The organism is Streptomyces sp. NPDC101152, from assembly GCF_044768275.1.
GTDB lineage: Bacteria > Actinomycetota > Actinomycetes > Streptomycetales > Streptomycetaceae > Streptomyces.
Window position 1 is genome coordinate 1 of sequence record NZ_JBIWPO010000019.1, and the last position, 51,494, is coordinate 51,494.

At 71.7% G+C, this 51,494-nt stretch carries 51 protein-coding genes and 2 pseudogenes; 19 read left to right on the forward strand and 34 right to left on the reverse strand.

What is annotated here, in order from left to right; genetic code table 11:
* Nucleotides 1–149 precede the first annotated feature (149 nt).
* Nucleotides 150–761, reverse strand: coding sequence for a hypothetical protein (locus tag ACIRVK_RS23900; RefSeq protein WP_404250205.1), 612 nt, complete (start codon nt 759–761; stop codon nt 150–152).
* A gap of 78 nt (nt 762–839) precedes the next feature.
* Nucleotides 840–1,784 carry a DMT family transporter gene (locus tag ACIRVK_RS23905; RefSeq protein WP_404250207.1) on the reverse strand — a complete coding sequence of 315 codons (945 nt, stop codon included), beginning with the start codon at nt 1,782–1,784 and terminating at the stop codon, nt 840–842.
* Nucleotides 1,785–2,011: 227 nt separating this feature from the next.
* On the opposite strand from ACIRVK_RS23905, the gene ACIRVK_RS23910 reads away from it, so the two are divergent.
* Complete coding sequence (locus ACIRVK_RS23910) at nt 2,012–2,707, forward strand: glycoside hydrolase family 75 protein (protein ID WP_404250209.1); 696 nt, start codon at nt 2,012–2,014, stop codon at nt 2,705–2,707.
* A 285-nt stretch (nt 2,708–2,992) separates the two neighbouring features.
* Nucleotides 2,993–3,429, forward strand: a pseudogene (locus ACIRVK_RS23915) (hypothetical protein); the annotation flags it as partial.
* 208 nt (nt 3,430–3,637) lie between these two features.
* Here ACIRVK_RS23915 and ACIRVK_RS23920 read toward each other — a convergent pair.
* Both ACIRVK_RS23920 and ACIRVK_RS23925 read right to left on the reverse strand, forming a co-directional pair.
* Nucleotides 3,638–4,348 (reverse strand): SDR family oxidoreductase, encoded by a 711-nt coding sequence (locus ACIRVK_RS23920; RefSeq protein WP_404250211.1) that lies wholly within the window; start codon nt 4,346–4,348, stop codon nt 3,638–3,640.
* An 80-nt stretch (nt 4,349–4,428) separates the two neighbouring features.
* Nucleotides 4,429–5,304 carry a class I SAM-dependent methyltransferase gene (locus tag ACIRVK_RS23925; RefSeq protein ID WP_404250213.1) on the reverse strand — a complete coding sequence of 292 codons (876 nt, stop codon included), beginning with the start codon at nt 5,302–5,304 and terminating at the stop codon, nt 4,429–4,431.
* Nucleotides 5,305–5,442: 138 nt separating this feature from the next.
* On the opposite strand from ACIRVK_RS23925, the gene ACIRVK_RS23930 reads away from it, so the two are divergent.
* The gene (locus ACIRVK_RS23930) at nt 5,443–6,222 is read left to right on the forward strand and encodes a phytanoyl-CoA dioxygenase family protein (RefSeq protein ID WP_404250215.1); all 780 of its coding nucleotides are present in this window, start codon (nt 5,443–5,445) and stop codon (nt 6,220–6,222) included.
* Between the two features lie 29 nt (nt 6,223–6,251).
* On the opposite strand, the gene ACIRVK_RS23935 is transcribed toward ACIRVK_RS23930, so the two are convergent.
* Both ACIRVK_RS23935 and ACIRVK_RS23940 read right to left on the reverse strand, forming a co-directional pair.
* Complete coding sequence (locus ACIRVK_RS23935) at nt 6,252–7,991, reverse strand: glycoside hydrolase family 6 protein (protein ID WP_404250217.1); 1,740 nt, start codon at nt 7,989–7,991, stop codon at nt 6,252–6,254.
* A gap of 29 nt (nt 7,992–8,020) precedes the next feature.
* Nucleotides 8,021–9,433, reverse strand: coding sequence for a cellulase family glycosylhydrolase (locus tag ACIRVK_RS23940; protein ID WP_404250219.1), 1,413 nt, complete (start codon nt 9,431–9,433; stop codon nt 8,021–8,023).
* Nucleotides 9,434–9,770: 337 nt separating this feature from the next.
* Between ACIRVK_RS23940 and ACIRVK_RS23945 the strand changes: the two genes are divergently transcribed.
* Nucleotides 9,771–12,689 carry a glycoside hydrolase family 48 protein gene (locus ACIRVK_RS23945; protein WP_404250221.1) on the forward strand — a complete coding sequence of 973 codons (2,919 nt, stop codon included), beginning with the start codon at nt 9,771–9,773 and terminating at the stop codon, nt 12,687–12,689.
* Nucleotides 12,690–12,931: 242 nt separating this feature from the next.
* On the opposite strand, the gene ACIRVK_RS23950 is transcribed toward ACIRVK_RS23945, so the two are convergent.
* The 3 genes from ACIRVK_RS23950 to ACIRVK_RS23960 form a co-directional block, all read right to left on the reverse strand.
* On the reverse strand, nt 12,932–13,672 hold the full coding sequence (locus ACIRVK_RS23950; RefSeq protein ID WP_404250223.1) for a class I SAM-dependent methyltransferase: 741 nt from the start codon (nt 13,670–13,672) through the stop codon (nt 12,932–12,934).
* Nucleotides 13,673–13,677: 5 nt separating this feature from the next.
* Complete coding sequence (locus ACIRVK_RS23955; RefSeq protein WP_404250225.1) at nt 13,678–13,983, reverse strand: 4a-hydroxytetrahydrobiopterin dehydratase; 306 nt, start codon at nt 13,981–13,983, stop codon at nt 13,678–13,680.
* 72 nt (nt 13,984–14,055) lie between these two features.
* Entirely contained in the window at nt 14,056–15,183 is a 1,128-nt protein-coding gene (locus ACIRVK_RS23960) for an ADP-ribosylglycohydrolase family protein (RefSeq protein WP_404250227.1), read from the reverse strand.
* 29 nt (nt 15,184–15,212) lie between these two features.
* Between ACIRVK_RS23960 and ACIRVK_RS23965 the strand changes: the two genes are divergently transcribed.
* Together ACIRVK_RS23965 and ACIRVK_RS23970 are read left to right on the forward strand one after the other, a co-directional pair.
* On the forward strand, nt 15,213–16,043 hold the full coding sequence (locus tag ACIRVK_RS23965) for a helix-turn-helix domain-containing protein (protein WP_404250229.1): 831 nt from the start codon (nt 15,213–15,215) through the stop codon (nt 16,041–16,043).
* A gap of 78 nt (nt 16,044–16,121) precedes the next feature.
* Nucleotides 16,122–16,985, forward strand: a complete 864-nt coding sequence (locus ACIRVK_RS23970; protein ID WP_404250231.1) for a helix-turn-helix domain-containing protein — start codon at nt 16,122–16,124, stop codon at nt 16,983–16,985.
* Nucleotides 16,986–17,240: 255 nt separating this feature from the next.
* On the opposite strand, the gene dnaK is transcribed toward ACIRVK_RS23970, so the two are convergent.
* The 4 genes from dnaK to ACIRVK_RS23990 form a co-directional block, all read right to left on the reverse strand.
* Complete coding sequence (dnaK, locus tag ACIRVK_RS23975) at nt 17,241–19,124, reverse strand: molecular chaperone DnaK (RefSeq protein ID WP_404250233.1); 1,884 nt, start codon at nt 19,122–19,124, stop codon at nt 17,241–17,243.
* Between the two features lie 176 nt (nt 19,125–19,300).
* The gene (locus ACIRVK_RS23980; protein WP_404250235.1) at nt 19,301–19,729 is read right to left on the reverse strand and encodes an OsmC family protein; all 429 of its coding nucleotides are present in this window, start codon (nt 19,727–19,729) and stop codon (nt 19,301–19,303) included.
* A 94-nt stretch (nt 19,730–19,823) separates the two neighbouring features.
* Nucleotides 19,824–21,833 carry an alkaline phosphatase family protein gene (locus tag ACIRVK_RS23985; protein ID WP_404250432.1) on the reverse strand — a complete coding sequence of 670 codons (2,010 nt, stop codon included), beginning with the start codon at nt 21,831–21,833 and terminating at the stop codon, nt 19,824–19,826.
* Between the two features lie 142 nt (nt 21,834–21,975).
* A complete protein-coding gene (locus tag ACIRVK_RS23990) occupies nt 21,976–22,383 on the reverse strand; it encodes a hypothetical protein (protein WP_404250237.1) in 408 nt (135 codons plus the stop codon).
* Nucleotides 22,384–22,466: 83 nt separating this feature from the next.
* Between ACIRVK_RS23990 and ACIRVK_RS23995 the strand changes: the two genes are divergently transcribed.
* Together ACIRVK_RS23995 and ACIRVK_RS24000 are read left to right on the forward strand one after the other, a co-directional pair.
* Nucleotides 22,467–23,240, forward strand: a complete 774-nt coding sequence (locus ACIRVK_RS23995; protein ID WP_404250239.1) for an MBL fold metallo-hydrolase — start codon at nt 22,467–22,469, stop codon at nt 23,238–23,240.
* Nucleotides 23,237–23,863, forward strand: coding sequence for a DedA family protein (locus ACIRVK_RS24000; protein ID WP_404250241.1), 627 nt, complete (start codon nt 23,237–23,239; stop codon nt 23,861–23,863). Before ACIRVK_RS23995 ends, ACIRVK_RS24000 begins: the two co-directional genes overlap by 4 nt.
* Here ACIRVK_RS24000 and ACIRVK_RS24005 read toward each other — a convergent pair.
* The 4 genes from ACIRVK_RS24005 to ACIRVK_RS24020 all read right to left on the reverse strand — a co-directional run bounded on the left by ACIRVK_RS24005 (nt 23,860) and on the right by ACIRVK_RS24020 (nt 28,001).
* Nucleotides 23,860–24,948 (reverse strand): MBL fold metallo-hydrolase, encoded by a 1,089-nt coding sequence (locus ACIRVK_RS24005; protein WP_404250243.1) that lies wholly within the window; start codon nt 24,946–24,948, stop codon nt 23,860–23,862. The genes ACIRVK_RS24000 and ACIRVK_RS24005 overlap by 4 nt on opposite strands.
* Nucleotides 24,945–26,192: an aminotransferase class I/II-fold pyridoxal phosphate-dependent enzyme gene (locus ACIRVK_RS24010; RefSeq protein ID WP_404250245.1), complete on the reverse strand. Its 1,248-nt coding sequence runs from the start codon at nt 26,190–26,192 to the stop codon at nt 24,945–24,947. Before ACIRVK_RS24010 ends, ACIRVK_RS24005 begins: the two co-directional genes overlap by 4 nt.
* A 147-nt stretch (nt 26,193–26,339) precedes the next feature.
* Entirely contained in the window at nt 26,340–27,029 is a 690-nt protein-coding gene (locus ACIRVK_RS24015; protein ID WP_404250247.1) for a hypothetical protein, read from the reverse strand.
* 177 nt (nt 27,030–27,206) lie between these two features.
* On the reverse strand, nt 27,207–28,001 hold the full coding sequence (locus tag ACIRVK_RS24020; RefSeq protein ID WP_404250249.1) for an RNA polymerase sigma factor SigF: 795 nt from the start codon (nt 27,999–28,001) through the stop codon (nt 27,207–27,209).
* A 255-nt stretch (nt 28,002–28,256) separates the two neighbouring features.
* Between ACIRVK_RS24020 and ACIRVK_RS24025 the strand changes: the two genes are divergently transcribed.
* A complete protein-coding gene (locus ACIRVK_RS24025; RefSeq protein ID WP_404250251.1) occupies nt 28,257–30,050 on the forward strand; it encodes a thiamine pyrophosphate-requiring protein in 1,794 nt (597 codons plus the stop codon).
* 42 nt (nt 30,051–30,092) lie between these two features.
* Here ACIRVK_RS24025 and ACIRVK_RS24030 read toward each other — a convergent pair whose 3' ends face one another.
* A complete protein-coding gene (locus tag ACIRVK_RS24030) occupies nt 30,093–30,257 on the reverse strand; it encodes a hypothetical protein (RefSeq protein WP_404250253.1) in 165 nt (54 codons plus the stop codon).
* Nucleotides 30,258–30,387: 130 nt separating this feature from the next.
* Here ACIRVK_RS24030 and ACIRVK_RS24035 point away from each other — a divergent pair, with 130 nt between their 5' ends.
* The 5 genes from ACIRVK_RS24035 to ACIRVK_RS24055 all read left to right on the forward strand — a co-directional run bounded on the left by ACIRVK_RS24035 (nt 30,388) and on the right by ACIRVK_RS24055 (nt 34,593).
* A complete protein-coding gene (locus ACIRVK_RS24035; RefSeq protein ID WP_404250255.1) occupies nt 30,388–30,780 on the forward strand; it encodes a DUF2795 domain-containing protein in 393 nt (130 codons plus the stop codon).
* 78 nt (nt 30,781–30,858) lie between these two features.
* Nucleotides 30,859–31,290 (forward strand): CBS domain-containing protein, encoded by a 432-nt coding sequence (locus ACIRVK_RS24040; protein ID WP_404250257.1) that lies wholly within the window; start codon nt 30,859–30,861, stop codon nt 31,288–31,290.
* Complete coding sequence (locus ACIRVK_RS24045; RefSeq protein WP_404250259.1) at nt 31,287–31,940, forward strand: diguanylate cyclase; 654 nt, start codon at nt 31,287–31,289, stop codon at nt 31,938–31,940. Before ACIRVK_RS24040 ends, ACIRVK_RS24045 begins: the two co-directional genes overlap by 4 nt.
* A 5-nt stretch (nt 31,941–31,945) precedes the next feature.
* Complete coding sequence (locus ACIRVK_RS24050) at nt 31,946–32,488, forward strand: type 1 glutamine amidotransferase domain-containing protein (protein ID WP_404250261.1); 543 nt, start codon at nt 31,946–31,948, stop codon at nt 32,486–32,488.
* Complete coding sequence (locus ACIRVK_RS24055) at nt 32,488–34,593, forward strand: catalase (RefSeq protein WP_404250263.1); 2,106 nt, start codon at nt 32,488–32,490, stop codon at nt 34,591–34,593. Before ACIRVK_RS24050 ends, ACIRVK_RS24055 begins: the two co-directional genes overlap by 1 nt.
* 22 nt (nt 34,594–34,615) lie before the next feature.
* Here the strand turns inward: ACIRVK_RS24055 and ACIRVK_RS24060 are convergent, their stop codons facing one another.
* A complete protein-coding gene (locus ACIRVK_RS24060; RefSeq protein WP_404250265.1) occupies nt 34,616–34,894 on the reverse strand; it encodes a DUF6158 family protein in 279 nt (92 codons plus the stop codon).
* Between the two features lie 56 nt (nt 34,895–34,950).
* On the opposite strand from ACIRVK_RS24060, the gene ACIRVK_RS24065 reads away from it, so the two are divergent.
* Nucleotides 34,951–36,060 (forward strand): Vms1/Ankzf1 family peptidyl-tRNA hydrolase, encoded by a 1,110-nt coding sequence (locus tag ACIRVK_RS24065; protein WP_404250267.1) that lies wholly within the window; start codon nt 34,951–34,953, stop codon nt 36,058–36,060.
* Nucleotides 36,061–36,066: 6 nt separating this feature from the next.
* Here ACIRVK_RS24065 and ACIRVK_RS24070 read toward each other — a convergent pair whose 3' ends face one another.
* Complete coding sequence (locus ACIRVK_RS24070; RefSeq protein WP_404250269.1) at nt 36,067–37,686, reverse strand: ABC-F family ATP-binding cassette domain-containing protein; 1,620 nt, start codon at nt 37,684–37,686, stop codon at nt 36,067–36,069.
* Nucleotides 37,687–37,742: 56 nt separating this feature from the next.
* Nucleotides 37,743–38,387 carry a histidine phosphatase family protein gene (locus tag ACIRVK_RS24075; RefSeq protein WP_404250271.1) on the reverse strand — a complete coding sequence of 215 codons (645 nt, stop codon included), beginning with the start codon at nt 38,385–38,387 and terminating at the stop codon, nt 37,743–37,745.
* 164 nt (nt 38,388–38,551) lie between these two features.
* Here ACIRVK_RS24075 and ACIRVK_RS24080 point away from each other — a divergent pair, with 164 nt between their 5' ends.
* The gene (locus ACIRVK_RS24080) at nt 38,552–39,373 is read left to right on the forward strand and encodes a class I SAM-dependent methyltransferase (RefSeq protein WP_404250273.1); all 822 of its coding nucleotides are present in this window, start codon (nt 38,552–38,554) and stop codon (nt 39,371–39,373) included.
* Nucleotides 39,374–39,415: 42 nt separating this feature from the next.
* Complete coding sequence (locus ACIRVK_RS24085; RefSeq protein WP_404250275.1) at nt 39,416–39,586, forward strand: hydrophobic protein; 171 nt, start codon at nt 39,416–39,418, stop codon at nt 39,584–39,586.
* A gap of 28 nt (nt 39,587–39,614) precedes the next feature.
* On the opposite strand, the gene ACIRVK_RS24090 is transcribed toward ACIRVK_RS24085, so the two are convergent.
* The 13 genes from ACIRVK_RS24090 to ACIRVK_RS24150 are packed head-to-tail and all read right to left on the reverse strand — an operon-like array spanning nt 39,615 to nt 49,136.
* Nucleotides 39,615–39,899, reverse strand: a complete 285-nt coding sequence (locus ACIRVK_RS24090) for a gas vesicle protein K (RefSeq protein WP_404250277.1) — start codon at nt 39,897–39,899, stop codon at nt 39,615–39,617.
* The gene (locus ACIRVK_RS24095; protein WP_404250279.1) at nt 39,896–40,084 is read right to left on the reverse strand and encodes a gas vesicle protein; all 189 of its coding nucleotides are present in this window, start codon (nt 40,082–40,084) and stop codon (nt 39,896–39,898) included. Before ACIRVK_RS24095 ends, ACIRVK_RS24090 begins: the two co-directional genes overlap by 4 nt.
* A complete protein-coding gene (locus ACIRVK_RS24100) occupies nt 40,081–40,848 on the reverse strand; it encodes a GvpL/GvpF family gas vesicle protein (RefSeq protein ID WP_404250281.1) in 768 nt (255 codons plus the stop codon). Before ACIRVK_RS24100 ends, ACIRVK_RS24095 begins: the two co-directional genes overlap by 4 nt.
* Nucleotides 40,845–41,192: a gas vesicle protein gene (locus ACIRVK_RS24105; RefSeq protein WP_404250283.1), complete on the reverse strand. Its 348-nt coding sequence runs from the start codon at nt 41,190–41,192 to the stop codon at nt 40,845–40,847. The genes ACIRVK_RS24100 and ACIRVK_RS24105 overlap by 4 nt, the downstream gene beginning before the upstream one ends.
* Complete coding sequence (locus tag ACIRVK_RS24110; protein ID WP_404250285.1) at nt 41,189–42,325, reverse strand: SRPBCC family protein; 1,137 nt, start codon at nt 42,323–42,325, stop codon at nt 41,189–41,191. Before ACIRVK_RS24110 ends, ACIRVK_RS24105 begins: the two co-directional genes overlap by 4 nt.
* A complete protein-coding gene (locus ACIRVK_RS24115) occupies nt 42,325–42,999 on the reverse strand; it encodes a DNA primase (RefSeq protein WP_404250287.1) in 675 nt (224 codons plus the stop codon). The genes ACIRVK_RS24110 and ACIRVK_RS24115 overlap by 1 nt, the downstream gene beginning before the upstream one ends.
* A gap of 17 nt (nt 43,000–43,016) precedes the next feature.
* On the reverse strand, nt 43,017–43,259 hold the full coding sequence (locus ACIRVK_RS24120) for a gas vesicle protein GvpG (protein WP_404250289.1): 243 nt from the start codon (nt 43,257–43,259) through the stop codon (nt 43,017–43,019).
* Nucleotides 43,260–43,263: 4 nt separating this feature from the next.
* A complete protein-coding gene (locus tag ACIRVK_RS24125; RefSeq protein ID WP_404250291.1) occupies nt 43,264–44,034 on the reverse strand; it encodes a GvpL/GvpF family gas vesicle protein in 771 nt (256 codons plus the stop codon).
* Nucleotides 44,031–44,468: a gas vesicle structural protein GvpA gene (locus ACIRVK_RS24130; RefSeq protein ID WP_404250293.1), complete on the reverse strand. Its 438-nt coding sequence runs from the start codon at nt 44,466–44,468 to the stop codon at nt 44,031–44,033. Before ACIRVK_RS24130 ends, ACIRVK_RS24125 begins: the two co-directional genes overlap by 4 nt.
* Nucleotides 44,469–44,520: 52 nt before the next feature.
* A complete protein-coding gene (locus ACIRVK_RS24135) occupies nt 44,521–44,892 on the reverse strand; it encodes a gas vesicle protein (protein WP_404250295.1) in 372 nt (123 codons plus the stop codon).
* 46 nt (nt 44,893–44,938) lie between these two features.
* Complete coding sequence (ligD, locus tag ACIRVK_RS24140; RefSeq protein WP_404250297.1) at nt 44,939–45,868, reverse strand: non-homologous end-joining DNA ligase; 930 nt, start codon at nt 45,866–45,868, stop codon at nt 44,939–44,941.
* Entirely contained in the window at nt 45,865–47,715 is a 1,851-nt protein-coding gene (locus ACIRVK_RS24145) for a transketolase (RefSeq protein ID WP_404250299.1), read from the reverse strand. Before ACIRVK_RS24145 ends, ligD begins: the two co-directional genes overlap by 4 nt.
* Nucleotides 47,712–49,136 carry an NAD(P)/FAD-dependent oxidoreductase gene (locus ACIRVK_RS24150; protein ID WP_404250301.1) on the reverse strand — a complete coding sequence of 475 codons (1,425 nt, stop codon included), beginning with the start codon at nt 49,134–49,136 and terminating at the stop codon, nt 47,712–47,714. The genes ACIRVK_RS24145 and ACIRVK_RS24150 overlap by 4 nt, the downstream gene beginning before the upstream one ends.
* Nucleotides 49,137–49,283: 147 nt before the next feature.
* Here ACIRVK_RS24150 and ACIRVK_RS24155 point away from each other — a divergent pair, with 147 nt between their 5' ends.
* Nucleotides 49,284–50,243, forward strand: coding sequence for an LLM class F420-dependent oxidoreductase (locus ACIRVK_RS24155; protein ID WP_404250303.1), 960 nt, complete (start codon nt 49,284–49,286; stop codon nt 50,241–50,243).
* A 40-nt stretch (nt 50,244–50,283) separates the two neighbouring features.
* Nucleotides 50,284–51,369: pseudogene (locus tag ACIRVK_RS24160) on the forward strand (enolase C-terminal domain-like protein); the annotation flags it as partial.
* Nucleotides 51,370–51,494 lie beyond the last annotated feature (125 nt).

Sequence of the window (51,494 nt, forward strand, 5' to 3'; positions counted from 1 at the left end):
CGGTCACCGCGCCCGGGCGGCGGGCCCCGACGCGGGCGACTTTCACCTGGGCCGGCCGGCCCTCTGGGGCGGGGGGGGGGGCCCCCGCCGGCGACCCCACCCCAACCCCTTCGCGCCGCCCGGCCGTTCAGGCGAGCTGCGACGGGCCCTCAGTCGCCCCGCACATCGGTGAAGACGGTCTCGAACTCTTCCAGGCCGGTCACCGTCACATGCGCCTTGGCGGCGCCCTCGTGCCGGGCCGCCGCCTGGGCCGCGCGGGAGGCGACGAGCGAGGCACGGTCGGTGAACAGGGTGCCGACCAGGCCGCGCCCACGCTCCCGGTCGACGAGCAGTGACGTCCTGGCCAGTCCGGGCAGCGTGTCGAGCCGGGGCACCACCGACGCCCGGAAGGTGTCGGCGAGCAGATCGGCGTCCAGGGGGTCGAACTCCAGCCTGGTGAGCCTGAGTCCACCGCCGGCGGCCGGCTGCCGGGTCTGATGGAAGACCAGGGCCTCGTAGTTGTCCACCGCGGTCGTCGCCGCGAACGGCTCCAGCATCGACCCGCGCCGCTCCCGCATGACCTCGTCGCTGTTGCGCCGGCTCTGCTCGGTCCGCCACCAGCTCGCCGCGAGCAGCTTGCCGAGCTCCCGGTCCACGAAGATGCCCGACCCGCGATACCCCGGACGTTCCTCCAGCAGATCCCGGCCCTGCGCGTTCAGGGCCCTGATGGCCGTGTCGAGCTGCGCGGGATCCCCGGTCACGTACACCGTGCGAACGAACATGCCCCTCGCCTCCCGAAGTCGAGCGATGTCCGGAATGTTCGACACGGCCAGTCTTCTCCTGAGTGGAGGAGGCTGCAATCAGGGCGGTTTTCCGGACCTTCCGCCGGCCGGGCGCGCACGGCGGCCGGCCACCGTGGCGTAGGCGCTCACCAGGATCAGCGCGCACCCGGCCCACTGCGCCGCCGTCGGCCGCTCCCCCAGGGTCCAGGCACCCAGCAGGACGGCTCCGACGGGCGTGAGCAGCAGCAGGACCGCCCCCGTGTGACTGGGCAGCCGGGGCGAGTTGAGGGCGACCAGCAGCCAGCCGACGATCTGGCTGCTCAGCGCGACCAGGGCCAGCCAGCCCAGGGTGTGCCAGGACGGGGTGAGGTCGAGGGCGCCCCAGGCGGCGCCGCCGAGCGCGGAGACGACGGTCGCGGAGAGGATCACGACCGTGTACGTCGTACGGACATGCCCGTCAAAGCCGCCCCGGCGCAGCAGGAACAGGAAGCCTGAGTAGCTCAGCGCGGCGAGGATGGCGTGGACGGTACCCGCTGTTGGATCGCTGCCGCTCGCACCGTGCTCGACGAGTCCGCCGGTCAGCACGACCCCGACGACCATCGCCGGGAGCCAGAGCAGGAAACGGCGCGGGACGCGCTCCCGGTCGACCGCCCACGCGAGCAGCGGCACCAGGACCACCTGCACGTTGACCAGCACGGTCGACAGCCCCGCGCCCACCTCGGTGATCGCTCTGGCCCACAGCAGGGCGTCCACGGCGAACAGCGCGCCGCCCGCCAGGGCGTAGAGCACCTGGCGGCGCGGCGGCGGGCCGTCGCGGCGGTACTCGGGCAGGGCGAGGAGCACCAGGACGGGCAGGGCGAACAGGCAGCGGTACGCCGACGCGGTGCCCGCGTCCGCGCCGGACAGCTCGATGAAGACCGGCGAGAGCGACAGCGACAGCGCACCGGCCGCCTGGCCCCAGCCCGGGCCCATGGGGACCCGGACGGTGCGCCGGCGCTGCGGTGCGACGTCCGTGCGTGCCACCCGGCGGCCTCCTCACGACGGATACGCGCGTGGCGGTCGTGGCGAGTACCCGTGTACCGGCCATCCATGCGGGGCCCGCTTCCCGGCGGTGAGCTGGCGGTTTCCCCTTCGCTCCCAACTCCGTGTCCGAGCAAGGCGGTTCACGGGCTTGACGCGGGCATGCTCGCGGGTCCACCTTGTACGCCAACCCGGTAAGGAAAGTTTCCTAACAGAAGGGTCTCCCCACAGTGCGTCTACGAACACTGACCCTCACCGCGGCCTCCGGGGCCGCCCTGCTCGCCGCCGGAGTGTTCCCCGCGAACGCTTCCGGCGCCGTCCACCCGGCGTCCGCCAAGGAGGGTTCGGTCAGCGCGGCCGACCTGCTCGCCAAGGTGACGTCCTGTTCCCAGATCTCCAACGGCAAGTACAAGACCGACGAGGAGACGTCGGCCACCATTCCGGTGTGCGGCAAGAACGGCGCCGTGTTCTGGAAGGCCGACATGGACGTCGACTGCGACGGCCAGCGGACCACGAACTGCAACGAGAACCGCGACCCCTGGTACCAGAACGACACGGCCTTCCACCAGTCCGACGGCAAGCCCCTGAGGGCCGAGTCGCTGCCGTACATCGTCGTGCCCAGCGCCAGCAGCATCTGGAAGTACTCCAGCTCCGGCATCAAGGGCGGCGGCGTGGTCGCCGTGATCTACAACAACCAGGTCGAGTACGCCGTCGTCGGCGACACCGGCCCCACCAAGATCATCGGTGAGGCCTCGTACGCCACCGCGAAGGCGCTCGGCATCGACCCCGACCCGGCGACCGGCGGGGCCGACTCCGGCGTCACCTACATCCTGTTCAAGAACTCGCAGGTATCCCCCATCGAGAGCCACAGCGCGGCGGTCTCGCTGGGCCAGCAGTTGGCGAAGCAGTTCATCGCGAACAACTGAGGGTCAAGCCTTGTGGCATGTCACATATCATGGACGTCTCAGTCATATGTGACATGCCACAAGGCATGCGGCCCGGGCAGCCCTGCGTCCCTTGGGGGGACGGTTGTGAGCTGCGGGCGGTGACTGCGTACAAGTGTGTTGGGGCGCGCAGAGTGAGTGTCCGGGCTGCGGCGTGTGCGATCTCAGGGGGTGTGAACGAAGGTTCCTTGGTCGAATGTGTGACCTTTGCCCGTGGTGGTCGTTGAGCGTGGTGAGGGGTTGTTCGGCCGGTGGGGGGTGAAGGGGATGGGCGGACTGCGGGAGCTGGCGGCACCGTTCGTCGCCCTCGGCCCGTCCGGTGTGGCGGTCCGTGACCGGCTCAAGCACCTGACCGCCGGGGACGAGAAGGTTCTTCGCCTGGTCGGTGATCATCTGGGTGCGCTCGCCTGTCGGTACCTGAAGGCCCGTTGCGCGGCCGGGCTGGATCACGACACCGAGCAGTGGGCCGCACGCAAGCGAGCCCTCACCGCGGAGTCGTCCTCCGCTGGGCGGGCAGCATCACAAAGGCCACTCACGATCAGTGGGCGCTGGCACGGCGCGGGCAGCTCGCGCACATCCAGAGCCTGGAAGCGGGGGTGCGCACGATCGCCCACCGGCTGTCCCTGCCGGTCGGCGAGAAGGGCGGCAAGCGGGCTCCCGGCGGCTACGCGAGCAGGCAGGAGTGGCATGCCAAGTCCCGCCGTGAGCAGGGGCATCGGACCGTCCAGGCCCGACCGGGCATCCCGGGGCGTGAGGAAACCCGCCCCCGCATCCCCGGACCACGGACACGATCCGTGCGCGCCGGACGCGGAGCGAAAGCGGGCGACCAGCGTGCCCAACACCGTTCGGGGCACGCGGCTGAGCATGAGTCCTGGCAACAGGACTCACTACCGCTCAATCTTTTGGGAACGGTCAGTTGGGCTGCCCGATCGGCCGTACGACGACGGTGTTGACGTCGACGCCCTCCGGCTGCCGGATCACCCAGACGACCGAGTCGGCGATCTGGTCGGCGGTGAGCAGATGCCCCGGCGGCAGGCTGCCATACTCGTCCCAGAACGGCGTCTCCACCCGCCCCGGGGCGATCAGGGTCACGCCGACGCCCCACTCGGTGACCTGGCGCCGGGTGTTCTCGGCCAGGCCCGTCACCGCCCACTTGGTCGCCCCGTAGATGTTGCCGGGTGTGTTGACGAACCCGGCCACGCTGCCGACCAGGACGATCCGGCCCCCGGTCTCCCTGAGGGCGTCGACGGACGCCCTGATGAGGAGCGCGGGGCCGAGCACGTTCGTCAGCACCATGTCCCGCCAGCCCGCCGGGTCACCCTCCGCGACCGAGTCGTGGGTGGCGTAACCGGCGTTGGCGACGACCGTGTCCAGCCGCCCGAAGTCCTTCAGCGTGGCCGCCACGGCCGCCTGGACGTCGTCCCACTCCGCGGCGTCCCCGGCGACCGTCAGCAAACCTTCCGGTTCCCCGAGCGACTCGGCGAAGGCGCGCAGTCGCTCCTCGCGCCGCCCGGTGACGGCCACCCGGTACCCGGCGTCGAGCAACTGCCTCGCCACGGCCGCCCCGATGCCGCTGCCGCCGCCGGTGATCAACGCCACGGGAGACGTGGTGCTGGTGGACATTGGTTACCCCCTGTGTCTTCGTCGGACGGAAGGGAGTGAACCAGTTGGAGCACTCTCGAAGTCAAGGGCGGCCGACCGGCTCACATCGCGTGGACGGCCGTGTGCACCGTGTGGGCCGCGAGCACGAACACGTCCGGACGGTGGTGGACGCTCGCCTTGTCGTCCGGATCGACGAGGCGGTCGAGGGTGCCGCGGTCCTCGGCGTCGAGGTGCTCGGCGAAGGACTCGCGGAAGCGGGAGAGGGTCGCGGCGACGTAGGCGCGGGCGCGGTCCCCCGCGGGGGCCGGCAGATCGAGGAGGAAGGTGCGGCTGCCGGTGGGACGCAGGCCCGCCGTGGACATCAGGGCCGGCCAGTCCTCGGTCTCCGCCACCGCGCCGGGCAGGCTCGCCCGCATCTCGGCGAACCACTCCTCCTCCAGCGCGTCCAGGCGCGCCTGCAGGCCGGGGCGGCCGATCCCGATGTCGCGGGGCAGGAACCGCGCCGGCAGACCGCCCTCCATGATCGCCAGGGTGCCGCCGGGTGCGAGACGCGCGGCGAAGGCGGCGAGGCCGGCCCGCTGGTCGCCGAGGTGGTGCAGGCTGCGGCTGGCCCACAGCAGGTCGGCGGGGTAGTCCAACTCGTCCAGTACGCCCGGTAGTTCACCGGCCAGCGTGTCGAACCGATCGCCGAGCCCCAGCCGGTCGGCCCGGACACGGGCCCGCTCCAGGAGCGGCGCCGAGGCGTCGACCGCGACGACCCGGGCCCCCGGGAAGGCCTCGGCGAGCAGACAGGCGAGGACGCCGGGTCCGCTGCCCGCGTCGACGATCAGCCCGGGTTCCGTCTGCTTGTCGGTCAGCCAGGTCATGGCCCGCTCGTACAGCGAGGTGAAAAGCTCCGCCTGCGACTCCAGCAGCGGAGCCATCTCCGCCCAGTCGATGTCGGTGTGGTCGTGATCGCCGTGGTGTCCGTGCGCCATGGAAGTCAGCCTCTCGTCCGGATGCGCCTCAGCGTGCGCCGACCCATGGCGCGGCGGCAAGCGACGTTGCCGTGACAGCAAAAAGCGGCGGCGAAAAACAAGGTGCGCGGCGCCGGACGGGTCCCTCACGATGGCCCGATGGGCGACAGGGACGACGAACTGGTGCAGAGATTCCTCGCGGACGGCTTCGTGAAGATCGAGGGGGCGTTCCCGCCACGGGTCGCCCAGGACTGCGCGCGGCTGCTGTGGCGGGAGACGGGGTACGACCCCGAGGACCCGGGCACCTGGACACAGCCGGTGGTCCGGGTGGGCGACATGGCCCAGGGACCGTTCGCCGCGGCAGCCAACTCCCCTGTGCTGCATGAGGCGTTCGACCTGCTGGTGGGTGAGGGCCGCTGGCTGCCGCGCTACTCGCTGGGCACCTTCCCGCTGCGGTTCCCGCACGAGAAGGAGCCGGACGACGCGGGCTGGCACATCGAAGGCAGCTACCTCCCGGAAGGGGAGAGCTGGTACTTCGCGAACCTCCGCTCCAGGGACCGCGCCCTGCTGATGCTCTTCCTGTTCAGCGAGGTGACCGAGGAGGACGCCCCGACCCGCATCCGGGTCGGCTCCCACCTGGACGTCCCGCTGCTGCTGGAACCGTGCGGTGAGACGGGCGTCTCCATCCTCGAGATCGCGCCGAAACTGGTCGAGGCCTCCGCGCACCGCCCCCTCGCCCACGCCACCGGCGTCCCGGGCGACGTCTACCTCTGCCACCCTTTCCTGGTCCACGCGGCCCAGCCCCACCACGGCACCCGGCCGCGCTTCATGGCCCAGCCACCGCTGATGCCGGCGGCCCCCTACGAGCTGGAACGGCCGGACGGGGACTACTCGGCGGTGGAGTTCGCGATACGCCGGGGCCTGGCCCGGGAGGGCTGACCCCGGCGGATCACCTGGCCGTCACCGCGTCACGGCAGCGGCGGGTAGGCGTTCTGCATCAGCTGCTGGAACTGGGCCGAGAACCAGTGCCCGGACAGCGGTGCGTTCGGCAGGGCGCCCGACATGTTGTTGTTGTTCCGTGCGTTGCCCGTGTACGTCGGGTCGCACATCCGGTCGAAGCCCTTGCCCTCGTTGTTCGGGATGGCGGAGCTGGAGCCGTCGGACTGGCCGGGCGGCTTGACCCACACGTAGGCGTCGATCCCGGCGGCCGGGGCAGCGGTGGGCCGCTGACCGAGTCCGGCGCCGCTCTGGTTGCACCAGTTGCCGACGTGGATGCGGCGGTCGATGCGGCCGCCGTTGACGTAGTCGTCGACGGACGTCATCGGGCCGGGGCCGGTGGGCCGGGCGGAGCCGCCCCAGCCGTTGCGGGACGTGTCGATCAGCATGCCCAGACCGGAGTTGAACCCGGCCGCGACCAGCTTGTCCCGCAGCGCGAGCGCGTACGACTGCTCGTCCACGTACTGGTTCCAGTCGACCCACTTCGCCTGGCGCACGGTCTGGCCGTTCACCGTGTCGGTGACCTTGAAGTTCGGCTCCGTGGTGGGGCCGTAGTTGGCGGTGTTGACGATGAACCCGGCCACGTCGTCCACGCTCGCGCCGTTGCTGGTGGCGACCTTGGCGAACTCCTGCACGGCCGGGCCGAGGTTGGAGTCCCAGCCGAGCCAGCCGTGGTGGCCGGCGTCGATGTAGTTGTAGACGTTCGGGATGGCGCCCAGCTTGCCCAGGGCGTAGGAGACGCCCTTCTCGTAGTTGCCGTTGCTCTTCATGGTCACGCAGGCGTCGGTGGTGGTGTTGGTGCCGCCGGCGTTGGTGACCAGGTTGGGCAGCGAGTCGGGCTCGATGACGTTGACGATCCGCAGGCCCGCGTACTTCGGGTCGGAGAGGATCGAGGCGATCGGGTCGATGTACTGGGACTTGTACTTGTCGATGTCGTTCGGCCCGAGTTCGCCGTTGGAGGCGAGGGCGGCACAGTCACGGCCGGGCAGGTCGTAGATGACCAACTCGACGACCAGCTCGCCGGAGCCCTTCTGCTTCAGAGCCTCGTCGAGGTGGGCGCGCAGGCCCATGCCGCCGCCCGCCCCGTTGATGGTGGCGATCCGGTCCAGCCAGACGGCGGTGGGCTGGCCCGCGATGCGGCTGCCGCCCGGCTCGGCGGCGGCGTTGGCCGACCACTCGGGGTCCACGTACCCCTTGGCCCCCACGTAGGGGTTGTCCACGCGGCTGCCGGTGTTGCCGCCGCCGGTGCCGCCCCCGCCGCCGGTGCCGCCCCCGCCGCCCGAGCCGCCGCCGTCGTCGACGTTGCAGGTGACGCCGTCGAGCGTGAAGGTGGCCGGGACCGCGTTGGTGCCGCTGTAGGACCCGTTGAAGCCGAAGCTGGCCGATGCGCCCGTCGCCAGCGAGCCGTTGTAGCTCTCGTTGGCCACGGTCACGTCCGCGCCGCTCTGGCTGATCTTCGCGTTCCAGCCGCTGGTGACCTTCTGGTTGCCGGCGTACGACCACTTCAGCGACCAACTCGACTTGGCCGCGGAGTTGTTGGTGATGGTGACGGCTGCCGTGAAGCCGGTGTCCCACTGGTTCTGCACCTTGTAGTCCACGGTGCACGGGACGGCCTTGATCCCGACGTCCCCGGGGACTACGGCCGTGGCCGTCCCCGCGGTCCCGGCGACCAGCGCCAGGGCGGCGAGTATCGCTGTTCTGGTACGACTCATGAGTGCGGGTTCCTTCTCCGATACGGGAATTACGGGTTGATGGCGCGCAGGTGGTCGCGCAGCCCGGTGCCGTACGACGTGGGTGTCCCGTCGTAGTTGGAGATGAGCGAGGGACCGGAGGAGCAGTCCCAGGTGTTCCAGGTCCAGCCCACATAGGACAGGCCCCGGTCGTCGAACCACTTCATGACCTGGTCGACGAAGGAGTGCGAGCAGGTGTTCTCGCCGATCTCCCCTGCCACGAGCGGTACTTGGGCCGCAACGGGGGCGAGGGTGGAGTTCCAGCAGCTCTCGCTGGAGCAGGTGTTGAAGTTGTACCCGTGGTAGGCGGCGACGAGATTGCCCGTCGGGTCGGCGGGCCGGTACGTCAGCCACTGGCTCAGGTCGTTGGAGTACGCGAGCCCGCCGGCCAGCACGACGTTCCGGGCGCCGGTGCCGCGTACCGCGTCGACCAGGTCCTGCATGCCGGCGACCTGGTATCCGATGCCCGGGCAGGTTCCGCCGTCGCGCCAGCACTGCCACGCCTGGGTGGTCGTGGAGGTCGCGCGGTCGGGGTAGGGCTCGTTGAACAGGTCGAAGGCGACGGCTTGGTCGTCCTTGAACGTGTTCGCCACCGACGTCCAGAAGGACGGCGAGTATTGCCGGTCCGGCATCGGCTTCTGGCAGGTGGCGTGCACGTCGGAGCAGCCGGCCGAGTTGCCCGTGTACTGACCGTAGGTCCAGTGCAGGTCGAGGATGGGTGTCAGGCCGTGCGCCTCGACGCGGGCCACCAGATCCTTGACGGCGTTGACGTAGTTCACACCGCCGTAGGCCGACTGGATGTTGGAAAGCCCCAGCCAGCACTCCTCGTTGAGGGGAATGCGGACCGTGTTCGCCTTCCAGTCGGCGATCGCCTTGATCGCGGTGTCGTCCACGGGGCCGTCGAAGATGCCGCGGCCCTGGACGCACATGAACTCGGCGCCGGACCGGTTGACGCCGAGCAGCCGCCGGGTCTTTCCGTCGCCGTCCACGAGCTTGTCGCCCGCGACGTGCAGCGCGGGTGCGCCGCCGCCGGCGGGCGGCCCGGACGGCGGGGGCGTCGGCTGCGTGTCCACGTTGCACGTCGTGCCGTTGAGCTTGAACGAAGCCGGCACGTCGTTGCTCCCCGACCCCGGCCAGGAGGCCAGGAACCCGGCGCTGACGCTCGCCCCGGTGGCCAGCGAGCCGTTGTAGCTCTCGTTGACCGCGGTCACCGTCGTGCCGGACTGGGACCACTGGGCGTTCCAGCCCTGAGTGACCTTCTGGCCGCCGGCGAACTCGAAGCTCAGGCTCCAGCCGCTCAGGGCCGCCATGTTGTTGGTGATCTTCACTGAGCCCTGGAAGCCGGTGTTCCACTGGCTGGTGACGGTGTACTCCACCGAGCAGGCGGGCGCGGTTCCCTGCGCCGTGACGACCGGAATGGTCATGCTCCCGACAAATCCGACCGCCCCGGCCACCGATAAAAGTACTGAACGCGGGGGGTGTCGCATGAGCGACTCCTTGCAGCTCGGGCGCGTCGGTACGGACGCGTCGACTGATGGAATCGCTCCCACTGGTGTCCATGAAGCTAGCGCCAAGTGACAGCGAAGGACAGGGGAGGCGCAGACTTTCCTGACTTTCCATCAGCCAAGACGAGTCGAATCGATTCGACTCTTCAAGCACCTTGACCGCTCTCACCCCCATCCCCACTATGGGAGCGCTCCCACTGGTTCAAGGCTTGTTGCTCCTCCCCCACCGCTCCGAGCCGCAAGGAGGAACCAGCACATGGAACCCAGACCCGGACGCCGTGCCGTGCGGCGGCTGTGGACCGCCGTCGTGGCGGCCCTCGCCCTTCCGCTCACCATGGTCGGCACCGGCACGACCCCCGCCCAGGCGGCGGCACTTCAGTGCAGCGTCGACTACAAGACGAACGACTGGGGCTCCGGCTTCACCGCGGACCTGACGATCACCAACCGCGGCACCGACACCATCGACGGCTGGACCCTGACCTACGCCTACGCCGGCAACCAGAAGCTCAGCAACGGCTGGAACGGCACCTGGTCCCAGTCCGGCCAGTCGGTCACCGTGAAGGACGCCGGCTACAACGGGAAGATCGCCGCGGGTGCCGCCGTCTCCACCGGCGCACAGTTCACCTACAGCGGCACCAACACCGCTCCCACCGGCTTCGCGATCAACGGCACCACCTGCGCCGGCGCCCACCAGCCGCCGGTCACCGTGCTGACCAGCCCCACGGCCGGCGCGGTCTACACCCAGGGCGACGCGGTGCCGCTCGCGGCGACGGCGGCGGCCGCCGACAACGCGACGATCAGCAAGGTGGAGTTCTACGACGACACCACCCTGCTGGGCACCGACACCAGCGCGCCCTTCACCCTGTCCGCATCCGGATTGTCCGTGGGCAGTCATTCCCTGGTGGCGAAGGCCTACGACAGCCTGGGCGCGTCCGCCGAGTCGACGCCGGTCGGCATCACCGTGGCGGCGGGCCCCGCGGTGGTCGCCTCCCCCACCCAACTCGGCGTCCAGCAGGGCAAGTCGGGCACCTACGCGGTGCAGCTGTCGAAGCAGCCCTCGTCCAACGTGACGGTGACGACGGCCCGCGCGAGCGGCAACTCCGGGCTCTCGGTGACGGGCGGCGCGACGCTCACCTTCACGCCCGCCAACTGGAACACCGCGCAGAACGTGACCGTCACCGCCGACGCCTCCGGCACCGGCTCGGCGTCCTTCGAGTCGACGGCGACCGGCTACTCCAAGGCGGCCGTGACCGTGACGGAGCTGGCCGCGCAGAAGGCGTACGACGCCCGGTTCCTGGACCTGTACGGGAAGATCACCAACCCGGCGAACGGCTACTTCTCCCCGCAGGGCATCCCGTACCACTCGGTGGAGACACTGATCGTCGAGGCGCCGGACCAGGGGCACGAGACCACGTCGGAGGCCTACAGCTACCTCCTGTGGCTGCAGGCGATGTACGGCAAGGTCACCGGTGACTGGTCGAAGTTCAACGGCGCGTGGGCGCTCATGGAGAAGTACATGATCCCCACCCACGCCGACCAGCCCACCAGCTCCTTCTACAGCGCCTCCAAGCCGGCGACCTACGCGCCCGAGGAGGACACCCCGAACGAGTACCCGGCGAAGCTCGACACCTCGGTGTCGGTGGGTTCGGACCCGATCGCGGGCGAGCTGAAGAGCACGTACGGCACGGACGACGTGTACGGCATGCACTGGCTGGAGGACGTCGACAACGTCTACGGCTACGGTGACACGCCCGGCGGCACCTGCGAGGGCGGGCCGACGGCCACCGGACCGTCGTACATCAACACCTTCCAGCGCGGCCCGCAGGAGTCGGTGTGGGAGACGGTTCCGCAGCCGACCTGCGACGCCTTCAAGTACGGCGGCAGGAACGGCTACCTGGACCTGTTCACCGGCGACTCGTCCTACGCCAAGCAGTGGAAGTACACCGACGCCCCGGACGCCGACGCGCGTGCGGTGCAGGCGGCGTACTGGGCGGACGTGTGGGCCAAGCAGCAGGGCAAGGGCAGCGACGTCTCCGCGACCGTCGGCAAGGCCGCGAAGATGGGTGACTACCTGCGGTACGCGATGTACGACAAGTACTTCAAGAAGATCGGCAACTGCGTCGGCCCGTCCACCTGCGCGGCCGGCACCGGCAAGGACGCCTCGCACTATCTGCTCTCCTGGTACTACGCCTGGGGCGGCGCGACGGACACGAACGCGGGATGGGCCTGGCGGATCGGCTCCAGCCATGTGCACGGCGGCTACCAGAACCCGCTCGCCGCGTACGCGCTGAGCAGTTACGCCGACCTGGAGCCCAAGTCGGCCACGGGCGCGACGGACTGGGGCAAGTCGCTGCAGCGGCAGCTGGAGTTCTACCAGTGGCTGCAGTCGTCCGAGGGCGCGATCGCGGGCGGCGCGACCAACAGCTGGCAGGGGCGGTACGCGAGCCCGCCGGCCGGGACGCCGACGTTCTACGGCATGTACTACGACTGGGAGCCCGTCTACCACGACCCGCCGTCCAACCAGTGGTTCGGCTTCCAGGCCTGGTCCATGGAACGGGTCGCCGAGTACTACCAGCAGACGGGGAACGCGCAGGCCAAGGCGGTCCTCGACAAGTGGGTCAAGTGGGCGCTGTCCAAGACCACGATCAATCCGGACGGCACCTATCTGATCCCCTCGACGCTCCAGTGGTCGGGCCAGCCCGACACCTGGAACCCGTCAAGTCCCGGGTCCAACAGCGGACTTCACGTCACCGTCGCCGACTACACCAACGACGTCGGGGTGGCCGCCGCGTACGCCAAGACGCTGACGTACTACGGCGCCAAGTCCGGTGACGCGACCGCCAAGTCGACGGCGAAGGCGCTGCTCGACGGCATGTGGAACAACTACCAGGACAGCCTGGGTGTCGCCGTCCCGGAGACCCGCACCGACTACAGCCGGTTCGGTGACACCGTGTACGTGCCCAGCGACTGGAGCGGCAAGATGCCGAACGGGGACGCCATCAACTCGTCGTCGACGTTCGCGTCGCTCAGGTCCTTCTACAAGAACGACCCCGCGTGGTCGAAGATCCAGAGCTATCTCGCGGGTGGGGCGGCGCCCGTGTTCACGTATCACCGGTTCTGGGCCCAGGCGGACATCGCCTTGGCCATGGGGTCGTACGCGGAGCTTCTTGAATAGTCCCCGCCAAGCGCTCCGCTGAGGGGCGGTGCTTCGTCTGCGGGCTCGCTGTGGCTTGTCGCGCCCACGCGGCGGTAGCCGCAAATGGAATACAGCCCCGCGCCCCCAAGAAGGGCGCTGTCAGCACCGTCAGTTCTTGCGGAAGCGCTTGAAGGCTTCGCGTGCTTGGTCCCGTCTCCTGACGACGGGGCCGCCCGCCGGGCGATCCCCACCCGCACTGGGGGTCGCCCGGCACCTTTGTGTCAGGGCTTGGTGAAGGCGTGGAGGGTGAACTCGGGGTCGGGGCGGGGGCGTTCCTGGTCGGGGAGGGATTCCAGGTGGGTGGCGAAGTGTTCGGTGAGGGGGTCGCCGGGGGGCAGGCGGGTGAACCAGCCACGGCGCAGGTCGGCCGCGGTGCGGCGGGGGCTGCGGCCCTGGCCCCGGCCCGGGAAGCGGGACTGTCCGGCTGGGCGCAGGCCGTGGAGGGCGGCGTACGACTCCACGAGGTGCGCGGCGTCGGGGGCCGGGCGGCGTGGGCGTGCGGCGAGGACGGCGTCGACGTCGCTGCCGACATCGTGCGCGGCGGCCTTGTCGACCGTGGTGACGTACACGCCGCCCGGCCTGAGGACACGGGCGCACTCGGCGACGACGGCGCGGACGTCGTTCCGTCCGTCGAGGAGGTGGAGGAGCCAGACGCTGGTCACCGCGTCGAAGGTGGCGTCCGGGAAGGGCAGCGCGCGGCTGTCGGCCAGAACGATCGCGCCGGGCAGCCGGGCCGCGGCCATGCGGGCCATGCCGTACGTGAGGTCGGCGCCGGTCACCCGGGTGGCGGGACGGGCGGCGGCGAGGCGCCGGGTGACGATGCCGGTGCCGCAGCCCACGTCGAGGAGCCGGCCGGCGGTGCGCGGGATCAGGGCCAGGACGGCGTCGGCGGCGGCCGCTGCTCTGGGTTCGCCGCCGCGGGTGTCGTCGTACGCGTCGGCTTCCTTGTCGTAGTCGAGCACCGGCGTCAGTGTGCGCCGTGTCCCTGGGCGAGGTCCTCGACCTTGCGCGCCAGCTCGAAGTCGAGCTCGGTGACCTTGCCGCCGACGCTGTGCGTGTTCACCGAGAGGGTCACGGTGTTGTAGCCGAGGGTGAGGTCGGAGTGGTGGTCGAGCGCGTCCTGGACCTGGGCGATGTGGATCACCATGGCGGTGGCGGCGAAGTGCGTGCCGAGCCGGTAGGAGCGGGTGAGCCGGTCCGCGTCGACCGACCAGCCCGGCAGTTCGGCGAGCCGGTCCTCGATCTCCTTCTGCGACAGCGGTTCGACGGCCATGACCTCGCTCCTTCCCGGTGGTGGGGCACGGACTCCCAGCGTGCCACAGCCGCCCCACGACGGCTCGGGTCGTTACGCCGGGCCGAAGAGCCGGCCGCTCACCCGCACCGCCCCGAGGTCGTCGCCGAGTGCGGCGATCGTGGCCCGGCCCTCCACCCGCCTGACCCACTCGTGCGGCAGGGCGTGGTCGCCGGCCTGGGCGCCGAGGAGGCTGCCGCAGATCGCGCCGGTGGAGTCGCTGCCGCCGGAGTGGTTGACCGCCATCAGCAGCGTGGTCTCGACACGGCCCGGGTACAGCGCGCAGAAGACGGCGATGGCCAGGGCCTCCTCGGCCACCCGGCCCGCGCCGAGCTTCTCGACCCGTTCCGGCGGCGCCACGGAGACGTCCCCGGCCTCGGTGACGGCACGCTCCAGGGCCTCGGTCGTCTCCTCGTGGCCCGGGTAGCGGGACAAGAGGCGCATGGCGCGCAGGACGGCGCCCTCCATGGAGTCACCGGCGACCAGGTTGGCGATGATCGCGGCCAGGGTGCCGGCCGCGTAGTAGGCGGTGGGGTGGCCGTGGGTGATCTGGGCGGCGCGGGCCGCCATCTGGAAGGCGACGTGGTCGTACTGGGCGATCAGTCCGAAGGGGGCCGAGCGCGCCACCGCGCCGCCCCCCTTGGAGTCGGGGTTGACCATGCCCGGTTCACCCTTCAGGAGGAGCCACCGGCCGGGCGCGTGCCGCTGGGCGACGCCGGACAGGCAGGCGTTGCCGGGGGCGCGGCGGGCGTACAGCCACGGCTCGGTGACCAGTCCGTCGGCGGGTCCGGTCGCCGGGGGCGCGGTTGCCGGGCCGGGCTGGGACTGGGTGTGGAGCCAGCGCTCGTAGGCCTCGAGCATCGTCTCGGGCCAGTGGTCACAGACGTCTCCCGACAGGCGGTGGCCGTGGCGTTCCCCCATCCTGCCGGAGGCGTGGGCCTCGACGAGGGCCTCGGCGGTGAAGAGGGTCAGTTGCGTGTCGTCGCCGATCAGGCCGACCGTGCCGTGCGGGCCGGGCACGAAGTCGGTCACCCCGTGGGGGCCGTGGTCGGCGCGGATGCGGTCGATGGAGGCGGGCTCGACGGGAGCGCCGAGCGCGTCGCCGATCGCCCCGCCCAGCAGGCAGCCCCGCACTCTCGCGCGGTACTGCGCCGCGCCGTCCCTGTCCCACGGCCCGTACATCCATCCACTCCTCGACTACGGTCGTACGTATGACCATTGTCCCGACCGGATCGCCCGCCGCCACGACCGCCCCGTCCGAGCGGGGCGTCGGCCCGCTGCTGCGGGCCTGGCGGGAGCGGCGGCGGGTGAGCCAGCTGGAACTGGCGTTGCGCGCGGACTCCTCGGCCCGGCACATCAGCTTCATCGAGACGGGCCGTTCCCGGCCGAGCGAGGAGATGGTGCTCAGGCTCGCCGAGCACCTGGACGTGCCGGTGCGTGACCGCAACGCCCTGCTGCTGGCGGCCGGTTACGCCCCGCACTATCCGGAGACCCCGCTGGACTCCCCCGCGCTGGACTCGCTGCGCCAGGGCATGGAGCGCCTGATCCAGTGCTACGAGCCCTACCCGGCCCTGGTGGTCGACTCGGTGTACGACGTCGTCGCCGCCAACCGGGGCCTGCTGATGTTCCTGGACGGCGTCCCGGAGTTCCTGCTCGAGCCACCGCTGAACGCCATGCGGCTGACCCTGCACCCCGAGGGCCTCGCGCCGCGCATCCGCAACCTCCCCGAATGGCGCGGGCACCTCCTGGCGCAGATGGAGCGGGAGATCGCCCTGCACCGCTCGGCCCGGCTGCGCGCGCTGTACGAGGAGGTCGCGGCCTACCCGGTGCCCGTGCGGGAGCCCGGCGGCGAACCGCCCGAGCCGGTGCCGTACTTCGCGCTCCCCCTGCAGATCGAGCACGAGGGCCGCACCCTGTCCTTCGTCTCCTCCATCTCCACCTTCAACACCCCGATGGACGTGACGGTCGCCGAACTGGCCATCGAGACACTCCTGCCGGCCGACCCGGCGACGGTGAAGTACCTCCAGTCACTGCTGCCTTGACCGCAACCGGTGAGACGGGGGACGGAACATGACACACTGCTTGGCGCGGACTTCGGCGGCGCGTAGGGGAGGCGTGCGGTGAGTGAGCGGCGGCCTGCGCCCACCGTGGGGCAGGTGGTACTGGGCAGACGACTGCAGGAGTTGCGGGAGGCGGCGGGCCTCAAGCGCGAGGAGGCCGCCAAGGTCCTGCGGGTGGCCCCGGCGACGGTTCGGCGCATGGAGATGGCCGAGGTGTCGCTGAAGATCCCGTACGTGCAGGTGCTGCTGGAGACCTACGGCGTCCCGGACGAGGAGGCCACGGCCTTCGTCGACCTGGCCGAGGAGGCCAACCGGCCGGGCTGGTGGCAGCGGTTCCACGACGTGCTGCCCGACTGGTTCAGCCTGTACGTCAGCCTGGAGGGCGCCGCCCGGATCATCCGCTCCTACGAGCCGCACTTCGTGCCGGGCCTGCTGCAGACCGAGGACTACGCGCGCGCCGTGATGGAAGCGGGAACGATCGGGCAGAGCGGCCCGGAGAGCATCGAACGCCATGTGTCGCTGCGGATGACCCGGCAGAAGCTCCTGGAACGCCCGGACCCCCCGCACCTGTGGGTGATCATGGACGAGACGGTGCTGAGGCGGCCGGTGAGCATCCGCGGCGAGGTGATGCGCGAACAGCTCGACAGACTGCTGGAGTTCGCCGAGCGCGACCGGGTCACCCTGCAGGTCGCCGAGTTCAGCGACGGCCCGCACCCGGGGACGTACGCGCCCTTCACGCTGTTCCGCTTCGGCGAGCCCGAGCTGCCCGACATGGTGTTCACCGAGTACCTCACCGGCGCGCTGTACCTCGACTCGCGCGCGGAGGTCTCCGCGCACCTGGAGGTCCTCGACCACATGACCGCCCGGGCCGCGTCGGCCCAGCGCACGAAGAAGCTCCTGCGGGAGTACCGCGAGAACTTCTGAGCACCCGGCCGCGTCCGCACCCCCTAGCGCCTGTTGCGAAAGTGGCGCCTGCCGCGCGACGCCCGGCACGCTCCCCCAGAGGGGGTACCCCCACTCGCCGCACCGCCCGAAAGCCCGAGTACGCCCGGTCCATCGACGGCGCCTTCCGGCCGGCACGCCGAGAGCACGCTCCCCCACGCTCGAACAACTCGCGCGGGGGCCCCCCGACGCCGCGCGGCCGCCCTCCGGGCGACGACGCCACTTTCGCAACAGGCCCTAGGCCGCACCTCCCTTCCTGTCGCGGTCCTCGTCGACGATCTCCGCGTCCACCACGCCCTCGTCGTCCTGCGGTGCGGAGTGCTGTCCGTCGCCGGTGCCGGTGCCGGTGCCCGAGCCGGCCGTCGGCTGTTCCGCCTGGGCGTACATCGCCTGGCCCATCTTCTGGCTGACGGTGGCGAGTTTCTCGACGCCGGTGCGGAGTTCGGCGGTGTCGGCGTTGCGCTCCAGAAGCCCCTTCAGCTCGGTCACCGCCTCCTGGACCTCCGTCCTCGTCTCGGCCGGGACGCGTTCCTCGTTGTCGCGGATGAACTTCTCGGTCTGGTAGACGAGTTGCTCGGCCTGGTTGCGGGTCTCGGCGGCCTCGCGGCGCCCCCGGTCCTCCTCGGCGTACTGCTCGGCCTCCCGCATCATGCGGTCGATGTCGTCCTTGGGGAGCGCGGACCCGCCCGTCACCGTCATCTTCTGCTCGCGCCCCGTCGCGAGGTCCTTCGCCGAGACGTGCATGATCCCGTTCGCGTCGATGTCGAAGGCCACCTCGATCTGCGGCACCCCGCGCGGGGCGGGCGGCAGCCCGGTGAGGTCGAAGACGCCCAGCTTCTTGTTGTACGCGGCGATCTCCCGCTCGCCCTGGTAGACCTGGATGCCGACCGAGGGCTGGTTGTCGGTGGCGGTGGTGAAGATCTCCGAACGCCGGGTGGGGATCGTCGTGTTGCGTTCGATGAGCTTGGTCATGATGCCGCCCTTGGTCTCGATACCGAGGGACAGCGGGGTGACGTCGAGGAGCAGGACGTCCTTCACGTCACCGCGGATGACGCCGGCCTGGAGGGCCGCGCCGACGGCCACGACCTCGTCGGGGTTGACGCCCTTGTGCGGGTCCTTGCCGGTGAGTTCCCTGACCAGGTCGGTGACGGCGGGCATCCGGGTCGAGCCGCCGACCAGGATGACGTGGTCGATCGCCGACAGCTTCACGTTCGCGTCCTTGACCGCCTGGTGGAAGGGTGTCTTGCAGCGGTCGAGGAGGTCGGCGGTGAGCTCCTGGAACTGGGCCCGGGTCAGCTTCTCGTCGAGGTGCAGCGGCCCCTCGGCGGAGGCGGTGATGTAGGGCAGGTTGATCGTCGTCTCGGACGAACTGGACAGCTCGATCTTCGCCTTCTCGGCGCCTTCCCGCAGCCGCTGGAGCGCCATCTTGTCCTTGCCGAGGTCGATGCCGTACTGCCCCTGGAACTTCTTGACCAGGTGCTCCACGATCCGCTGGTCCCAGTCGTCGCCGCCCAGGTGCGTGTCGCCGTTGGTGGCCTTGACCTCGATGACGCCGTCCCCGATCTCCAGCAACGACACGTCGAAGGTGCCGCCGCCCAGGTCGAAGACCAGGACCGTCTGCTCCTCGCCGCGGTCCAGGCCGTAGGCGAGGGCGGCGGCCGTCGGCTCGTTGATGATCCTGAGCACCTTCAGGCCGGCGATCTCCCCGGCCTCCTTCGTCGCCTGCCGCTGCGAGTCGTCGAAGTACGCCGGTACGGTGATCACGGCGTCCGTGACGTCCTCGCCGAGGTAGGACTCGGCGTCCCGCTTGAGCTTCTGCAGCACCCGCGCAGACAGCTCCTGCGCCCGGTACCGCGTCCCGTCGATCGACCCCTGCTCCGGGAAGCGCCAGCTCGCGTCGCCCATGTGCCGCTTCACGGAGCGCGCTGTGCGCTCCACGTTCGTCACGGCCTGCCGCTTGGCGACCTCACCGACCAGCACCTCCCCGTTCTTGGCGAAGGCCACCACCGAGGGGGTGGTCCTGGCCCCTTCCGCGTTGGCGACGACCGTGGGTTCGCCGCCCTCCAGCACGGCGACCACCGAGTTCGTGGTCCCGAGATCGATCCCGACCGCACGTGCCATCTCCGTCCCCTTCCGCCAGGGCACTTCCAGACTCCAGCACAAAACTTGAGTGGGCCGTTGTCAATGCCGCCTGGGGCCGTGGTGAATGCCGCCTCGGTCCCGGGTACCCCCGAAAACGACGTGCCGCGCCCCTGACCTCCAGGGAGCGCGGCACCGTGGCCCTGCGAGTACGGGTGTCAGGACAGCTTCGCCGACAGGGTGATCGTCGTGCCGCTCAGCGCCTGGCTGACCGGGCAGTTCTTCTTGGCGTCCTCGGCGGCGGCGACGAACGCGTCGTTGTCGATGCCGGGGACCGTGCCCTCGACGGTGAGGTGGATGCCGGTGATGCCCTCACCGGGCTGGAAGCTCACGTCGGCGGAGGTGACGAGCTTGGTGGGCGGGGTGCCGGCGCCGTTCAGGGCGTGCGACAGCGCCATGGAGAAGCAGCTGGAGTGCGCGGCGGCGATCAGCTCCTCGGGGCTGGTCTTGCCGCCTGCGTCCTGGGAGCGGGAGGCCCAGGTGACCGGCTGCGCCTCGATGGCACCGGAGGAGTCGAAGTTGACGACACCGTTGCCCTCGAGCAGGTTGCCTTCCCAGACCGTGTGTGCGGAGCGCGTGGTTGCCACGGTGAGTCCTTCCGAATGCGTGCAGTTGCGTGGGATCCCATCCGATCACATTCCGGCCCGTCGCACGCACAAAAGGGGCACCACCCGCCGGTGGTCAGGCGACCCGCTCCTGCTCGTCCTCCTCGGTCAGCGGCACCTGCGGCCCGTCCGTCTCCCGCAGCCAGCGGCGCAGCACCCGGTGGACCTGTTCGGCGCCGACCAGTTCGCAGCCCTCCTCGACGGGCTCGGAGAAGGCGAGCGGCGAGAGCAGGAACGGCCTCGACTGTGCCCCGCCCAGGCCCCCGTGCGAGCCGATCTGCTCCTCGAAGGCGAGGACCTCCCCGTCGGCCGGGTCGTGGAAGGAGTTGACCATGATGTCGGCGGTGTGCGGAAAGGAGTGCGTGCGCCGCACGGCGTCCGCCGCGCCCGGCCCGAAGACCTCCAATGGGCCCGGCGTCCCGTCGAGTTGATCAAGGGGGATCTCGGCGCCGTGGGCACCGAGCACCACCCCGCCGTGCTCCTCGCTGCGTACGAGCAGGAACCCGATGCCGGGGTGGTTGGCGAGGGTCGTCAGCAGCGCCGGATGGCGGGCGTCGATCTCCTCCTTGCTCATCCGGTGCGGCACGTCCGGGAACGACACCAGGCCGAGGTTGCCGGACGCCAGGACCAGCGGCTCGGAACGGCGGCCGGCGGGGTGGTGATGCTCCCCGCGCTCCTCGACGGGCCGCCGCAGCGCCGCCCGCACGGCCGCCCGGGCCTCGGCGCCACTGTGGGTGCGGCGCACCTTGCGCGGCACGGGCAGCCCGCAGCCGGCCCGCACCAGCTCGCCGAGACCGAGCCCGTAGCGGGCCCGGAAGGTCTCGCCGGGGCTCTGCCCGTGGTCCGAGAGCACGACGATCCGGTACGGCCGCGGCGCGTGCTCGGCGACGTTCGCGATCAGCGCCAGCGCCCGGTCGAGGCGCTGGAGGACCTTCTCGGCGTCGCGGCTGCGGGGCCCCGAGTGGTGGGCGACCTCGTCGTAGGCCACCAGGTCGGCGTAGACGGCGGTGCGGCCGGCGAACAGGTCGCCCATCACCGCGGCGACCACGACGTCCCGTTCGACGACGGTCGCGAAGGCCCGGACGAAGGGGTAGAGGCCGCCGCGGGACACGCGGGGCCGCTGCTTCCTGATCCGGGCCCGGGTGGACTGGCCGAGCTCGCGGCCGACCTCGGCGACGAAGGACATCGCCGTGCGCACCGCGTTGGCCGGGTCGCAGAAGTACGCGAAGTAGCCCGCCCTGGACCGGTTCTCCCGGCCCCGGCGGCGGGTGGCGATGGACAGCACCAGGGCCTGTTCGTCGGCGCCCCCGCTGAAGAGGTTGCCGCGGCTGGCGCCGTCGAGGGTGAGCAGGCCTCCGTCGCCGGTGAACTCGACGGCGCGGCGCTGCAGTTCGGCGGCGCTGGTCGGACGGTTGCAGACCATGACCTCGCCGCGGTCCTTGTCGTACCAGCGGAAGGCGGGGACGTCGTGGTTGGTGCCGTGCAGGATGCCGAGCTGGCTGGCGCCGGTCTGGCTGGACCAGTCGGTGCGCCAGGGGGCGAGCCGGTGGGTGCCGCCGAGCCACGAGGCGACGGTGGGCATGAGCCCCTTGCCGACGGCGTCCAGCAGGACGTCGTGGCCGACGCCGTCGAGTTGCAGGAAGACGGTGCCGGGGGCGGTCGGGCTGGGCGGGCCGTGTCCGCGGCGGCGGTCGGCGAGGCGGTACAGGCGGCGGCGGTAGGCGTCGTCGTCGCGCACGGCGAGGGCGCCGCCGGTGGCGGAGGCGACGGCGGACATCACGGCGGCGACGACCACGGCGGTCTCGGGGGCCGCCTCGGCGCTGGAGGCCGGGTTGAGACGCAGGGCGACCAGCAGCAGGGAGCCGTTCAGGACGAAGACGAGCAGGCCCAGCACCAGGGCGGGCACGAGCAGCAGCAGCCGTACGAGCAGGGGCCACACGAGGGCCGACAGCACACCGAAGGCGCCGGCGCCGAACGCGGCGGTGACGGCGATGTGAGTGGCGGACTCGCCGTCGGCGGACTGGAGGCGGAAGTCCGGCAGGATACCGGCCAGCACGAGCATGGTGACCGTGGAGACCGCCCACACCGTGACGCTCCGCCCCAGCTGGCTGACGATCCGCCGCCAACGCCCGCTCAGCACGCCCGGTACACCTCACGTCCCGGCCCGTCGCCGTCGCGGGGCCGCCTGCGCCAAGACTGTCATACCAGCGCACCGGGCCGGATCCCGGTCAGCGCCCGTCGTACCCCGCCGTCGGCATCGACAGCCGTCGGTGCACGCGGGCCTTCATCTGGGCGTCGTAGCGCGGTTCCGCCGAGCCCACCGTCTCCACCCGGACCCCGCGCCTGGCGCACTCCGCGGCGAACTCCTCCACGGACGACAGCGCGCTCTCCAGAACCCGTCGGCTGGGCGCCACGAACAGGTCGACCCCGGGCCGGACGCCGTCCCACAGGATGCAGTGGTCGGCCCGCAGCCCTCGCACCAGCAGCTCCCGGGCGACGATGTACCCCCGCTCCGCGGCCCACCGCGCGCACATCGCGTGCTGACTGCGGGAGTCCACCAGGAAGGGATCGGCGTCCAGCTCCTCGAGCGGCGTCAGACTCGCGATCGCTGTCACGCGCACGCGCGTCGGTCCCATGGCGTCCCCCTCACCTCCGGGTTTCGCCGCCGACCCTACTCCAGCCCGTAGGCTTCGGGGAGTCGCACGAAGGAGGCAAAGAGGTGCCGGTGGAGGTCACCTGGTGGGGTCACGCCACCTGCACGCTCCGGGATTCGGACGTCCGTTTGCTGACCGACCCCCTGTTCGCCCGCCGCCTCGCCCATCTGCGTCGCCGCCGGGGCGCCGTACCGCCCCCGGTCGCCTGGCGGGCAGACGTCGCCCTGGTGTCCCATCTGCACGCCGACCACCTGCACGTTCCCTCCCTGGAGCGGCTGGCGCCGGGCACCCGTCTGCTGGTGCCCCGGGGTGCGCGCCGGGCGGTGCCGGGCCTGCGCCGGCTCACCCACCTCACGGTGACGGAGGTGGCGCCGGGGGATGTGACACCGGTCGGTGACCTGGTCGTACGGGCCGTGTCCGCGCGGCACGACGGGCGGCGGCTGCCGGTCGGGCCGCACCGCTCCCCCGCGCTCGGGTACGTCGTCGAGGGCGAGGCGCGGACGTACTTCGCCGGGGACACCGGGCTGTTCGACGGCATGGCCGAGGAGGTCGGGCCGGTCGACGCGGCACTGCTGCCGGTCGGCGGCTGGGGGCCCCACCTCGGCGAGGGGCACCTCGACGCGGGGCGGGCGGCGCAGGCGCTGGCCCGGCTGGGGTCGCGCAGCGCGGTGCCGGTGCACTACGGCACGTACTGGCCGATCGGAATGGACGCCGTGCGCCCCCATGAATTCCATGCGCCCGGCGAGGAGTTCGTGCGCCTGGCCGCCGAGGTGGCCCCGTCGGCCGCGGTGCACCGGCTCGGGCACGGGGAGAGTGTGCGGCTGGAGGTCGCCCGGTGATACAGCTGGCCGTCACCGCGACGACCCTGCCCACCGAGTCCACGCAGCAGGCGCTCGGATATCCGTCCCTCTTCCTGCTCGTGCTGTTCGGGGCGCTCGTGCCGGTGATACCCACCGGGGCGCTGGTGAGTACGGCGGCCGTGGTGGCCTTTCACGAGACCGCGCCGTTCTCGATGCTGCTGGTGTTCGTGACAGCGTCGGTGGCGGCGTTCCTGGGGGACGCGGCGCTGTACTGGCTGGGGCGGCGCGGGATGAAGTCGAAGAACGGGTCGCGGTGGCTGGAGGCGATCCGCTCGCGCGCGCCGGAGGAACGGCTCGCGCAGGCGCAGTCGAAGCTGGCCGAGCACGGCATCGCGGTGCTGGTGCTGTCCCGGCTGGTGCCGGCCGGGCGGATCCCGGTGATGCTGGCGTGTCTGCTGGCGAAGTGGCCGATGCGGCGGTTCTCCCGGGGGAACCTGCCGGCCTGTCTGGCGTGGGCGGCCACCTACCAGGTGATCGGGATCCTGGGCGGGTCGCTGTTCCGGGAGCCGTGGGAGGGCGTGGTGGCGGCGATCACGCTGACCGTCCTGATCAGCGCGACCCCCGGCCTGTGGCGGAGACTGCGCCGCACGATCACCGCCTAGAGCGCTGTCCCCGCTCCCGGCTGTTCCAGCACTCTGGAGCCTCCGACCGGCAGGTCCCAGAGGTTCTCCCGGTCCAGGCCCGCCTGCTCCCAGGCCGCGCGCACGCGGGTGAGCGGTTCGAGGACCGGCTCCGCCGACAGGACGAACGTGCCCCAGTGCATCGGCGCCATCCTGCGCGCGCCCAGGTCCTGGGCCGCGCGGACCGCCTCCTCCGGGTCGCAGTGGACGTCGCTGAGCCACCAGCGGGGGTCGTAGGCGCCGATGGGCAGGAGCGCGAGGTCGATGCCGGGGTAGCGCCGGCCGATGCGGGAGAACCAGTGGCCGTAGCCCGTGTCGCCGGCGAAGTAGACGCGGCCGCCCCCGGGGGCCGTGAGGACCCAGCCGCCCCAGAGGCTGTGGCAGGTGTCCGTCAGGGTGCGCTTGGACCAGTGGTGGGCGGGGACGAAGTCGAAGCGGACGCCGTCCAGTTCGGCCGCCTCCCACCAGTCGAGTTCGGTGACGGCGGTGAAGCGGCGGCGGTGGAACCAGCGGGCGAGGCCCGCGGGTGCGAACACCGGGGTGTCGCGCGGGAGTCGGCGCAGGGTGGGGGCGTCCAGGTGGTCGTAGTGGTTGTGGCTGATGACGACCGCGTCGACGGGTGGAAGGGACTCCCAGGGGACCCCGACGGGGGTGATGCGGGCCGGGGTGCCGAGGATGCGGCGGGACCATACCGGGTCGGTGAGGACGGTCAGGCCCCCGATCCGGACGATCCAACTGGCGTGCCCCGCCCAGGAGACGGCGATCGTGCGGGCGTCGACGCGGGGCAGCGGGGCGGCCGCGAAGGGGAGCCGGGGGATGTCGGCCAGGCCCTCGCGGCCGGGGCGGACGGAGCCCTCACGGGCGAAGCGGGCCATGGCCTTCAGGCCCGGCAGAGGTGCGGTGAGGCGGTCGTGGAAGGTCCGCGGCCACACCCGGCGCTCGCCCAGCGGGCGGGGTTCGGCGAGCGGCGGGAACGGCGGCGCGAGCGGGGACAGGGGCGCGGTGGACGCCGGTTCGTCGGCTTCCCGGGTGGTCGTGGTGGAGGTCGACTCGGACTGCTGCGTCATCGAGGAGGCTCCCATCGCTGAGCGTCGTCGCGAAGGTCGTCGAAGACCGACGTCACTGTGTTCAACGCGCGTTGCACGTGTGGCAGTTCCAACGGCGTGGGTGAGCTGAGACATTCCGCGCGTTCCTCGTCCGTGCCGCCCAGCAACGGGCCGGTCGACAACCGCACGCGCAGGGCGCCGAGTTCGTCGCCGAAGCGGTGGCCTCCGGGGGCGGGCATGCCCAGGCGGGCGGCGAGGAAGTCCTCCAGTTCCTGCGCGTCGCCCACGCCATGCGGGGCGAGGGCGGAGCGCAACGGGCCGAGGTCGGCGTAGAGGTGGCGGCCGGCCTGCGGGGGGCGGGCCAGGGCGCCCGCAGCGACGACGGCGGCGTGCGCGGCGGCGGCCACGAGCGCGTGCAGCCGGACGGTGGCGGCCACGCGCGCGGTGACCGGCTCGGGCTCCCCCAGCGCGTACGCGGCCGGGGCGGCGACGGGTCCGGCGATACGGGCGCCCATGGCGGTGAGGACGTCGAGCACACGCGCGTGGAGGTCGTGGCCGTCCTCGCCCGCCGGGAAGCGGGCCACCGCTGCGGGCCAGCCGGGCGGCAGCAGCGCGCCGGCCAGGTCGGTGACGACGGTGACCCGGTCGGGGAGCATCTCGGCGGGGCTGAGCAGCACGGTGTCGTGCGGGGCGTGCAGGGTGTCCCGCCAGGTCTCGTCGCTGACCAGGTGCAGGCCTTCGCCCGCGGCGGCCTCCACGCACGCGTGCAGCGCCTCGGGCGGGGCGACGGTGGCCGTGGGGTCGTCGGCGACGGACAGCACCAGCAGTCGCGGGTCACCGCCCTCGGTGCGCACCCTGCGGACGGTCTCCAGCAGCGCGTACGGGTCCGGGACGCCGCCGCTCTCGGCGGGCGTGGCGACATGGAAGACGGGTCTTCCCAACAGGCGTGCGTACGGCGTCCACCAGGCCGCGCAGGGCCGGGGCACCAGGACGTCGCCGCCGAGCGCGGCGGTCAGGGCGAGCAGCAGCGCGGGGGCGCCGGGGCCGGCGGCCACGCGGTCGGGGGCGGCGGCGAGGCCGCGGCGCCCCCAGTAGCCGCAGGCGGCCTCGATCAGCGCCGGCCCGCCGCCGACGGGCTCGGCGTCGGCGCGGGCCGCGGACGCGGCGAGGACGGCGGCGAGTTCGGGCAGTACGAGCAGGCCGTCCTCGGGAAGGGGCGGCCCGTAGCGGACGGGGCCGTGGCCTTCCGGGTCCGTCCGCGGCATCCCTACCTCCGTTGTGGACTGCTTGCGCCGGTGCCGTCCGCTCCCCGGTGCGCACGGGGCGAGGTGTGGCCCTGTGCTTCGAGTACCCACCGGGGCGCCGCCCCAAGGGGATCCGCCGGGTTGCGCCCGTCACACGCGCGGTCCGGGTCAGCGGCCGGTGAGGGAACCGCGCTGCTGCCACAGCCGGTAGGCGGTGGCGCCCAGCGCGCCGGCGATGAGGAGGCCGCCGGCGACAAGGGCGGGCACCGAGTCGGTGAAGGTGCCGCCCTCGCCCGCCTGGACGCCGTGCGGGACCGTCGGGACGGGGCAGGAGTCGGCCTTGGACTCCCCGCACGCGTGGCTGTCACCGCCCCCGGGTCGGGTGTCGCCGCCGGGCCGGGTGTCCTCGCCGGGCCGGGTGCCGGTGCCGGCCGTGTGGTCCACCTGGAACTTGGCGCTCCACGGCTTGGCCTGTCCGCCGGGTTTCGCCGGGCAGGTGCCGTCGACGGTCCACGGGGCATTCGGGGGCGCCGCGTCCAGGCTGTCGGCGCCGAGGTCGCCGTCGGAGGCGATGCGGGCGGTGCCTCGGTAGGCGGCGGGCGCGGACCCCGCGTCGTTGCCGGGGACGCGTTGCAGTTGGACCGTGCCCTCGTCGAAGGCCTGCGAGGTGGCGTTCAGGGTCTGCGGGGCCGGGCCGCCGGTGGACTCGCAGGTGACCGACACGGTGACGCTGCCGCCGGGTGAGCCGGTGGCCGGGCTGACCTCCGCGCCCGGGTCCGCGAAGGCGGCCGAGGCGGCGAAGCCGACCGCGGCACTGGCCAGGGCCGCGGCGGACAGGACACGGGCGGTGCTGCTCATGGGGTGGGCTCCTTCGAGCGACGACTGCGGGCGGGGCACGGTGGCCATGCCTCGCAGTCATCACAGCCCGCCGCCCGTGAAGGCGCGCGCGGCCGGACCCCATTCGCGGGACAGCGGGGGTCCGACCGGGTGACACGACGGTCGGCCGGTCAAGGAGCTTCCGGCTGGTCGGCCTCGCTAGTCGGTCTCGCGCAGGACCTGTTCCCGTACGCGGCTGCAGCAGCGGCTGATCAGGCGGGAGACGTGCATCTGGGAGATGCCGAGCTGCTCGGCGATACGGCTCTGCGTCATGTCGCCGAAGAACCGCATGTAGAGGATGGCCCGCTCGCGCTCGGGCAGGGCGGCCAGCCGGGGGGCGACCGCCTCCCGGTCCACGACGGTGTCGAGGGCCGGGTCGACCGAGCCGAGCGCGTCGCTCAGGGAGTAGCCGTCCTCGCTGCCCGGCAGGTCGGCGTCGAGCGAGAGGGCGCTGAAGGACTCGAGCGCCTCCAGGCCGGCCCGCACGTCCTCCTCGCTCATGCCCGCGTGCTCGGCGATCTCGGCGACGGTGGGCCTGCGGCCGGAGATGGTCTGGGAGAGGTCCTGGGTGGCGAACCGGACGCGGTTGCGCAGGTCCTGGACCCGGCGCGGCACGTGCAGGGTCCACATGTGGTCGCGGAAGTGCCGCTTGATCTCGCCGGTGATGGTGGGCACGGCGTAGCTCTCGAACGCGTTTCCGCGCGCGGGGTCGTAGCGGTCGACGGCCTTGACCAGGCCGAGGGCCGCGACCTGGCGCAGGTCCTCGTAGCTCTCGCCGCGGCTGCGGAAACGGCCCGCGAGCCGTTCGGCCATCGGCAGCCAGGCCTCGACGACCCGCTCGCGCAGGGCGTCACGGCGCGGGCCGGGCGGCAGCGAGGCGAGTTCGCGGAAGGCCTCGGCGGTGTCGGGTGCGTCGTCGTGCGGGTGGTGCTTCGCGCTCACTCGGGTGGGCATGGTGCGTCGCAACTCCCTAGATGGTGCTCTGGGTTGGACGGTCACCGTGGGGGTGGGGCCGCGTGTCGTGGACAGGCGCGGTCGGGGCGGTTGCCGTGCCGCTCCCACGGACGTGCCTCCTGTCCGAAGCACTGGAAGTGCGCCTGCCCCCCGCCCCGGACGGCAAACACCGCGCATGTTTTCCACCGGCCGGTGGGGTGACTCGGCCGCAGAGGACTGCTGCCCGTTCACATCACGGCCCGGGAGGTTGCGCACATGAGCACCAAGGTCTCCGACCACATTCTGCAGAGGCTGCGCGAATGGGGGGTGGACCACGTCTTCGGCTATCCCGGCGACGGCATCAACGGCCTGCTCGCCGCCTGGGGACGGGCCGAGAACAAGCCCCGGTTCGTCCAGGCGCGGCACGAGGAGATGGCCGCGTTCCAGGCGGTCGGCTACGCCAAGTTCAGCGGCCGTCTCGGAGTGTGCGCGGCGACCTCGGGCCCCGGTGCGATCCACCTGCTCAACGGCCTGTACGACGCCAAGCTGGACCATGTGCCGGTGCTGGCGATCGTCGGCCAGACGCACCGCACGGCGATGGGCGGCTCCTACCAGCAGGAGGTAGACCTGCACACGCTCTTCAAGGACGTCGCCTCGGACTTCATCGAGACGGTGACGGTCCCCGAGCAGTTGCCGAACGTCATCGACCGCGCGATCCGCACCGCGTACGCGCGCCGCTCCCCCACCGCGATCATCATCCCCGGCGACGTGCAGGAGCTCGACTACTCCGCTCCCACGCACGAGTTCAAGATGGTGCCCTCCAGCCTGGACCGCAGCTCCTGGACGGCTGTTCCGTCCCAGGAGTCGGTGCGTCGGGCGGCGGAGATCCTCAACTCCGGTGACAAGGTGGCCATCCTGGTCGGCCAGGGCGCGGCGGGCGCCCGCGCCGAGGTCGAGCAGATCGCCGAACTGCTCGGCGCCGGTGTGGCGAAGGCACTGCTCGGCAAGGACGTCCTGAGCGACGAACTCCCGTACGTCACCGGCTCGATCGGCCTGCTGGGCACCCGCGCGTCGTACGAGCTGATGCGGGACTGCGACACCCTGCTGACCATCGGATCGTCCTTCCCGTACACGCAGTTCCTGCCGGAGTTCGGCAAGGCGCGCGGGGTGCAGATCGACATCGACCCGCACATGGTCGGGATGCGCTACCCGTACGAGGTGAACCTCGTCGGAGACGCCAAGGCGACGCTGGAGCGGCTGATCCCGCTGATCGAGGACGGCCGCGGGCGCGAGTGGTACGACACGGTCTGCGCCAACGTCACGCGCTGGCGCGAGGTGATGGAGCGGCGGGCACTGCTGTCGGCGGACCCGATCAACCCGGAGTACGTCGCCCACGCGCTCGACCCGCTGCTGCCGGGCGACGCGATCGTCACCTCCGACTCGGGCTCGACGGCCAACTGGTACGCGCGGCACCTGACGATGCGGGACCGGATGCGCGGCTCGCTCTCCGGCACGCTCGCGACGATGGGTCCCGGGGTGCCGTACGCGATCGGCGCGAAGTTCGCGCACCCCGACCGGCCGGCGATCGCCCTGGTCGGGGACGGGGCGATGCAGATGAACGGCATGGCGGAGCTGATCACGGCCGCCAAGTACCGGGACCTGTGGGAGGACCCACGGCTGATCGTCGCCGTCTGGAACAACCACGACCTCAATCAGGTGACGTGGGAGATGCGGGCCATGGAGGGCGCCCCGTCCTTCCTGCCCTCGCAGGAGATCCCGGACGTGCAGTACGCCGCGTTCGCCCGCTCGCTCGGCCTGACCGGCATCAGGGTGGAGAAGCCGGAGGACGTCGAGGCGGCCTGGCGGGCCGGCCTGGAGGCGGACGGTCCCGCGGTCCTCGAGTTCCTCACCGACCCGGCGGTGCCGCCGATCCCGCCGCACGCGACCTGGGAGCAGATGGAGGCGACGGCCGCCGCGATCCTCAAGGGCGACGCGGACCGCTCGTCCATGGTCAAGCAGGGGTTCAAGGCGAAGGTGCAGGAGTTCCTGCCGGGCGGCAAGGAGAAGTAGCCGACGCGGGGCCGACGGCCCGGGCCGGGTCCGAGCAGCGGATCACGGCCTCGGGCCGGCCACCGATGTCGTCGCGCCCAGGGGGTCGGCGAGGGCGTCCTCGCCGGGGTCGGCCTGCTTCGTCGGCAGCAGCAGTTCCTCGTAGCGCCCCAGTGCCAGCAGCACGCCGAGCATGAGTATCGGGATGATCACGGCGAGCAGTGGCATGGCCGGTTTCCCTCCCCGGGAGTGGGCGTGGGGGGCGTGAGCCGGGTCTCCCGGTGTTCGCGGCGCAAACCCCGTGTCGGCCTCCGGTCTCCGGGTACGCGGTGCCCACCCCGAAGATCTGGAGGGAGTCATGCAGCGAGGAAGTGACCGGCTGAGCGTCCACCGCGACGAGGAGATGAAGCACGAACTCCAAGGTCTACTGCGATCCGGGCACCCGACGCGGACCGAGGAATGGCACGACCCCGAACCCACCGCCGACGACGATCCGGAGGTCGCGGGCGGCCCCGTCGCCCCGGGACGCTCCACCGCGTCGCTGGCGACGGTCCGCACGGAACTGGCCCGCCACCTGAACCGCCACACGTTCCCGGCGGGCCCCCGCGAACTGACCACAGCGCTGCGGCGCGCCTACGCCCCCGACGCGCTGACCGAGGCCGTCGAGCACCTTCCCCGTTCGAGCCGCTACACCACGCTCCAGCACCTCGCCGAGGCACTGGTGGAAGCGGGACGCGGACGGCCGGGGTAGGCATGCGCCCCGCGCCCGCGGGTACTGCGGGCGGCGTCAGGCCGATGACGGCCGGGAAACGGAGGAAGGCCCACTGTGATGGCTGAATTCGTCAGGGAGGTCATGACGCCGGGGGTGGTCGCCGTCCGTCCGGACGCGTCACTCGTCGAGGCGGCGCAGCTGATGCGCTCGCAGGGCATCGGCGACGTGCTGGTCGCGGACGGTCAACAGGTCGTCGGCGTGCTCACCGACCGTGACATCACGGTCCGGGCTGTCGCGGAGGGCACCGATCCGCTGACGGTGAGCGCCCGGTCCGTGTGCACACCGGACCCGGTGATGGTGAGCCCCGACGACCCTGTCCAGGCGGCCGTCGCCCTGATGCGGGCCCATGCGGTGCGCCGGCTGCCGGTCGTCGAGAACGGGCTGCCCGTCGGGGTGGTGAGCCTCGGTGACCTGGCCGAGGCCGAGGATCCGGACTCGGTGCTGGCCGAGATCAGCCGGGCCGAGCCCGGCGACGGGGGCGCCCGGTGACTCACGACCAGGCCGCCCGGATCAACGCGAGCACCCGCACGGTCGACGTCGGCGACGTGACCACCCGCTATCTCCTCTACGGGCTGCTGCCCGGCTGGTTCGTGCCCGGTCTCGCCGACTGGGTGATGCACCGGCGCACGCGCATCGAGGACACGGCGGGCACCAAGGAGTCGCTGATCCACTCTCTGATGATGGCCGAGGTCGGCATTCCCATCGCTCTGACCCTGCGCTACGAGGTCAACCCCCTGCTCCTGACGGTGCAGTTGGGGGGCGCCGCGGTGCACGAGGCGACCGCGCTGTGGGACGTGCACACGGCCGTCGACAGCGACCGCGAGGTCAAGCCGGTCGAGCAGCACATCCACAGCTTCCTGGAGTCGCTGCCCTTCGCAGCGCTGGCCGCGCTGATGTGCCTGCACGCCGACCAGGTGAGGTCCCTGCTGCCCGGGGGACGTGGCGCCCCGGACGCCTGGCGGCTCGTACCGCGCCGCAGGCCGCTGTCCCCCGGCTATCTGGCGGGCATCGCGGCAGCCATCGGCACCTGTGTGGTGCTGCCGTACGGCGAGGAGCTGCTGCGCTGCGTGCGCGCGGGCCGCCGTAACCGCAAACGCGCCTCGGATCGAGCGAAGTGGCGCGCGAGGAAAGGACGTTGAACATCATGCGTATCGCATTCCTGACCGCCCCCGAGGGCGTCGAGCAGATCGAGCTGACCGATCCCTGGCAGGCGGCGAAGGACGCCGGCCACGAACCCGTGCTGGTGTCGACGAAGTCCGGCGAGATCCAGGCCTTCAACCACCTCGACAAGGCGGACACCTTCCCCGTGGACGAGGTCGTCGGCGAGACGTCGGCGAACTCCTTCGGCGCGCTGGTGCTGCCGGGCGGGGTGGCCAACCCGGACTTCCTGCGGATGGACGACAAGGCCGTCTCTTTCGTGCGGGACTTCTTCGAGCAGGGCCGCCCGGTGGCGGCGATCTGCCACGCCCCGTGGACGCTGGTCGAGGCGGACCTCGTGCGCGGCCGCACCCTGACCTCCTGGCCGAGCCTGCAGACCGACATCCGCAACGCGGGCGGCACCTGGGTCGACGAGCAGGTCAAGATCGACGACAACGGCACCAACAAGCTGGTCACCAGCCGCAAGCCGGACGATCTCAAGGCGTTCTGCGAGGCGTTCCTGCACGTCTTCTCCGAGGGGGCCGGCTGATGGGTGCCCCGTCCGAGGACCGCAAGCAGCACCAGCGCGAGGCCTTCCACGCGGACGACCCGGCCGCCGGTCCGCTCACCACCGACCAGGGCGTGGAGGTGGACCACACCGACGACTCGCTGGGCGCGGGCGAGCGCGGGCCGACGTTGATGGAGGACTTCCACTTCCGGGAGAAGCTCACCCGCTTCGACCACGAGCGGATCCCGGAACGGGTGGTGCACGCGCGGGGCGCCGGCGCGTACGGCTACTTCGAACCGTACGAGTCCTGCGCGGAGTTCACCCGCGCGGCGTTCCTGCAGGACCCGTCGGTTCGCACGCCGGTGTTCGTGCGGTTCTCGACGGTGCAGGGGCCGAAGGGCTCGGCGGACACGGTGCGGGACGTGCGCGGCTTCGCGACCAAGTTCTACACCTCGGAGGGCAATTACGACCTGGTCGGGAACAACTTCCCGGTCTTCTTCATCCAGGACGGCATCAAGTTCCCCGACTTCGTGCACGCGGTGAAGCCCGAGCCGCACAACGACATCCCGACCGGCGCCTCCGCGCACGACACCCTGTGGGACTTCGTGTCCCTGCAGCCGGAGACCCTGCACGCGATCATGTGGCTGATGTCGGACCGGGCGATCCCGCGCAGCTACCGCATGATGCAGGGCTTCGGCGTGCACACCTTCCGGTTCGTGAACGCCGAGGGGCGCGGCACGTTCGTGAAGTTCCACTGGAAGCCGAAGCTGGGCGTGCACTCGCTGGTGTGGGACGAGGCGCAGGAGTGCCAGGGCCGTGACCCGGACTTCAACCGGCGCGACCTGTGGGACGCGATCGAGGCCGGCGAGTACCCGGAGTGGGAACTGGGCGTCCAACTGGTGCCGGAGGAGGACGAGTTCGCCTTCGACTTCGACCTGCTGGACGCCACGAAGATCATCCCGGAGGAACAGGTGCCGGTGCGGCCGATCGGCCGGATGGTGCTCGACCGCAACCCGGAGAATTTCTTCGCCGAGACCGAGCAGGTCGCCTTCCACACCGGCAACGTCGTCCCCGGCATCGACTTCACCAACGACCCGCTGCTGCAGGCCCGCAACTTCTCCTACCTGGACACGCAGTTGATCCGGCTGGGCGGCCCCAACTTCACGCAGATCCCGGTCAACCGGCCCGTCGCGCCGGTCCGCAACAACCAGCGCGACGGCTACCACCAGGGCTCCATCCACCGGGGCACGAACTACTTCCCGAACTCGCTCGGCGGCGGCTGCCCGGCCCACGCGGGCGTCGACGGCCACGCCTACACGCACTATGCCGAGCGGGTGGACGGCGCCAAGATCCGGCAGCGCAGCGAAAGCTTCAAGGACCACTACAGCCAGGCCGCGCTGTTCTTCCACAGCATGACCGACTGGGAGAAGCAGCACATCGTCGAGGCGTACCGGTTCGAGCTGGGCAAGGTTCAGGCGGTGACGGTACGGGCCCGTACGGTCGAGCAACTTGCCAAGGTGGACGGCGAGTTGGCGGCCGCGGTGGCCCGGGGTGTCGGCGTGCCGGAGCCGGCCGCGCAGGAGACGCCGTACAAGCAGGAGTCCCCGGCTCTCAGCCTTGAGGCGCTGCGCGGCGACGGCTCGATCCGCACCCGGCAGATCGCGGTACTGGTCACCGACGGCGTCGACGCCGGGCAGGTGACCGCCGTACGGGAGGTGCTGGCCGCCGAGGGCGCGATCGTCGAGGCGCTGGCCCCGGCCGACGGCACGGTCAAGGGCGCCGACGGGGAGACGTACGCCGTCGACCGGGCGCTGCCCACCGTCGCCTCCGTGCTGTACGACGCCGTGCTGGTGCCCGGCGGGCCCACCGGGAGGCCGCCGGTGGCCGAGGACCCGGACGCTCTGCGCTTCGTGCGGAGCGCCTATCTGCACGGCAAGCCGGTGGGCGCGCTCGGCTCCGGTGTGGAGGTGCTGTCGGTGCTCCAGCCGCAGGGCGTCGAGCTGTCCACCGGCGCGCGGGGGGTGATCGCCGACCAGGGCGTGGTGACGGACGCGTCACCGGGCCCGGCCACCGCCGAGTTCGCACAGGCGTTCGTCACAGCGATCGCGGCACACCGGCACTGGGACCGGCCGCCGGTGCGCCACTGAGCTGCGCCGTCACGAGCGGCGATCAGGAGCGGGGAGTCACCGACTCCCCGCTCTGGCGTTCCCGGGCGCCTTCGCGGGTGCGGCCCGCGGCCACCATGCGCTGGGGGTTGCGGCGCAGGTACTCCCCCTCCAGCTCGGCCATGCGGTCGTTGTGGGCCCTGAGCGCACCGCTCGAGCCGTACAGCAGCGTGTCGTGGCGCGTGCGGTGGATCGTCTCCAGCTCCTTCATGAGCTGCTGGTCGTCCAGCCTGCTGGCGTCGACTCCGGTCATGGTGGTGATCCGCTCGTCGTGTTCGTCCATGCGGTCCGGGTACCCGCCCGGCAGCAACAACCCCGAGCGGCAACCGGGAGGGAGCCATGGATCTCGCCTTTCTGCATCCACTCTACGAACATCCGGGGCCCTGGGCCTCCGTGTACGTCGGTACTTCACGACATACCGAGGACACGCCCCACGAACGCCACCTGACGGCCGTGGCGCTCGCCCGGGACCTGGACCGGCAGGGCGCCGACGAGGCCACCTGCCGGACCGTGCGCGAAGCCCTGGACGAGCTGCGGCACTCCTCCGAGCCGAACGGCCGGGCCCTGTTCGCCCGCGCCGGCGAGGTGGTCCTCGACCCTCCGCTGACCCGTCCCCCGAACCGTGACAGCGCCCTCTGGGCGCCGCTGCCGCACGCGGCGCCGCTGCTGGAGCTGGCCGGGGAGGACCCGGTCTGCGCGGTGGCGTACATCGACCGCACGGGCGCCCGTTTCGAGCTGCGCAGCGCACTGGGCAGCCAGGACGCCGGCTCGGTCACCGGGCGGCAGTGGCCCGTGCACCGTACGAGCACCGTCGACTGGTCGGAGCGGCACTTCCAGCTCAAGGTGGAGAACACCTGGGAGCGCAACGCGGCGGAGATCGCCGAGGCCCTGGCCGCCTGCCAGGAGGACACCGGAGCCGACCTGCTGATCCTCGTGGGGGACGACCGGGAGCGTCGGTCCGTCCACGAACGGCTGCCCGCGCATTTGAGGGAGCTGGCCGTCGAGGCCCCACACGGCACCGGCAGCAGGCTGCTGGACGAGGACGTCGAGCAGGCCCGCGCCGATCACGTACGCCGGCGCGCCGAGCGCGAGCTGGAACGGTTCCTGGCGGCCCGCGAACCGGACGGCGAGGGCCGCGCCGCGGCCGTGGAGGGCGTGCCCGCACTGGTCGAGGCCGCCCGTGAGCACCGCATCGACGAGTTGCTGATCCACCCGGAGGGCCCTGACGCCCACCGTGAGGTCTGGATCGGCGAGGACCCGGACCAGCTGGCGGTGCGCCGCACCGACCTCAAGATCCTCGGCGAACAGCACTCCTGGTCCGCCCGCGCGGACGACGCGCTGATCAGGTCGGCGGTGGCCACCGGGGCCCCGGCGCTCTCGGTGACACCTGCGGCCCAGGAGCGGGAAGTCCCGGTCGGCGGCCTGGGAGCGCTGCTGCGGTGGACGTGAGCGCGCTCAGCGCGCCCGTTCCACCCGCCGCTCGTCCCAGACCGCTTCCGGGGTCTCGCGGACCCGCCCGTCGCTGCCGAAGACCAGGTACCGGTCGAAGGAACGGGCGAACCAGCGGTCGTGCGTGACCGCCAGCACCGTGCCGTCGAAGGCCTCCAGTCCCTCCTGGAGCGCCTCGGCGGACTCCAGGTCGAGGTTGTCGGTCGGCTCGTCCAGGAGCAGGGCCGTGACGCCCTGCAACTCCAGCAGCAGGATCTGGAAGCGCGCCTGCTGGCCGCCGGAGAGCCGGTCGAAGGTCTGTTCGGCCTGGTTGGTCAGCTCGTAGCGGCGCAGCCGGGACATCGCAGCGCCGCGGTCCTGGGCGTGCTCCTGCCAGAGGATGTCGAGCAGGGTGCGCCCCTGGAGCTCGGGGTGGGCGTGGGTCTGCGCGAAGTGTCCGGGCACCACCCGGGCCCCGAGCTTCCACGCGCCCGTGTGCGCGACGTCGTCACCGGCCAGCAGCCGCAGGAAGTGCGACTTGCCGGAGCCGTTGGAGCCGAGGACGGCGACCCGTTCGCCGTAGAAGACCTCCAGGTCGAACGGTTTCATCAGGCCGGTGAGCTCGAGTTGCTCGCAGGTGACGGCACGTACGCCGGTACGGCCGCCCTTGAGCCGCATGGTGATGTCCTGCTCGCGCGGCGGCTCGGGCGGCGGGCCGGCCTCCTCGAACTTCCGCAGCCGGGTCTGCGCGGCCTGGTAACGGGACGACAGCTCGTGGCTGATGCTCGCCGCCTGACGGAGGCTGAGCACCAGTTTCTTCAGCTGGGCGTGCTTCTCGTCCCAGCGCCTGCGCAGCTCCTCGAACCGGGCGAAGCGTTCCCGCCGGGCCTCGTGGTACGTGGCGAAGCCTCCCCCGTGCACCCAGGCGTCGGCCCCCGCCGGGCCCGGCTCCACGGAGACGATCTTCTCCGCCGAGCGCGCGAGGAGTTCACGGTCGTGGGAGACGAAGAGCACCGTCTTGCGGGTCTCCTTCAGCCGTTCCTCCAGCCACCGCTTGCCCGGCACGTCGAGGTAGTTGTCCGGCTCGTCGAGCAGCAGCACCTCGTCCGTCCCCCGCAGCAGCGCCTCCAGCACGAGCCGCTTCTGCTCACCGCCGGACAGCGTGCGCACCTGCCGCCACTGCGCCTTCTCGTAGGGCACCCCGAGCGCGGCCGTGGTGCACATGTCCCACAGTGTCTCGGCCTCGTACCCGCGTGCCTCCGCCCAGTCGGCCAGGGCCTGCGCGTACCTGAGCTGGGCCGCCTCGTCGTCGACGGTCAGGATGCCGTGCTCGGCCTCGTCGACGGCCCTCGCGGCCTCACGGATGCGGGGCGGCGCGACCGACACGAGCAGATCGCGCACGGTGGTCTCGTCCCGTACGGATCCGACGAACTGCCGCATCACCCCGAGCCCGCCGCTGACGGTGACGGTGCCCCCGTGCGGCTTCAGCTCCCCGGAGATAAGCCGCAGCAGGGTCGTCTTCCCCGCCCCGTTGGGTCCGACCAGGGCCACGACGGCCCCTTCTCCCACCCGGAAGGACACATCGCCGAGCAACGCCCTCCCGTCGGGGAGGTAGTACTCCAGGTGCGCGGCTTCCACATGTCCCATGAGGCCGCATTCTGGGTGCCGTGAGCGACCCGGGGCAAACGCTTTGCGCTAGGGCCCTAGACCGGCTGCCCGGCAGGCCCGCCCTCCCCCGCGGGGACCACGACCGCTCCGGCCCACGACACGGCCCTCCAGCCGTCCGCGGGGGAGCCCTCGAGGATCACCACTCCGGTGTTCGCCAGGGGGCGCGCCGCGGCGAACGGCACGTCCACGTTGTCGGCGCGGGCGGCCGTCCACATCCGGATCGCCGCTCCGTGGCTGACCATGGCCACGGTCCCCGCCCCGCTGTCCGCCGCCTCCGCGACCACCGCGTCGTAGCGGGCCAGCGCCTCCGCTCCCGTCTCCCCGCCCGGCATGCGCAGACCCGTGTCACCGTCGGCCCAGGCGAACACCGTCTTCATGTACAGCGCGCCCTGCTCCGTGTCCCCCGGCAGCATCTCCAGGTCCCCCGCCGACAGCTCGCGGATCCCGTCACGCACCCGTACCCCCAGGCCCCGGGCGGCGGCCAGCGGCGCGGCGGTGAGCTGGGTGCGCACCAGCGTGGAGGCGTACAGAGCGCCGATGTCCTCGTCCGCCAGCGCCTCGGGCAGGGCCGCCGCCTGCCGCTCGCCGAGTGCGGTCAGTCCCGGCCCCGGCACCGCCGTGTCCAGCAGGAAGTCGACGTTGGTCGGGGTCTCGCCGTGGCGTATGAGGAGCAGACGCATACAGGGAGGGTAGCGGGACCCTCATGCCCGCCACGGCGCCGGCGGTGATCGGCAACCTTCTGACGATACGTCAGTCCACATAGTAAAACGTGGGTCTCATCATGCGACATGCGAGCGTACCGTGAATCGCGTACCGACAAGCCGTCGAACAGGGGAGATTCGTCATGTCGAAGCCGCAGGAGACCGCCGTCTACACGCACGGGCACCACGAGTCGGTGCTGCGCTCGCACACCTGGCGGACCGCCGCCAACTCCGCGGCCTACCTGCTCGGCTCACTGAAACCCCACATGCGGATCCTGGACGTCGGCTGCGGCCCGGGCACCATCACCGCGGACCTGGCGGCCCTGGTCCCCGACGGACACGTCACCGGTGTCGACCACGCTCCGGAGATCCTGGACCAGGCCCGGGCCACGGCCGCCGGACGCGGCCTGACCAACATCGACTTCGCGGTCGCGGACGTCCACGCCCTGGACTACCCGGACGACACGTTCTGCGTCGTCCACGCCCACCAGGTGCTCCAGCACGTCGGCGACCCGGTGCAGGCGCTGCGGGAGATGCGCCGGGTCACGAAGCCGGGCGGGTACATCGCCGTCCGCGACGGGGACTACGCGGCGATGACCTGGTACCCGGCGTCCCCCGGCCTGGACGACTGGCTGGACCTGTACCGGCGGGTGGCCCGGGCCAACGGCGGGGAGCCGGACGCCGGGCGCAGGCTCAAGTCCTGGGCGCTGCGGGCGGGTCTGACCGACATCACCGCCACCTCCGGCACCTGGACGTACTCCACGCCCGAGGAACGGGACTGGTGGAGCGGTCTGTGGGCGGACCGGACACTGGCCCCGGCGTACGCGGAGCGGGCCACCGGCGGCGGGCACGCCACCCCCGAGCAGTTGCGGGCCGTGTCGGACGCCTGGCGGGAGTGGGGCACCCAGGAGGACGGCTGGTTCGCCGTGCTCCATGGAGAGATTCTGTGCCGAAAGGACGTCTGATTCTCCATATCCTGGATACCCGGAGTGCAGGAGGTTCAGATTATGGTTGCCGTCCTGCTCGTACTGCTTCTGGCGCTGATCCTGTTCGGCGTGGGATTCGCAGTGAAACTGCTCTGGTGGGTCGCACTGGCGGTTCTGGTGCTGTGGCTGCTGGGATTCCTGGTGCGTGGCACGACCGCGGCCGGAGGCAGGGGCCGCTGGTACCGGTGGTGAGTGAGTAAGAGGAAAAGGCCCGGGGTTCTCATTCCCGGGGAAGCAGCGGTCCGAGCGGCCCGAGGTCCAGATTCAGGTCCTCGGGCCGCAGTCCGTACCGCTCGCGCAGTTCGGTCATGCGGTCGTCGAGGAGCATCAGCGTGAGGCCGATGCGCTCCTCCTGGTCCTCGCTGAGATCGCCCACGTCGAAACGGCGCAGCGCCTGGCGCTCCATGAGCTGGCGCAGCAGTTCGACGACGGTCAGGACCAGTTTGACCAGGTCCCGCTCGACGGTGTCGGGTTCCAGGTCCAGCCGGTTTCGGCGGGCGGTCACAACAGTTCCTCCCAGGGCGGGCGCACCTGCTCGTTGACCGAGCTGATCAGTGCGTTGAGATCGATGCGGACCAGGTCGACGTCCGCGATGCGCAGGGTGATGTCCCCCGTGATGACGACGCCGCCGGCGAGCAGCCGGTCGAGCAGGTCCACGAGGGCGATCTCCCGGCGTTCGATGACGGTCATGCTTCTTCTCCCGCGAAGGAATAGGCGGCCCAGGGCCCGGTGAGTTCCACCCGGATTCCCGGGCTGTCCATCGTCGTCTCGTCCTTCGTGCGGTCCACCAGTTCCACGAATTCCTCGGAATGGTCACGGGGCACGAGATAGGCCGCGTTGAGCACGTTGCGACCGGCCACCCCGGAAAGGGCGGGATTCTGCGGGGCGTGCAGCCGGGAATTCTCGGCGTACGCGGAGAGCGTGGCGTGCAGCCGGTTCGCGAATTCCTCCGTGCGCTGCCACAGATCCTCGTGCGAGCGCACCCGCGCGCGCCGCTGGCGCAGGTAGTCCCGGCCCGACGCGGGCTTCGGCGCGGGTGTCTCGCCGGTCTCCGGTCCGGTCTCGACGTACACCTTGACGCCCCACTCCACACGCCCCTGGAGCCGGTCGAGGGTGCGCCGGAAGTCGTCCTCGCGGGCCTCCAGCATCACCCGCACCCCGCTGTCGTCCCGGAAGACGGTGGCGAGCCTGAGCGGCAGCGGGGTGGTGACGACGGTCAGCGCGTCGATGACGCTCTGGTGGGCCCGCGCGGTCTCGGTGAGCCAGTCCAGGTCCTCCAGACGCCTGCGGAGCGGCTCCTCCGCGAAGTCCCGCTCCGGTACGTGGCTGACCACGGCGATCAGGCCGTGGTGGGTCAGCAGTCTGGGCGGATCGCCCGCCACACCCTTCAGCTGGGCCTGCAGCGGCGCGCTGAAGGGGTGGCAGACGGCGTAGACGTACCGCAGTCCGGTCATGGGGCCTCCTCCTGCGCGCGTTCCTCGGCGCGCTGTGCGCCGTCCAGCTCCAGGCGCTCCAGCCGTTCGCGCAACTCGGCGTTCTCCCGGGCGAGTTCGTTGTGGCGGGCGCGGGAGGAGAGGGCGGGGTCGGTCTCCCACCAGTCGATGCCCATCTCCTTCGCCTTGTCCACCGAGGCGACGATCAACCGGAGCTTGATGGTGAGGAGTTCGATGTCGAGGAGGTTGATCCGGATGTCACCGGCGATCACGATGCCCTTGTCGAGCACACGCTCCAGGATGTCGGCAAGGTTGGCGCCCGAACCCTGTCCGTAGGGTTCGGGCATCCGGCCGGCCATGGTCATCGACGGCTCCCGCCGCCGGCGTACTCGGGCTCTTCCTCGTACTCCGGCTCTTCCTCCTCCTCGTACTCGCCCTCGGCCTCCTCCTCGTCCTCCTCGGGCTCCTCTTCCTCTTCCTCCTCGTCCCGGGGTTCCTCGTCCTCCTCGGGCTCTTCAGGCTCCTCGTCCTCTTCCTCCTCGTCGCGAGGCTCCTCGTCCGCGGGCTCCTCATCGTCGCCCTCGTACGACTCCTCGCCCTCCTGGCCTTCCTGCTCCTCCTCGGCGATCGCGTCCTCGTGGCTGCGGACCACCTCGCCGTCGCGGATCTCGCCGCGCCAGCTGTCCTCGGCCTCGCCCTTGAGGGTGATGAAGCGAACGTAGTTCTTGAGGTCGAGCCGCGCCCGGCGGCCCTGGGCGCGCCAGATGTTGCCGGTCTTCTCGAAGAACCCGGAGGGGTAGTACTCGATGACCAGCAGCACCCGGGTGAGGTTGTCGTCGAGGCGGTGGAAGGAGACGACGCCCTTGGTGGTGCCCTTGGCGCCCTCCGAGGACCAGGCGATCCGGTCGTCCGGTATCTGCTCGGTGGTCTTCGCCTTCCAGCTGCGGTTGGACCAGAAGACCTTCAGCTGCCAGTCCGACTCGGTGTCGTCGGAGCGACTCGCGTTCTTGACGCCCTTGGCGAACGTGCTGAAGTCCTGGTACTGGGTCCACTGGTCGTAGGCGGTGCGCCGGTCCACGCCGACGTCGACGGACTCGATGATGACCGTCGGCTTCTTGCCCGCCCCGCGCTTGCGCTTGCTCTTGCCCCCACCGAGGTTCTTGAAAGCGTCCACGACGTTCTCCTTGGCGCGGGAGGCGCCGAGCTCCAGTGCGGAGCGCAGCGGGCCCTTGCCCTCGGCGAGCTTGCGACCGCCGTCGAGAGCGAGCTTGGCGAAGCCGGGGCTGTTGCCCTCGGCTATGTCGTTCAGCTTGACGGTCGTCTCGCCGAGCTTGCGGCCGACGCCGACCAGCAGGCGCTGGGCCTGCGCGGCGAGGTAGTCCTGCAGTTCGGACTTGAGGCGGTCCGCCGCCTCGCTGTGGGCGAGGTCGGTCAGCGGGTTCGCCTTGTCGGTCGCCCCGCGCGTGGCGGAGGTCGCCGATCCGAGGGTCTCGGTCATCACTCACCGCCTCCCTTCGGCAGGCGGTTCCTGGCTCCGCGGGCGGCGCTGCCCGCCGCGGCGGTGCCACGGCCCGTCGTCTTCTTGGCGGTCTTCTTCGCCGGGGCCTTCTTGGCCGCGGTCTTCCTGGCCGCCGTCTTCTTGGCCGGGGCCTTCTTCGCGGCGGACTTCGTGGCCGCGGTCTTCTTCGTGGCCTTCCTGGCCGTCCGCCGCGCCGGCTCCTCGTCCTCCTCGTCCGAGGACTCGTCCTCGGCCTCCGACTCCTCGTCCTCCTCGCGCGGCTCCTCTTCCTCAGTGTCCTCCGGCTCGTCGCCCTCGTCATCCTCGCCCGACCCGCGGCCGGTCGCCTTGCCGGCGACGCCCGTGAGCTGGTCGTGGACCTGGGCGGTACGGCCGTGCAGGCGGTCGGCGAGAGCGCCGATCTGCCGCTCCACCATCGCGCCGGAGGCCGCCTTGCCGACGCCGCGCAGGTCCTCGCGCAGCTGGTCCCCGATCTCCTTGAACTGCGGGTTGTTCTGCAGCTGCTGGGACATCAGGTCCGCGAGCGCCTTCGGGCTCAGATGCATCCGCTTGCCGGCCACCAGGCTGCCGACGGCGAACGCCAGTTTCATCTTCTTGGTACGTCCGAGGACGTATCCGGCCCCTACCGCGAGGCCAAGTCCTACTCGGTTCATCGTGCCGTCCCGTTGCCTCAGGCCGCGCCACCGCGCATGCCGATCTCCAGCCGGTCCAGAAGTTCGTCCTCCCGCCGGTCGAACTCCTCCTCGTCGATCTCGCCCGCCTCCAACTGCTCCTCGAGACGGGCGAGTTCGGCCCTGACGGTGGCGGGGTCGTAGTAGATCCGCTCCGCCTCGTGCAGTACCTGCCCGATCACCCAGCCGCTGCCGCGCACCGGGGCGAAGGGCAGGAGGACCAGCTCCTTGATGAGTCCCACGACCTCACTCCTGGGCGATGCCCGGGCCCGCGGCGGAGCCCGCGTGTTCGGCGGGGCCCGGTTCCACGAAGCTGTACGGCGGCAGCGGGCCGTTGACGCGCAGCTCGATGTGCGGATGGCTGTCGCGGACCTGGTCCACCGCGGTCAGGAACCGGTCGGCGCTGTCCCGGTCCACCAGGAAGGAGACGTTGACCAGCCAGCCCGTGGACTCGGGGCCCTCGCTGACGTCGGCGGCGACGGGTTCGAGGGCACCGCGCACCTCGTCGGCGTCCTCGGTCTCCCGGGCCTTGACGGCGGCGACCACCATCTCGCCGAGGCGCAGCCGGTCGTCGTAACTGCCGCCGCCCGCCTTGCGGTTGGCCTCGGTCATGGCGCGGATCTCCGGGTTCTCGGACATCACGCGGTGCAGGACGGCCTCTTCCTGGTGGGTGGCCTTGACGTTGTACTCGACCTTGCCCTCCAGTGCGCGGAGCCGTTCCTTGTAGTGCTCGGCGCGCTCGGTGAGCACACCGGTGACGGTGTCGTCGTCCGGGGCGACGCTGCCGAAGCGCATGGGCAGCACCACACCGGCCGCGCCCGCCTCGGCGAGCACGGTCTGGTGGGCGAGCAGGTCCTTGCGCTTGGGCCGCAGTCCCTCGGGCGCGTCGCTGACGACAGCCGCCAGCTCCCCCGCCTCGAGGACCCGCACCGGGCGCGGCGGGTCGCCCACGCCGGCGAGGTCCTTCGGGAGCGCGGGGTGCGTGCTCGCGGTGATGCCGTAGACGTACGTGCTCACTCGTCGTCCTCCTTCCTGCGCGCGGACGTGCTCTTGCGGGCGCGCGGCCGGGACTCGGTCTCCCGCTCGCGGCCGCCTTCGTCACGTGCCTGCTTGAAGGCGTCGGAAATGGTGTCGGCGGCCCCCGAGAGGGCTCCCTTCGACTTGCCGCGCGCGCCGGACTCGGTCACCTCGCCGACCAGGTCGGGCAGGCCGGGGCTCTTGTGCGGCCCGGCCTCGAGGTCGAGCCGGTTGCACGCCTCGGCGAAGCGCAGATAGGTGTCGACGCTGGCCACGACGACACGTACGTCGATCTTCAGGATCTCGATGCCGACCAGGGAGACTCGTACGAACGCGTCAATGACCAGACCCCTGTCGAGGACGAGTTCCAGAACGTCGTAGAGGCCACTGGAACCGCCCCCGCCGCCGGTCTGCTGTGCCGGGACAACGGTCATGCCGACCGCGCCTCCTTGTCTGTGGTTTCGTGTGGGTAAACGGGTCGGCGGCCTAGCGGCCGCCCGACCTGTGTGCGTCGGCCCGCCCGCGTTCGTAGCGGCGGACGCGCCGGTAACCGGTCAGCTGGCCGTCGGGGTCGAGATCGACCTGATAGCTCGCCATCAGGCTCATCGTGTCCGGCACTCGGGCCAGTTCGAGGACCTCCACCTCGAGGCTCCAGCCGTCCTCGGTCTGCTCGAAGGACGAGACACTCTCGGCGGCCATGCCGGTCAGCTCCGCGAGCTGCGTGCGCGCGTGGCGCAGCACCTCCATCGGGTTCGGCCGCTTGTCCATCCCGCCATTCCCTCTGTCCGAATTGCTTCCGTCTGAATTCTGTTGCTTCTGCGAATTCCGGGGTTCTTGTGAGTTTTTGGTGTCAGACATGGCCACCTCTTGTGTGCGGGTGGCCGCAATATCAGCGGCCAAACCTTCACGCGCCGCGCAACGCCTTCAGCCTGCGCCGGACCGGTCCCAGGGCGCGTGCCTTGCTCATGACGCCGGCCCACGGGTCGCCGCGGACCTGTTCGACGGCGTCGGCGATGGTCCAGCGGCGGGCGGTCAGGTCCGGGTCGTCCAGCTGGGCCCAGTCGATGGGGGTGGCCACGGGCGCGCCGGGCCGGGCACGCACGGTGAGGGGGGCGACCGCGGTCTGGGCGTAGGCGTTGCGGCCCACGTCGAGGTAGAGGCGGTCGCCGCGGTCCTTCTTGCGGGCGGCGGTGGTGAGCCGGTCGGGGTGGGCCTCGGCGAGGGTGTCGGCGACGTCGCGGGCGAACTCGCGGACCTCGTCGAAGTCGTGCCGGCCGTCGAGTGGCACGACCACGTGCAGTCCGCGCGAGCCGGTGGTCATCAGCGCCGAGGGCAGCTCCAGCTCGTCGAGGAGCTCGCCGAGCAGCCACGCGGCCTGCCGCACCGCCGCGAAGTCGTCGCCGGCCGGGTCCAGGTCGAAGACCATCCGGTCGGGCCGCTCGACGCGGCCGACCCGGGACAGCCAGCGGTGCAGGGTGATCGCGGCCTGGTCGGCGAGGTAGACGAGGGTAGCGGAGTCGTCGCACACCGTGTGGCAGACGGTCCCGCCCTCCTTGGCGAGTTCGACGCGGGTGATCCAGTCCGGGTAGCTCTCCGGGGTGTTCTTCTGCATGAAGCGCGGCCCGTCGACGCCGTCCGGGTGCCGTTCCAGCATCAGTGGCCGGCCGCGCAGGTGCGGCAGCAGGAAGGGGGCGGCGGAGCGGTAGTAGTCGACCAGGTCGCCCTTGGTGTACTCCTTGGCGTCACCGTCCCCCGGGAAGAGCACCTTGTCCGCGCGGTGCACCTCCACCGTGCGGCGCCCGGCCCGTACGGTCCGTACGCCGTCGTCGCTCACCGTACGACCGCCTCCTCCACCAGCAGCTTCCCGGCCGCCGCGATCGCCTCGGCGTCGATGCCGGCGGCGTGCAGCTGCTCGTCCGGCGAGGCCGAGCCCGGCATGTCGCGCACGGCGAGGCGCACCAGGCGCGGAACGGGCCGCCCGTCGAGGAACGCGTCGAGCACGGCGTCGCCGATGCCGCCCTCCTCGTGGTGGTCCTCGACGGTGACGAGGCAGCCGGTGTCCTCGGCGGCCTGCCGCAGGGTGCGCCGGTCGACGGGCTTGACCGAGTACAGGTCGATGACCCGGACCCGGATGCCGTCCCGCTCCAGCGCGTCGGCGGCACTCAGCGCCTCCTGCACGGTGACCCCGGCCGCGACGATCGTCAGCCGGTCCTCGTCGGAGGCCCGCAGCACCTTGCTGCCGCCGATCGGGAACTCCTCGTCGGGCCCGTAGATCACCGGGCTCTCACCGCGCGAGGTGCGCAGGTAGCGGACCCCGTCGAGGTCGGCCATGGCGGCGACCAGGTGCGCGGTCTGGTTGGCGTCGCACGGGTACAGCACGGTCGAGCCGTACACGGAGCGCATCATCGCCAGGTCCTCCAGGCCCATCTGGGAGGGCCCGTCCTGTCCGATCGCGGTCCCGGCGTGGGAGCCGACCAGGTTGATGCCGGCGCCGCTGATCGACGCCATCCGCACGAAGTCGTGGGCCCGGGTCAGGAAGGCCGCGAAGGTGGCGGCGTACGGCACCCAGCGCCGGGCGGCGAGTCCCACGGCCGACGCGACCAGCTGCTGCTCGGCGATGTAGCACTCGAAGTAGCGGTCGGGGTGTTCCTTGGCGAAGAACTCCGTGCGCGTGGAGTCGCCGACCTCCCCGTCGAGGGCGACCACGTCACCGCGTCCGCTGCCGAGCGCGGCCAGCGCCTGCCCGAAGGCGTCGCGCGTGGCGACCGGGTCGTCGGCGGTGTCCCAGCGGGGCAGTTCCAGGCTGCCGGCGGGCACGGAGTGCAGCATGCGGGCGGCGGGCGGTTCGTTCACGTGGACCCGGATGTCGCGCGGCCCGCCGAGTTCGGCGATCGCCTCGTCGGCCTCCGGCAGCGGCTTGCCGTGCAGTCCCTCCCGGTCCTGGACGGACTCGACGCCCTTGCCCTTGAGGGTGCGGGCGAGGATCACGGTGGGCTGCCCGGTCGTCGAGACCGCCTCGCCGTAGGCCCGGTCGATCGCGTCGACGTCGTGCCCGTCCACCTCGACGGTGTGCCAGCCGAAGCCCTGGAAACGGCGGGCGTAGGCGTCGAGGTCGTGCCCGTGCCGGGTGGGTCCGCGCTGGCCGAGGCGGTTCACGTCGACGATCGCGGTGAGGTTGTCGAGATGCTCGTAGGCCGCGTGCTCGGCGGCCTCCCACACCGACCCCTCGGCCAGCTCGCTGTCCCCGCACAGCACCCAGACGCGGTACCCGGTGCGGTCCAGCCGCTTGCCGGCCAGCGCGATGCCGACGCCGACGGGCAGGCCCTGGCCGAGCGAGCCGGTGGCGGTCTCCACCCACGGCAGCCGGCGCGGGGTCGGGTGCCCTTCGAGACGGCTGCCGAGCTTGCGGAAGGTCAGCAGCTCCTCGTCGTCGATGGCGCCGACCGCCTTGTAGGCGGAGTACAGCAGCGGTGAGGCATGTCCCTTGGACAGCACGAAGCGGTCGTTGCCGGGGTGGGCGGGGCGCTCGAAGTCGTACCGGAAGTGGTTCGCCAGCAGCACGGCCATCAGGTCCGCGGCGGACATCGAGGACGTCGGATGCCCGGACCCGGCGGCGGCGGACGCGCGCACGCTGTCCACCCTCAACTGCTGTCCCAGCTCGACGAGTTCGGCGGTGTTCATGAATCTCCTTCCGCGGGGTCATCGGAACGCTCGACGGGCCCGGGCCCGGGGCCGGTGCCCTCGGGCGTCGCCGCGCCCGGGCCCGATCCGGCCGCGGTCTCCTGCCGGCGTCGGGGTGGGCCCGCCACCCGCGCCAGTTCCGGGGAGGCGGTGTCGAGGGGGACCGACCAGGAACGCACGAGGCCCAACTGGACGGCCTGGCGCGGCAGTACGGCGTCCAGGAACCAGTCGGCGGCGACCCGGACGCGGTTGCCGGGCATCGCGGCGAGGTGGTAGCCCCGGGTGACCGCGCCGGCGAGCGGGCCGGACAGCGGGACGCCGAGGGGGTTGGCGGCGGCCTTCACACCACCGAGGTCCACGACGAAGCCCAGGTCGCGGTGGCGGTAGGGCCGACGGTCGCCGTGGCCGAGCGAGGCGGCCACGTTGTGCCCGGCGACCTTGCCCTGACGCCAGGCGTGCTGCGCGGTCATCGGCGTGTACGCACCCGGCTTCTCCAGGTCGGGCACGGCCGCCGCGTCCCCGGCCGCGAACAGTTCGGGCCGGCCCGGCACCTGCAGGTTCGGGTCGACGAGCAGCCGGCCCCGCTCCATGGGCAGCCCGAGGGAGTCGGCGAGCGGGTCGGGCCGTACGCCCACGCACCACACCAGCGAGCGGGTGGGCACGAACTCCCCGTCCGTCAGCAGGACTCCGTCGTGCGTGGCCTCCTTCACGGAGGTGCCCATCCGCACGTCCACGCCCCGTTCGCGCAGCACCGTGTCGGCGGTGCGCGAGAGGCGTTCGTCGAGCTCGGGCAGGACCCGCCGCGCGATGTCGAGGAGCAGCCAGCGCGGCCGTATGCCCTGCCGCAGCGGGTGCCTGCGCACCTGCGCGTCGGTGAACAGCTTTCCCTGCGCGGCCACTTCGGTACCGGTGTAGCCCGCGCCGACCACCACGAAGGTGCAGCGTGCGGCGCAGGTCTTCGGGTCGTCCTCGGACGCCGCGAGCTCGACCTGCCGGGTCACGTGGTCGCGCAGGTACAGCGCCTCGGGCAATCCGCGGAAGCCGTGCGCGTGCTCGGCCACGCCGGGAATCGGCAGCAGCTTGTTGACGCTGCCGGCGGCGAGCACCAGCCGGTCGTAGCTCAGGGTCCCGCCCTCGCCCTCGGGACCCGTGTAGTGCACGGTGCGCCCGTCGAGGTCGATGCCGTCGGCCTCGCCGAGCACCAGCCTGACGTGCGGCAGGGTGTCGGAGAGGGAGACGGTCACCCGGCGTGGCTCCAGGATCCCGGCGGCGACCTGGGGCAGCAGGGGCAGGTACAGGAAGTAGTCGGTCGGGTTCAGCAGGGTGACGTCGGCCTGGTGCCGCAGTTGCCGGGACAGGGTGCGGGCCGCCTGGTAACCGGCGAAGCCGGCGCCGACGATCACGATGCGGGGTCGAGCCACGGTTCGCCTCCGGCGCTGTCGCGTGCGTCGTACGGAACCTTCCGCGTCCCCCTGGCCAGGGCCGCCAAACGTGCACCGGTTTCCGCTCCGGGCGCCGGGTACCCGGCCCGGGACCCCGACCGCCGACGTCACGGAGGCGACACCCTCATGCCCGAGTACGGCTACTTCCTCTCGTGCGAGCAGTACGGCCCCGCCGAGCTGATCGAGCAGGGCCGGATGGCCGAACAGGCCGGATTCCAGTCCCTGTGGATCTCCGACCACTACCACCCCTGGAACGACGAGCAGGGCCAGAGCCCGTTCGTGTGGTCGGTGATCGGGGCGCTGTCCGAGGCCGTGTCACTGCCGGTCGAGACCGCGGTGACCTGTCCGACCGTGCGGATGCACCCGGCGGTGGTGGCGCAGGCCGCGGCGACCAGCGCGGTGATGACGAACGGCACCTTCCGGCTGGGCCTCGGCTCGGGCGAGGCGCTGAACGAGCACATCCTGGGCGACCACTGGCCGCCCGCGCACGTGCGCCTGGAGATGCTGGAGGAGGCGATCCAGGTGATGCGCCGGCTGTTCAGCGGCGAGGAGGTCAACCACCACGGCCCGCACTACACGGTGGAGAACGCCCGCCTCTACACCGTCCCGGACGAGCCCGTGCCGATCGACATCTCCGGCTTCGGACCGGCCGCCACACAGCTGGCGTCCCGGGTCGGCGACGGCTACATCACGATGATGCCGGACGCCTCGATGGTCGAGCAGTTCCGCAAGGGCGGAGGCGGCGGAAAGCTGGTCAGCGGGGGCACCAAGGTCTGCTACGACACCGACAGGGACGAGGCGGTGCGGACCGTGCACCGGCTGTGGGCGAACGAGCAGCTGCCCGGCGAGCTGAGCCAGGTGCTGCCCTCCCCCAAGCACTTCGAGCAGGCACAGCAGTTGATCACCGAGGACATGGTGCGCGAGAACCGGGTGTGCGGCGACGACGTCGACGAGCACGTCGCCGAGCTGCGCCAGTTCGCCGACGCCGGGTTCGACCGGGTCTACGTCAACCAGATCGGCCCCGACCTGCGCGGCTTCTTCGACTTCTACCGCACGAAGGTGCTGCCCCAGCTCCAGCAGTCCTGAAGCCCCGCAGTCGTGAACCGCAGTCGTGAAGGAAGCGGCGATGAAACTCCACCGGCCCGTCGTCTCCGTCTACACCGTGCCGACCGACGCGCCCGAGGCCGACGGCACGCTGGCCTGGGACTCCACCACCATGGTGATCGCCGAGGTGAGTGCGGGCGACGCGACCGGCACGGGCTGGACGTACGGGCCCCCGGCGGTCGGCGACTTCCTGCGTGACGGCCTCGCCCCGCTGGTCGAGGGCCGTGACCCCTTCGACATCCCTGCCCTGCACGACGCGATGTGCCGCTCGGTGCGCAACGCGGGACGGCAGGGCATCGCCGGGGGTGCCGTCTCCGCGCTCGACATCGCCCTGTGGGACCTCAAGGCCCGCCTCCTGGAACTCCCCCTCGCCCGGCTGCTCGGCGTCTGCCACGAGCGGGTCCCGGTGTACGGCAGCGGCGGCTTCACCACGTATCACGACACGCATCTCGCGGCACAACTCGGCGGCTGGGTGCACGGGCAGCAGATCCCGCGCGTCAAGATCAAGATCGGGGAGGGCTGGGGGCGGGCGGTCCCGCGCGACCTGGCCCGCGTCCACGCCGCCCGCCAGATCGTCGGCGACGAGGCCGAGTTGTACGTCGACGCCAACGGCGCCTACACCCGCAAACAGGCCGTACGGGTCGGCCACGCGCTCGCCGAGCACGGGGTCGGCTGGTTCGAGGAGCCGGTCTCCTCCGACGACCTGACGGGGCTGCGGCTGGTCCGTGACGCCCTGGTCGTCGATGTGACGGCCGGCGAGTACGGCTACGACCTCCCCTACTTCGCCCGCATGATCGCCGCCGGCGCGGTCGACTGCCTGCAGATCGACGCGACACGCTGCGGCGGCGTCACCGAGCTCCTGCGGGCCGCCGCCCTCGCCCAGTCCCACGGCCTCGAGGTCTCCACCCACTGCGCCCCGCACGCCCACGCGGCGGCCGCAGCCGCCCTGCCCAACCTCCGGCACATGGAGTGGTTCCACGACCACGTCCGCATCGAGGACATGTTCTTCGACGGCGCCCTGGACCCGATGGGCGGAACCGTCCGACCGGTGTGCGGGGTGGGCCACGGCCTGACGCTGCGGACGGAGGAGGTGGAGGACTACAGGGTGGGGGGGGCCGGGGGGGGCGGGGCCGCCCCCCCCCGGGTGACCCGGGGGGTAAGCCGGTTAAACTCGGGCGGGGGGGGGGGCGTGCCGGGGGGGCCGCGGGGCCCCCGCCCCCGCCCCCCCCCCCC

Coding starts and splice junctions, on each gene's coding strand:
- ACIRVK_RS23900 (WP_404250205.1), bottom strand. CDS start 761: ATGTTCGTTCGCACGGTGTACGTGACCGGGGATCCCGCGCAGCTCGAC.
- ACIRVK_RS23920 (WP_404250211.1), bottom strand. CDS start 4,348: ATGTCCACCAGCACCACGTCTCCCGTGGCGTTGATCACCGGCGGCGGC.
- ACIRVK_RS23925 (WP_404250213.1), bottom strand. CDS start 5,304: ATGGCGCACGGACACCACGGCGATCACGACCACACCGACATCGACTGG.
- ACIRVK_RS23930 (WP_404250215.1), top strand. CDS start 5,443: ATGGGCGACAGGGACGACGAACTGGTGCAGAGATTCCTCGCGGACGGC.
- ACIRVK_RS23935 (WP_404250217.1), bottom strand. CDS start 7,991: ATGAGTCGTACCAGAACAGCGATACTCGCCGCCCTGGCGCTGGTCGCC.
- ACIRVK_RS23940 (WP_404250219.1), bottom strand. CDS start 9,433: ATGACCATTCCGGTCGTCACGGCGCAGGGAACCGCGCCCGCCTGCTCG.
- ACIRVK_RS23945 (WP_404250221.1), top strand. CDS start 9,771: ATGGAACCCAGACCCGGACGCCGTGCCGTGCGGCGGCTGTGGACCGCC.
- ACIRVK_RS23955 (WP_404250225.1), bottom strand. CDS start 13,983: ATGGCCGTCGAACCGCTGTCGCAGAAGGAGATCGAGGACCGGCTCGCC.
- ACIRVK_RS23960 (WP_404250227.1), bottom strand. CDS start 15,183: ATGTACGGGCCGTGGGACAGGGACGGCGCGGCGCAGTACCGCGCGAGA.
- ACIRVK_RS23965 (WP_404250229.1), top strand. CDS start 15,213: ATGACCATTGTCCCGACCGGATCGCCCGCCGCCACGACCGCCCCGTCC.
- dnaK (WP_404250233.1), bottom strand. CDS start 19,124: ATGGCACGTGCGGTCGGGATCGATCTCGGGACCACGAACTCGGTGGTC.
- ACIRVK_RS23990 (WP_404250237.1), bottom strand. CDS start 22,383: ATGGGACCGACGCGCGTGCGCGTGACAGCGATCGCGAGTCTGACGCCG.
- ACIRVK_RS24005 (WP_404250243.1), bottom strand. CDS start 24,948: ATGACGCAGCAGTCCGAGTCGACCTCCACCACGACCACCCGGGAAGCC.
- ACIRVK_RS24010 (WP_404250245.1), bottom strand. CDS start 26,192: ATGCCGCGGACGGACCCGGAAGGCCACGGCCCCGTCCGCTACGGGCCG.
- ACIRVK_RS24015 (WP_404250247.1), bottom strand. CDS start 27,029: ATGAGCAGCACCGCCCGTGTCCTGTCCGCCGCGGCCCTGGCCAGTGCC.
- ACIRVK_RS24020 (WP_404250249.1), bottom strand. CDS start 28,001: ATGCCCACCCGAGTGAGCGCGAAGCACCACCCGCACGACGACGCACCC.
- ACIRVK_RS24025 (WP_404250251.1), top strand. CDS start 28,257: ATGAGCACCAAGGTCTCCGACCACATTCTGCAGAGGCTGCGCGAATGG.
- ACIRVK_RS24030 (WP_404250253.1), bottom strand. CDS start 30,257: ATGCCACTGCTCGCCGTGATCATCCCGATACTCATGCTCGGCGTGCTG.
- ACIRVK_RS24035 (WP_404250255.1), top strand. CDS start 30,388: ATGCAGCGAGGAAGTGACCGGCTGAGCGTCCACCGCGACGAGGAGATG.
- ACIRVK_RS24040 (WP_404250257.1), top strand. CDS start 30,859: ATGGCTGAATTCGTCAGGGAGGTCATGACGCCGGGGGTGGTCGCCGTC.
- ACIRVK_RS24050 (WP_404250261.1), top strand. CDS start 31,946: ATGCGTATCGCATTCCTGACCGCCCCCGAGGGCGTCGAGCAGATCGAG.
- ACIRVK_RS24055 (WP_404250263.1), top strand. CDS start 32,488: ATGGGTGCCCCGTCCGAGGACCGCAAGCAGCACCAGCGCGAGGCCTTC.
- ACIRVK_RS24060 (WP_404250265.1), bottom strand. CDS start 34,894: ATGGACGAACACGACGAGCGGATCACCACCATGACCGGAGTCGACGCC.
- ACIRVK_RS24065 (WP_404250267.1), top strand. CDS start 34,951: ATGGATCTCGCCTTTCTGCATCCACTCTACGAACATCCGGGGCCCTGG.
- ACIRVK_RS24070 (WP_404250269.1), bottom strand. CDS start 37,686: ATGGGACATGTGGAAGCCGCGCACCTGGAGTACTACCTCCCCGACGGG.
- ACIRVK_RS24075 (WP_404250271.1), bottom strand. CDS start 38,387: ATGCGTCTGCTCCTCATACGCCACGGCGAGACCCCGACCAACGTCGAC.
- ACIRVK_RS24080 (WP_404250273.1), top strand. CDS start 38,552: ATGTCGAAGCCGCAGGAGACCGCCGTCTACACGCACGGGCACCACGAG.
- ACIRVK_RS24085 (WP_404250275.1), top strand. CDS start 39,416: ATGGTTGCCGTCCTGCTCGTACTGCTTCTGGCGCTGATCCTGTTCGGC.
- ACIRVK_RS24095 (WP_404250279.1), bottom strand. CDS start 40,084: ATGACCGTCATCGAACGCCGGGAGATCGCCCTCGTGGACCTGCTCGAC.
- ACIRVK_RS24100 (WP_404250281.1), bottom strand. CDS start 40,848: ATGACCGGACTGCGGTACGTCTACGCCGTCTGCCACCCCTTCAGCGCG.
- ACIRVK_RS24105 (WP_404250283.1), bottom strand. CDS start 41,192: ATGACCATGGCCGGCCGGATGCCCGAACCCTACGGACAGGGTTCGGGC.
- ACIRVK_RS24110 (WP_404250285.1), bottom strand. CDS start 42,325: ATGACCGAGACCCTCGGATCGGCGACCTCCGCCACGCGCGGGGCGACC.
- ACIRVK_RS24115 (WP_404250287.1), bottom strand. CDS start 42,999: ATGAACCGAGTAGGACTTGGCCTCGCGGTAGGGGCCGGATACGTCCTC.
- ACIRVK_RS24130 (WP_404250293.1), bottom strand. CDS start 44,468: ATGACCGTTGTCCCGGCACAGCAGACCGGCGGCGGGGGCGGTTCCAGT.
- ACIRVK_RS24135 (WP_404250295.1), bottom strand. CDS start 44,892: ATGTCTGACACCAAAAACTCACAAGAACCCCGGAATTCGCAGAAGCAA.
- ACIRVK_RS24145 (WP_404250299.1), bottom strand. CDS start 47,715: ATGAACACCGCCGAACTCGTCGAGCTGGGACAGCAGTTGAGGGTGGAC.
- ACIRVK_RS24155 (WP_404250303.1), top strand. CDS start 49,284: ATGCCCGAGTACGGCTACTTCCTCTCGTGCGAGCAGTACGGCCCCGCC.